Raw genomic sequence first — 43323 nt, 5'->3', positions numbered from 1 at the left:
CCTCGCCTCACTCGGAAGGACACTCCCTCCCCTCCCCCTACCCCCTCCCCCCCCACCCTCCCCCCCCCTCCCGAGAGTCCCCTTCCCTTCCCCCCCCCCCCCCCGCTCCGGCACGTTCCGGGCTCCAAGGGCAAAGGATTTGGTCTAGACCTTGACAGGTCCAGACCACTATCGGTTCAGTGGCGGTAGTTGTCGCCCCCACCTTCCCGCGACAATTCCCCCCACCGCAGGAGCAGTTACGTGATACGCACGCTTCGCCGCCGTACGCTCTCCCTCGCCGCCGCGGCCGCCGCGACCCTCGGCCTGGCCCTCGCCCTGCCCGCCTCCCCCGCCGCCGCGGCCCCCGCCTGCGCCGGGGCGTGGAGTTCCTCCGCCGTCTACACGGGCGGCGCGAGCGCCTCGTACGGCGGCCACAACTGGCAGGCCAAGTGGTGGACCCAGGGCGAAACGCCCGGCACCACCGGGCAGTGGGGCGTCTGGTCGGACCAGGGTGCCTGCGGCGGCGGGGGCCAGGACCCCGACCCGGGCACCGGCAACCCCTCGGGCTTCGTGGTCAGCGAGGCCCAGTTCAACCAGATGTTCCCGAACCGGAACCCCTTCTACACCTACAACGGGCTGGTCGCGGCACTCTCCGCGTACCCCGGCTTCGCCAACACCGGCGACGACACCGTCAAGCGGCGCGAGGCGGCCGCCTTCCTCGCGAACGTTTCGCACGAGACGGGCGGGCTGGTGTACATAGTGGAACAGAACACCGCCAACTACCCCCACTACTGCGATGCTTCCCAGCCCTACGGCTGTCCCGCCGGCCAGGCCGCGTACTACGGCCGCGGTCCCATCCAGCTGAGCTGGAACTTCAACTACAAGGCGGCGGGCGACGCCCTCGGGATCAACCTGCTCGCCAACCCCTACCTGGTGGAGCAGGATCCGGCCGTCGCGATGAAGACGGCGCTCTGGTACTGGAACACCCAGAACGGCCCCGGCACGATGACCGCGCACGCGGCCATGGTCAACGGGGCGGGCTTCGGCGAGACGATCCGCTCCATCAACGGGGCCCTGGAGTGCAACGGCGGGAACCCGGCGCAGGTGCAGAGCCGGGTGAGCAAGTACCAGAGCTTCACCCAGCTGCTGGGCGTCACCCCGGGGAACAACCTGAGCTGCTGACGGCGCGGAAGTCCGGGCTCACTGGCCGCGCAGCGCCGTGGCCAGCTGGGCCCGGGAGCGGACGTCGAGCTTCTGGTAGATCCGGGTGAGCCGGGCCTCCACCGTCTTGACGCTCAGGAAGAGCTTCGCCGCCGCCTCCTGGTTGCTCGCTCCCCCGGCGACCAGGAGGGCGAGCCTGGCCTCCGCCTCGGTCAGGGCGGCCACCCCGGGATGCGGGCCGCAGCTCTCGGGCGTGTTCTCCCGGGCGAGGTCCAGCCAGGGCCCGGCTCCGGCGGCCTCGAACAGCTCGGCGGCGGCCCGCAGGGCGGCCCGGGCGGGGGCGCGGCGGCGGCGCCGGCGTTCCACCCGGGCCAGCGCGAGCAGGGTACGGCCGCGTTCCAGGGGCAGTCCGAGGGCGCCGAACCGCTCGGCGGTGGCCTCCAGCAGGGCGACGGCCGGCTCCGGCTCGCCCCGCGCGGACAGGCACAGCCCGCGGGCCCGGTCCAGGGCCGCGAGCACGGTGGTCCGCCCGAGGGAACGGGCCACGGGGGTGACCCGGTCCAGCAGATCGGCGGCCGCTCCGGGCGCGTCGGCGGCGACCAGCGCCTCGGCGAGCTCCCCGTGCCAGCGCAGCACGGAGGGGTCCACCACTTGCTGGGCCTCCTCCAGGGCGGCGACCCTGCTCAGGGTGGCGACCGCCTTCGCGGCCTCACCGGTGGCGAGTTCCACGGTGCCGAGCGCGTACAGCCCCCGGGACAGGAAGACCTGGTCGCCCTCCTCCTCCGAGGCCCTGATCCCCCGGCGGGCGTAGGCGGCGGCGCGGGCGAAGCTCCCGCCGGCGGCCTCGGCGGTAGCGGCCACGTACCAGGCCGGACCGGGTGAGAGGCCCGCCTCGATGGTGAGCTCCAGGGCGCGGCGGGCGTGGGCGGCGCCGCGGACGCAGCGGCCGCGGCGCAGTTCGGCCTCGGTCATGCTGCGCAGCACCTCGAAGACGTCCTCGGCGGAGCCGGTGCGCTGGACGGCGGGCAGCAGCACGAGGAGCTGGCGCCGGGCGTCGGCGAGCCGGTCGTCGAAGAGGGCGTGGCGGACGGCGAGGAACTGGGGGGCGTTGCGCATGCCGAGGGGGACCTCGGGGGCGGGCAGGGCGAGGGCCTCGGCCAGGATGTCCTCGGCGTCGGGGTCGCCGAGGATGCGGCCCATCCGGGCGCGGACGGTCAGGGCCATGGCTTCGGCGACCTGGTCTCCGCCGGCCTTCGCGAGCGCTCCGGCCTCGGCGGCGGCGTCGCGGGCGCGGACGGGGTCGCCGTCGCCGATGTTGTGCTTCCAGGCGATCCGCAGCTGGACGGCGGCCTGCAGGGCGGGGTCCCCGGCGGCGTCGGCGACGGCGTGGGCGATGGTCTCGTCGAGGTCGGCCAGGGCCTGCCCGGCGGCGTCGATCACCGCGAGCCGGGCCCGTACCCGCTGGGCGGGCGAGGCGTCGCGGGCGAGGACGGCGCGGGTGGCGCGGCGGGCGAGGTCGGCGCGGCCGGCCCAGCCGGCGTCCTCGGCGGCGCCGACGAGGCGGGCGAGCTCCTCTTGCGGGAGGGAGGCGGGGGTGCGCTCGGCGGCGAGCAGCCCGAGCTCGGCGGCCAGGGCCCGCTGGCCCCGGCGGCGGCAGGCGTCGGCGGCCCGGGTGATCTCGGCGGCGAGGTCCGCGTCGGGGGTGTCGACGGCGAGCGCGCGGTGGCGTACGGCCTGGACGGGGTCGTCCACGGCGGCGGCGAGCGCGGCGTGTCCGGCGGCCCGCTCGGGCCAGCCGGCGTCGGCGGCCAGGGCGGTCGGCAGCGCGCCGGCGGTGAAGGCGACGGTGCCGTCCTCGGCGACGGTGACCAGCGCGGCGCGTTCGGCCTGCGCGAGTTCCGCCTCGGCGTCGCGGCGTCCGGCCCGGCGCAGCAGGGCGGTGGTGGGGCGGACGGCGAGGGCGGCGAGCAGCAGGGTCGGGCGGGCCCGGCCGGGGGCGGCGGCGAGGAGCCGGCGGGCGACCTCGCGGGCCTGGCCGGTGACGGGCAGGGTGTCGGCGTGGTGGGCGCCGCCGCCCTGGCCGGCGGCGGCTTCGGCGAGGGAGTGGCCGAGGGCGAGGGCGAGGCGCGGGTTGCCGCCGCTGGCCTGGTGGATGCGGCCGGCGAGGCGCGCGGGCAGGCCGTGGCGGAGCAGCAGCTCGGCGACCTCGTCGGCGCCGAGCGCGGGGACGTGGACGACGGGGGTGCCGGGGCCGCAGAGGGATTCGGCGACGGGCGCGGCCTGGACGCATTCGGCGGCGAGGACCCGGACGCGCGGCGGGGTCAGGCGCAGGACGAAGCGGAGCAGGTCGGTGCTCTCGGGGTCGAGCCACTGGGCGTTGTCGAGGACGAGCAGGACGGGGCCGGGGGCGGCGAGGCTGCGGAGCACTTCGACGACGGCCAGGCGCAGGGCGACGTGGTCGCGGCCGGCGCGGGGGGCGTCGGCCTCGCGGCGGAGCAGGGCGATGGCGGTGCGCTGGGGTCCGGCGAGGCGGTCGAGGGTGGTGCGGGGGACGGAGGCGAGGAGGGCCGCTGCGGCGGCCTCGGGTATCTCCCGGTCGGCGGCCTCGGGGGCGAGGCGCAGGACGGTTTCGCGCCGCCGGGCGGCGGCGGCCGCGACGGCGCGCGCCACCTCGGTCTTTCCGGAGCCGGCGCATCCGGTGAGGACGGCGCGGCCGTGCGTGGTCAGCGCCCGGTCGACGGCCTCGATGAGTGCACCGTGTCCGACGTTGGTGTCAGCGTTCCCCGTCGCCGCCACGCACAGCCACCAGCCTTTCGCGCCCCTGCTCCTGTGCCCTTCCTGTGAGACGCGACAATACGAGGTCAGCCCCCCGACGGACCCGGATTGTGACGCAGAATTCAGTCAGGCGGCAGGAATGCGCGGCGGGCCTGCCGGTACGGGAGGTACCGGCAGGCCCGCGCACTTGGTTGGTCCGTACCATCGGTCCGTCAGATCGGAGTTGGGGGGCTCCGCCGGGACCGGTGCGGGACCGGGGTCAGAAGCCGAGGCTCCAGGAGTCGATCTTGCCGGTGTCGCCGCCCGCGTTGTCGTTCACACGGAGCTTCCAGGTGCCGTTCGCGACCTCGGAGGAGGCGTTGACGGTGTAGGTCTGGTTGATGTTGTCCGTGCTGCCGCCGGCCCGGTTGTGCAGGGTGTAGACGGTGCCGTCGGGGGCGACCAGGTCGACCTTCAGGTCACCGATGTAGGTGTGCGCGATGTTCACGCCCACCTGGAGGCCGGCCGGGGCGTTGCCGGTCACACCGGTGACGGTGATCGGGCTCTCGACCGTGGCGTTGTCGCCGATGGCGAAGTCCGCGGTGTTCTCGAAGGCCGGGGTGGGCTGGGTCGAGGTCACGGCGTTGACGGTCGCGGTGGCGTCGGCGAGGCCGGTGCCGCAGCCGCCGGTGCAGGTGCCGGCCAGCGGGCGGGCGTTGGCCTTGATGGCCGACTCGATCTGCGCCGGGGTCAGCGAGGGCTTGGCCGCGACGAGGAGGGCGGCGAGGCCCGCGACGTGCGGGGCGGCCATGCTGGTGCCCTGGTACGGCTTGTAGATCTCGGCGCCGGGGGTGGTGGTGCCGCCGTTCAGCGTGGAGAGGATGCCGTTCTCGGGGGTGGTGACGGTGCCGGGCGTGTCGGTGGCGCGGCGGGTCTCACCGCCCGGGGCGGCGACGTCGATGATCGCGCCGTAGTTGGAGTAGAAGGAGCGGTCGCCGGTGCGGTTGCTGGCGGCCACGTTGATCACGTTGTTGCAGCTGGCGGGCGAGAAGCCGGCCGCGTCCGCGTTGCTGTTGCCGGCGGCGACCACGACGGTGGTGCCGCGGGCGACGGCCGCGTTGATGGCGTTCTGGTAGCTCGCGGTGCAGGCGCCGGAGCCGCCGAGGCTCATGTTGATGACCTTGGCGGGGGTGGCGTTCGCCGGGACGCCCGCGACGGTGCCGCCGGAGGCCCAGGTGATGGCGTCGACGATGTCCGAGGTGGCGCCGCCGCACTTGCCGAGCACGCGGACGGGCTGGATCTTGGCGTTGTACGCGATGCCCGCGACGCCCTTGCCGTTGTTCGTCGCGGCGGCGATGGTGCCGGCGACGTGCGTGCCGTGCCAGGAGGAGTCGCTGGCCTTGGAGCCGGTGCCGCATTCGCCGGCCCCGCTCCAGTCGCCCTGGTCGGCCGGGTTGTTGTCGCGGCCGTTGCCGTCACGGGCGGCGGTGGAGCTGCTGATGAAGTCGTAGCCGGCGACGACGTTGGGGGCCACGTCGGAGTGGGCGACGTAGCCGGTGTCGATCACGGCGACGGTGACGCCGGAGCCGGTGGTCTTGTCCCAGGCGGCGGGCACGTTCATGCCGGCGGTGGGCTCGAAGAGGTCCCACTGCTTGGCGTACTCGGTGTCGTTCGGGGTGGCCATCGCGTAGGCGCGGGAGTCCGGCTCGACGTAGGCGACGTCCGGGTCGGCGCGGAACTGGTCCATCACCTTCGCGGCGTCGGCCGGGGCGGTCGCACCGCCGAGGTTGACGAGCGCGGCTCCGGTGCCGAGACGGCGGTCGAACTTCGCCTTCTTGCCGGCCTTCTGGCCCTTGGCGGCGGCGTCGTTCGCGGCCGCGTCGTTCGAGCTGGCCTCGGAGGCCGAGGACTTGTAGCCGACGATCAGGTTCTCGACCGGGGCGGCGGCGGGAGCGGCCGGGGCCGCGGCGGCCGGCAGGGTGGAGGCGGCCGGGTCGTTCGCGGGGGTCACGGCCACCGCGGAGGTGGCGGCGCCGGCGAGCAGGGTGACGGACATGGCCACGACGGATATGAGCCGACGTCTGGGTGCGTGCACGTTGTTCCCCTTTACGGGCCGGTTCCGGGCAGGCCGGAGCGGCCGGTGGGTGCAGTGTGGGAGGTGGAACAGGCGGAGGCGGGGCCTGGACGGGCTGGTCGAACCCGCCCCTGCCACCGCCGCGCGCCACGTCGCCCGGCCGCAACGGCGGGGCAGGGCAACGGCGTACCCGGCGATCAGCGCGTCCGCGGTCGTTTCACACCATGTGGGGTTGGTGCGGGGGCCGCCCGGGGCGCGGAAGATCGCCGGTGGGCAGACAGTAGGCAACGCGGGAGTGAACCCGATACGGGGAAAACCCTTGTCCGGACCCTGTGGGGCCCCTCCCCCTGCCGGGGGCCCGCCGGGGCGGGCGCGGGGCCGGGCGGGCTCAGCGGGGGTTGAGCCTGCGGAAGTACGTCCAGCTGGACTCGTTGGGCTCGGCCCACTTCTCCGGGGCGCGGGCGAACTCCGGGTGGTGGGCGGCGATGTACGCCCGGGTGCGCTCGGGCACCTCGGCGTAGGAGGCGAGCTTCACGCCCCGGCAGTGGAAGGTGAGGCCGCCGGGGCGCTGCCCCTGCTCCATCCAGGGCAGCCAGGGGGACATCCGGGTCCACGACATGGTGGCGGGGACGCTCGGGGCGTCGCCGGCGAGGGCGGCGGCGGAGGTGAAGAACTGGAAGAGCTCCAGGGCCCGGTAGGTGTCGTCGGCGGAGTTCAGCGGGTAGTCGGCGACGGGCAGCGGGGAGGGGTAGGCGAGCGGGATCTCCAGGCTGAAGCAGACCTGGTCGCCCAGTTCGGTGCGCGGGACGGGGAAGGGCCGCCACCGCTGGTTGGCCGGATCGTTCCAGACGTGGACCACGGGCTTCCCCTGCCAGGTCTCCAGGATCTCCCGAGTGGCGGGGTCGAGGTAGAAGGCGGCCTCGCGGGAGAGCATCCGGTAGCCGCCGCCCTCCTCGTCGGCCTCCAGCCGGGCGGCGTTGAGGCCCTCGAAGCCGAAGAGGCGGCGGTAGGGCTCGCCGGGGGCCCAGGAGTGGATGTCGCCGGTCCACCAGAAGACCGTGTCCCCGCCGTCGAGGGAGGCTCGGGTGCGGGCGAAGGCGTGCAGGAGCTCTTCCGGTGTCATACGAGAACTCTCGGGGCCGGGCCCTCGGCCGGACAAGCACCGGACGGGCCATCCTGCGGGTGTCCCCGGCCTGTTCGGAGCGTGTGGACGCGGGTGCGCACGCGGCCGCCCCTGGGGCGCGGGCCCGGGGACCGCTGTCCGGGTCCGGGTCCGGGCCCGGGCCGCTGAGCGGGGGCGGGCGGAACACCTCCGAACGCGCGGCGGCGCCATGGTGCGGACGCCCGGTTGACGGTCCGGCGCGGCAGCGGCGACCGTGACCGTCATGGGGAACGGAAACCGCCTGCTGGCACTGCTCGTCTGCCTGGTGCTGGGCGCCGGGCTGGCCGCCGCCGTGCTGGGCGCCTCGCGGGCGGCCGGCCCGCGCCACACCGGCGCCGCCGGCGACCGCGTGGACATCGGCGGCGTGCCGCCCGACCCCGGCCCTCCGCCGGCCGGGCCGGACGCCTCCACGGGCACCGTCACGGTCGACTGCGGGCGCAACGAGGAGGGCCACTGGAACGAGGACAACCTGGTGGTCTCGCCGGGCCTGCGGGCCGGCGCCCACCACACCCACGCGTACGTGGGCAACCTGTCCGCGGACGCCCTGTCCACCGACGCCTCGCTGTCCGCCGCCGCCACGAGCTGCACCGGCGGCGACCGTTCCTCGTACTACTGGCCGGTCCTGCGCCGCACCGACCGGCCGGGCGGCCGCGCCCACGAGGGTGCCGCCGGGCACGGCAACACGGGTGAGATCCTGCCCGAGGCCTCGGTGCGGGTCGAGTTCCGGGGCAGCCCCGTCGGCAAGGTGGTGGCGATGCCCCGCTTCCTGCGCGCGATGACGGGGGACGCCGTGGCGTACACGGCCGGGACGGACGCCGCCGTCCGGGCCCGCTGGGGCTGTTCGGGCTCCCCCGGCCGGTCCACGACGAGCTACCCGCGCTGCCCGGCCGGCGATCTGGTGACCCGTACGCTCGTCTTCCCCTCCTGCTGGAACGGGCTGGACACGGCCGCCGCCGACCACCGCTCCCACCTCGTGTTCCCCTCCGCCCAGGGGGTGTGCCCCCAGGGCACCTTCGCGGTGCCCGAGCTGCGGCTCTCGCTGGCCTACGCGGTGGCGCCGGGGGTGCCGATCGCCCTCGACTCCTTCCCGGAGCAGCGGCACAGCCCGAGGACTGACCACGCCATGTTCGTGGACGTGATGACCGACGGGCGGATGGGCGAACTTGTCGCCTGCCTCAACGAGGGCCGCGCCTGCCGGACGTGATGTGACACGGGTCACATGAACCGGCGGGGTCCCGCGGGCGTGTTCCGACCGCACGACGCGATACGAGGCGGACGGAGAACCTGTATGCCTGGACCACTGTGGCCCCGCAACAGGCGGGGCTCGACCGACGAGGCACTGATCAGGGCGGTGTACGAGGAGCACGGCAACGCCCTGCTCGCCTACGCCACCCGGCTGACCGGGGACCGGGCCGCCGCCGAGGACGTCGTCCAGGAGACGCTGATCCGGGCCTGGCGGCATTCCGAGGTCCTGGTCAACGGGAAGGGCTCGGTGCGCGGCTGGCTGCTCACCGTGACCCGCAACATCATCACCGACCGGTACCGGGCCAAGGCGGCCCGGCCGCCCGAGGTGTCCGGCTCCGCGGCCGCTCCCCCCGTCGAGGGGGACCACGCGGACTCGGTGGTGGACACCATGACGGTGCTCGGCGCCCTGGACCGGCTGTCGCCGGAACACCGGGACGTGCTGACGGAGTTGTACTACCGCCAGCACAGCGTCGCCGAGGCCGCCGACCGGCTCGGCATCCCGGCGGGCACGGTCAAGTCGCGCTCGCACTACGCGCTGAAGGCCCTGCGCGAGGTGTTCGGGGACGGCGCCGGTGACGGCGCGAGGAGGAGAGGAACCGGCCGGCCGCCCCAGCAGCCCGGCGGACTGCGGGAGGTGGTGGCGTGAACCGGCAGCGGCACGAGGAGGAAGTGGAACTGCTCGGCCCGTACGTGCTCGGCGTCCTGGACGAGGAGGAGGTACGGCGCGTCGAGGAGCACCTCGGCGACTGCGTGCGGTGCCGGGAGGAGGTGGCCGCGTTGCGCGAGATGGAGAGGGTGCTCGGGGAGGTGCCCGAGGAGGCCTTCCTCGACGGGCCCCCGCAGGGCGGGGACCTGATGCTCCAGCGGACCCTGCGCCAGGTGCGCGGGGAGCGGGCGTCGGCCGCGCGGTGGCGGGCCGGTGTGGTGGGTCTGGCGGCGGCGGCCTCGCTGGCGGCCGTGTTCTGGGCCGGGGCCCGGGTGGGCGCGGACGCCGGGAGCCCCGGGGCGCTGCCCCCGCCGCCGTCGCCGACCGTTTCGGCGGCGCCCTCGCCGCCGGTGGCGGGGACCCGGGTGGCCTCCGCGACCGACCCGGGTACCGGCGCGCGGATGACCGTGCAGCTGACGCCGGCCGCCAAGTGGGTGCGGCTGCGCGCGGCGGTGACCGGGGTGCCGGCGGGTGAGCGGTGCCGTCTGGTGGTGGTGTCCCGGGACGGTACGCGGTCCACGGCCGGCGGCTGGGTGGTGGGCACGGCGGAGCACGGTGAGGGCAAGGGCGCGGCCCTGGACGGCTCCGCGGCCGTTGACCCCTCGGACGTCAGGGAGGTCCTGGTGGTCAACGAGGCGGGCCGGACGTACGTGTCCGTCCCGGTGTAGCCGCCGGGTGCGGTACGGGGACCCGCGCGGGTCCCCGTACCGGCCCCTCAGGGGTTGTGGAAGCGGACCTCGGGGGTGTCGGCGCGGGGGCCGTCCAGGACCGGTGCGGGCTTCCCCTTCAGGTGCTGGTCGAAGAAGGCGGCGACGTAGGTCCGGGTCAGCTCGACGGCGCGGGAGCCGGACAGCGGTGCCGCGGGGTCGGACAGGCCGAACCGGTCGCGGAGGAAGGGGAAGTCGGTGGGTCCGAAGTGGTCGGTGCCGTCCACGGTGATCCAGCGCTTCCAGCCGTCGAGGTACGGCCACGTCCCCGACCAGTCCCCGTTGTGCTCGCCCCCGGGCGCGCTGGCGGCCGCGCCGAACAGCAGGAAGGGGCGGCCGCCGATCCCGGCGCCCGGGTAGGGGTCGGGCAGGCCGCCGTCCAAGTCGGCGCCCGCGCGGATCCGCCGGTCGGCGGCCATGGCCGACAGTGCGGCGGAGCCGCCCATGGAGTGGCCGCCCATGGCGATGCGCCCGGTGTCGATGAGCCCGGCGTGGCGCCACGCGGGGTGGCGGCCGGTGAGGCGGTCCAGGAGGAAGGAGACGTCCTTGGCCCGGACTCCCGTGACGGCCTGGTGGCCCCCCGGGGCCTCGGCCGGCCCACAGGCCAGGCAGGTGAGGATCCGGCCGCCGGGGAAAGCGGTGCCGGCGCTCTCGTAGGCGTGGTCGACGGCGGCGACGACGTAGCCTCTGGAGGCCAGGTCCTCGGCGAGCGAGGTGAGGGTGGCGCGGGACACGGTGAAGCCGGGCGACAGCACGATCAGCGGGTAGCGGCCCCCGACGGGCCTCGCGCCGGTGCGGGCGTGGGACCGGGTGGCGGCGAGGGCGGCGGGGTCGATGGCCTGGTCCAGCCCCCGGTCCGCGAGGAGCAGCCGGGCCTCCTCGGTGCTCAGGTACGGCGCGGGGACGCGGCCGGTGCCGCCCTGCGCGGGATAGCGCAGGGTGACCATCAGTTCGCGCGGGCCGGTCCCCGCCCAGGGGTCGGTCCTGCTGCGGTCGGTGAGGTGCAGTTCCTCCCGGCCGACCGCGAACCGTCCGGTGGGTGCGGGCAGTTCGGGGGCCGCGGCCGCACGGGTCCCGGCGGCCGCCGACGGGGCGGCGGTGGCGGCGGAGGCCGCCGTCAGCGGGAGCGGGACCAGGAGGGCGAGCAGGGCCGCGGCGGCCGCGGTGCGGGTTCGGATCTTCATGCGTCCCACGCTAGGCGGGCGCCCCCGGCCCCTCGTCGCCTCGCAGGCTGATACGGCGTCACCCGCTGGTCGCAGCCCACTACTCCGCAAGTCGTACGGGCCTTTTCCGTAAGGGAGTTGGCCGGGACCGGGACGCCTCCGCCTCCCGGGCCCCGGTGCGTCCGTCAGACGACCCGGGCGTGCAGCCGCACCGGGAGGTCGTGCAGGTCGTTCTGGGTGAGGACCGGCTTGTTGCGCAGTTCCTCGCGGGTGACGGCCAGGGCGAGGCCGGGGAAGCGGGCGTACAGGGCGGGGAGGGCCACGAGGGCCTCCAGGCGGGAGAGCGCCGCGCCGGGGCAGACGTGCGGGCCGTGGCCGAAGGCGATGTGCCGGTTGGGGCTGCGGGTGACGTCGAACTCCCCGGCGTCCTCTCCGTGCTGGGCCTCGTCGCGGCCGAGCGCGCCGAAGGAGACGATCAGGCCCTCGCCCGCGGGCAGGATCCGGTCGCCGACCTCGATGTCCTCGGTGGCGAAGCGGATCAGGACGTGCGAGGTGGGGGTGGACCAGCGCAGGGTCTCCTCGATGACGTTCTCCCAGGGGACCTCCCCCTTGAGGACGAGGGCGCGCTGCTCGGGGTGGGTCTCCAGGGCGACGACGGCGTTGACGATCAGGCTGATGGTGGTCTCGTGTCCGGCGGCGACCATCAGCTGGAGGGTGTTGGTGATCTCCTCGGTGCTCAGGTGGTCGCCGTCCTCGGAGGCGGCGATCAGCGCGCTGGTGAGGTCGTCGCCGGGGTTGGCCCGCTTGGACTCCACGATCCGGGAGAAGAGCGCGCCCAGGTCCGCCATCATCTGGGGGACCTCCTCGGGGAGGGTCTGCGTGGAGAAGAACTTCTCGAAGAGGGCCTTGAGACGGGGGTGTTCGGCGGCGTCGACGCCCATCAGCTCGCTGATGACGTTCATCGGCAGCGGGTACGCGAAGTGCGCCTTCAGGTCGACGGTCTCCCCCTCCGGGAGGGCGTCGAGCGCGTCGAGCGACCGTGCGGTGAGGGCCTCGATGCCGGCACGCAGCTTCTCGACGCGGCGGGCGGTCAGGGCCTGGGCCACGAGGGTGCGCAGCCGGCGGTGCTCGTCGCCGTCGACGGTCAGCATGGAGCGGCCGGGGTTGGCGAGGCCTATGAGCGGCCAGTCCAGGGGGATCTCGCCGCGCTGCCAGGCGCCCCACACGTTGATGTCCTTGACGACCCGGGGGTCGGTGAGGAGTCTGCGGGCCTCGGCGTGGTGCGTGACGGCGTACACGGCGACGCCGCCGGGGAGGACGACACGGGCCAGCGGGCCGGCGGCGCGCAGTGCGGCGCTCTCGGCGTCGAGGTCGGTGACGAAGGGGTCGAGGGTGAGGGGGGCGGGGCCGGTGTGGTCGATCGGGCAGGTCACGGGGTGGCTCCAAGCGCGGGGGTCGGGGTGTAGGTCACGGGGAGGGCGGTGAGGCCCCGCAGCCAGGGCGAGGGGCGCCGGGTGAGTTCGGCGGCGGTTCCGGCGAGGTCGACGTCGGGGAGCCGGTCGAGGAGGACCTCGATGCCGGTCCGGGCGATGGCCTCGGCGACTTCCTGGGCCGGGAAGGGGCAGCGGTGTTCGCCGTGGCCGAAGGAGAAGAAGGCATTGTTCCCGCCGGTGAGGGCGCTCGCGTCGGTGCGTACGTGCGGGTCCCCGTTGGCGGCGGCCAGGCCCAGCAGGACCAGGTCGCCGCTGCCGATGCGCCGGCCGCCGAGGTTGGTGTCCCGGGTGGTCCAGCGGCCGGCGACGTTCTGGGTCGGGGTGTCCTCCCAGAGCACTTCGTTCATGGCCTCGCCGACGCTGTGCCGGCCGCCCGCGAGGGAGGCGGCGAAGCGGTCGTCGGTGAGCATCAGGCGCAGCGAGTTGCCGATCCAGTCGGCGGTGGGCTGGTGGCCGGCGGCCATCATCACCATCAGGTCCTGGGCGATCTCGTCGACGGTGAACCCGGCGGTGTTGGCCAGCATCCGGGAGGCGACGTCGGGGCCGGGCTCGGCGGCCTTGGCGGCGAGGAGCGCGTACATGGACTCGCCGAGGTGGCGCTGGCCGTCGAGGGCCCCCTCCCGGCCGTTGATCATGTCGTTCATGGCGGTGACGAGGCCCGGGCCCTGCTCGTCGGAGAACCCGTAGATGCGCGCGAGGACGCGCAGCGGCAGGAGCATGGCGTACTCGCCGACGATGTCGCAGGCGCCCTTGCCGCAGAGCCCGTCGATCAGCTCGTCGGCGAAGCGCTCCGCGTGGCCCTTGAGTTCGAACGGGTCGACGGATTCCAGCGCGTCGGAGATGACGGCCGCGCGCTCGCGGTGGCGTTCGCCGACGGTGTAGAGGATGGACGGCTGCTTGCGGCCGATCATCGGGAGCAGCGGCCAGTCGGCCGGGATGCGGTCCCACTGGTTCCACAGGTCGGAGTCGCGGGAGAAGAGCTGGGGGTCACTGGTGACCTGGTGCAGCTCGCGGTAGCCGAGGACCAGCCAGGCGGGCACGTCGCCGTCGAGGACGACCGGGGCGACGGGGCCGTGGTCGCGGCGCATCTCCCGGTACAGCTCGGCGGGGTCGCTCTGGAAGCGGGGGCCGCCGAGGTAGACGGGCTGCGGCTCGGGGGTGGTCACGGGGTGGGCTCCGGGATGGGGTGCGGGACGGCGTCCGGCCGGTGGGGCCGGTGGTCGTGGAGGTGCTGGAGGTGCTCGACGAGCGAGATGAGCACCCGCTTGCTGGATTCGCGGGAGCGGGCGTCGCAGAACAGCAGGGGCACTTCGGAGGGGAGGTCGAGGGCGGTGCGGATCTGCTCGGGGGTGTGGGCGGGGCCGCCGAAGTCGTTGCAGGCGACGACGAAGGGCGTGCCGTGGTGTTCGAGCCGGTCGATGGCGTACCAGGAGTCGGCGAGGCGGCGGGTGTCGACGAGGACGACCGCGCCGAGGGTGCCGGAGAACAGCCGGTCCCACAGGAACCAGAACCGCTCCTGGCCGGGGGCGCCGAACAGGTAGAGCACGTTGTGGGCGTCGAGGGTGATCCGGCCGAAGTCGAAGGCGACGGTGGTGGCGGTCTTGGCGCCGATGCCGTCGGTGTCGTCGACGGCCTCCCCCGCCGTGGTCATCGTCTCCTCGGTGTTCAGCGGGCGGATCTCGCTGACCGAGCGGACCATGGTGGTCTTGCCGACGCCGAAGCCGCCCACGATCACGATCTTGAGGCCGTTGTCGGCGGTGCTGCTGAGGTTCTGCCGGGGCTCGCCCGGGTCAGAGGTTGCGGAGTCCAACGAGCACCTGCTCCAGGATGTCGGGGTCGGGAAGGCGGTACGTCGTCACGCGCGGGTGCCGGGCGCTGATGCGCCCGGCCGCGAGGAGGTCGGCCAGGAGGATCCGTACGATCGAGACGGGCAGGCCCAGTTCGGCCGCGACCTCCACGACGGCGGTCGGGTAGCGGCACATCCGCAGGATCGCCGCGTGCTCGGACTGGATGCCGGGGACCGGGTCGCACTCGGCGACGATCAGGGTCACCAGGTCGAAGGCGTCGCTCCCGGAGCTGCTGCGGCCGCCGGTGAGGGTGTACAGCCGGTCCGGGGAGTCGTCCCGGCCCGGCCTGCCGCGGCTCAACCCCGGGGCCTGGCGATCAGATGCTCGCTCAGCTGCTCGACCAGCTCGGACATGTTGTGGCCGACGAGGCCCGCGTCGGCGTCCTCGGCGGCGACGAGCGCGAGGTGCGCGCCCTCTCCGGCCTCGACGATGAAGAGGATCCCGCCGTAGAACTCGGCCATGGCGGAGCGGACCCCGCCGGTGCCGTCGCCGAACTCGATGGACGCCCCGTGCGACAGGCTCTGGATGCCGGCGGAGATCGCGGCGAGCTGGTCGGCCTGGTCGACGGACAGCTCGGGGGTGCGGCACAGCTTGAGGCCGTCGCGGGAGAGCACGAGGGCGTGCCGGGCGCCGGGGGTGCGCTCCAGGAGTCCTTCCAGGAGCCAGCTGAGCGTCTCGTCGGTGGTGGGGCCGGTCATGGGGTGTCGTTGCCTTCCGGGTGCGGGGGGTTGGTGGGCTGCTGCGGCGCCGGGGCCGCGTTGCCGCGTACGGCTTGGCGGAAGCTGCCGAAGCGCGCGGCGGACCGGGACGCGCCGCCGGGGGCGGCCGGGGTGGGGGCCGCTGCGCCCGCGGCGTCGGGCGCGGGCCCGAACTGGGACTGGGCGGCTGCCAGGGTCCGGCCGCGCCGCCGCTGGGGCAGTCCGCTCTCGCCGATCACCGGGTTCACGCCGGTGGTCTCGGACTGCCCGGAGTCTACGGGGGTGTCGTGGACGGGCTCGGCCTCGGTCCGCCCGGACGGTACGGCCGCCGTCCCGGCGGGGGCCGGGGAGGGCTCGGGGACCGTCAGGAGGGCCGGGGCGGGCACGGGTTCGGCCGGGGCGTGGCTGATCAGCTCTTCCGGGATCATCATCAACGCGCCGGTGCCGCCGCGCGCGGAGGGCCGGAAGGAGACGGTCAGGGCGTGCTTGCGGGCGAGGCGGCCGACGACGGCGAGGCCGAGGCGGGTGCCGGAGAGCCCGGCGAGGTCCAGGGACTCGGCGGTCACGGCCTGTTCGGCGCGGCGGAGCTGGAGCTCGCTCATGACGAGGCCGCTGTCCTCGACGGTGATGACGACCCCGGCCGGCACCTCCTCCACGTAGACGTGGACCTCGGCGGTGGGCGGCGAGAAGTTGGCGGCGTTGTCGAGGAGTTCGGCGAGGGCGTGCATGACGCCCTCGGCGGCGTGCCCGGCGACGGCGGCCTCGCTGGTGGAGTGCAGCCGGACCCGCTGGTAGCCGCCGATGCGGCCCATGGCGCCGCGCAGGATGGACTCCATGACGATGGGCTTGGCCCAGCGGCGGCCGGAGCGCGCTCCGGTGAGGACGGCGATGGAGTCGGCGAGGCGGCCGGCCTGGGCGGTGCGGTGGTCGAGGTGGAGCAGGTCGCCGAGAACCTCCTCGTCGGCGTGCCTGTGCTCCATCTCCCGCAGGTCGGCCAGCATTCCGGTGGCGAGGGCCTGCATCCGGCCGGCGGCGTTGGCGGCGGCGGCCATGGCGGCGGCCCGGCCCGACCGGGCGCGGCGCAGTTCCTCGCCGAGCCGCTCGCGGGTGGCCTGCTGGGCGGCGGTGAGCCGGTCCAGTTCGGCGGCGTGGGCGGTGGTGAGGTGGTGCACTTCGGCGGCGTGGGCCGTCGTCAGGTGCTCCACCTGGGCGGCGTGGTCGGTGGTGAGCCGGGTGTGTTCGGCGGTGCGGGCCGCCGTGTCACGGGCCCCGTCGGCCGTCAGGCGGGCGATGTAGGCGTCGCGGACGGAGAGTTCACCGGCCAGGTGGGAGAGGCGGCCGCGGAGCTCCCGGGCGGTGCGCGCCCACCAGGTGACGGCGCAGGCGGCGACGGCGAGGAGCAGCGAGCCGGAGAAGGAGAACCAGGCGAGGGGGGTTTGGACGGCGGTCGGGGCCGCGGCCACCGCCCCCGTGGACAGGGCACCCGCTGCCGCTGCTGTGACGAGCAGGGCGAGCGCGGAGGGGCGGAGGGGGGAGGGCGACGCCGTCATCGATCAAGGCCTCAAACCGGGCATAAATGGAGGAGAAGGTTCCTGCTGGCAACGGGGCACAACTATAAGAGGATTGGTGATCGTTTAGGAATGCCCTTGATAAACATCACGTTGAGTAGTGCCCACTTAGGCTCCTTCTGGAGCGGTTTCGGGGCTATGCCATGGCATCCTGTGACGTCACCACTCGCCGGACGGAATCGGCGGACGTCCGGGGAAAACGGGGAAGGTCATGAGGCTCTGCTTCCTGGTGGAGGAGCACTACCGCCACGACGGCATGCCCAATGAGGTCGTCCGGCAACTGACCGCCTGGGGCCACCAGGTGGACGTGGTCCGCCCCGGCGGCTCCCTGCTGCGCATGGACGGCCTGGTCCGGGCCGGAGCGCACGACGCCTGGGTGCTCAAGACCGTCTCCGGCGGCCCCGGGCTCACCCTGCTCGAAGCCGCGGCCGCCGCCGGCACGACCACCGTCAACGACGCCCGGTCCATCCGCGGCGTCCGGGACAAGGCCCTGGCCGCCGCGCTCGGCAGCGCCCGGGGGCTGCCGCTGCCGCCCACCTACGCCGTCGCCCGGCCCGAACTCCTGGCGGGCGTACCGGACAGCGCGTACCCGCTCGTGGTCAAGCCCGCCGACGGCAGCTCCGGGCGGGGCGTCCACCTGGTCCCCTCGCCCGGCCGGCTCGCCGCGCTGCTGCCCGAACTCGCCGGGGAGGGCATGCTCATCGCGCAGCCCTACGTCCCGAACTCCGGCACCGACCTCAAGGTGTACGGCGTCGGCGGCGAGCTGTACGCCACCGAGCGCCGCTCCCCCCTGCACCCGGACGCCCCCGTCCGCGAACGCCTCGTGCGGCTGCCGGACGAGGTGGCGCGGATCGCCGCCCGGGTCGGCGAGGTGTACGGGCTGGACCTGTACGGGGTCGACGTGCTGCTGGGTCCCGACGGGCCCGTCGTGGTCGACGTGAACGACTTCCCGAGTTTCCGCCAGGTGCCGGACGCGGCCGCGCGGGTCGCGCGCGCCGTGCTGGACCTGGCCCGCTCGGGCGGCGAGCGCCCGGCCGCCGCGACCCTCCCGCAGGCGCGCCCGTACCCCCGGCCGGTGGCCGTTCCCGCCCAGGCGGCGGCGGGGGACGGCGCGTGAGGGTCGGCCTGATCACCCCGGACGCCGGACACCCGCTGCTGGCGGCCACCGCCGCGCTGCTCGCGCCGGAGCACGACGTACGGGTCCTGGACCCGGGAGCCGGCGCCGCCGCGGCGGCCGGGGCGCGGGCCGACGTGTACCTGCTGAAGGCGCGGACCCCCTCGGCCCTGGCCCTGGCCCGGGAGCTGGAACGGCGCGGGGCGCCCGTACTGAACTCGGCGTCGGCCACCGAGCGCTGCCAGGACCGCACCGGCATGGCCGAACTGGCGCTGCGGGCCGGTCTCCCCTTCGCCGCGACCCGGACCTGCGCCTCGCTCGCCGGGCTGGAGGCGGCCCTGCGGCCCGGCCGGCCGGTGGTGGTCAAGAGCCGGCTCAGCCGCAAGCACGACCTGGTCGCCCGCGTCGACGGCCCCGAGGGGCTGCGCGCACTGGCCGCCGCGGGCTGGGAGCGGGAGCCGGTCGTGGTGCAGCCGTTCGCCCCCAACGACGGCTGGGACCACAAGCTGTGGGTGATCGGCGACCGGGTCTTCGCGGGCCTGCGGCGCTCCGAACTCGCCGCCGGGGAGAAGGAGCCCGCCCGCCCGCTCGGGCAGCTGCCCGACGGCTGGGCCGAACTGGCCCTGCGGGTGGGCGCGGTCTTCGCCCTGGACGTGTACGGCGTGGACGTCATCGCCACGGACGGCGGCGGCCCGCTCATCGTCGACGTCAACGCCTTCCCCGGCATCCGCGGCCAGTCCGGCGCGCCCGAAGCCCTCGCGGCCCTCGCCCTGCGCCGCGCCGGGTAGCCGCCGGGGCGGACGGGACGGTCGGCCGGAGGGCGGCCGTTCCGGGGGTCGATGTGCGTAGACTCGCATCGGCGCGACCCATGACGACGAGGATTCCATGCACCCCGCCGACGAAGACCCGCAGCGGCTGGACCCGGCCAGCCTCCACAACGCGAGGACGACGATCGTCCAGCTCCTCGGCCGGGCGGGGGTTCCCTCCGGCTCCGCCGAGGAGCTGATCAGGCTGGTCGAGGCCGGCGTGCTCGCCGCCGCCCACCGGGAGATCGAGCCGTCCACGACGGCCGCCCCCGGCGGAAGGGACGAGCTCTACGCGTCGGGCTGGCTCGACGGCGCCCGCGCCCTCACCGACGAACTCGGTGACATCGCCGAACGGGCGCTGGGGCGAGCCGTCGGCGCCGGACCGGCGGAGGGCTCTCCCGGTGCCCGGCCGCCCGTCCGCAGGATGGAGGTGGAACGGGCGCAGGTGGCGGTGACCCCCCTCTACCTGTCCTTCAGCAGCGTCTCCGACCTCGACCCGGAGGTCACCGAGCAGGTGCTCGGCGCCGTCCTCGGGACGATGAGCCCCCGGCAGCGGGCCGCCTACGCGGGCCGGCTCACCCGGTTCGCCGACTCCCACCGCCCCCACCTGGCCCGGCTGTACGCGGAGTACGGCCCGGGCAGCACCATCACCCTCCACGGCCGCTACTCCCTGCTGCACTCCCCCACCAGCATCGCCGTACTGGAACGGCTCGCCGCCTCGCCGTCGGCGCTGCGCGAGGAGTGGGACGCCGCCGAACTGCCGCCCTCGTGGCTGGACGGCCTGACGGCGACCTGGGAGCCGTCGGATACGGCCTGACCGGGGGCGCCCTAGCTCAAGAAGGTGGCGACCGCGCCGGTGAAGGCCTCCGGGTCGTCGAGCCAGGGGAAGTGGCCGGCGCCCGGCTGGACGGTCAGGGCGGCGTTCGGGAACAGGGCCGCGTACGCGGCCATCGCGCGCGGCGGTGCCGCGAGGTCGGCCTCGCCCGCGAGCACCAGCACCGGAGCGGCGAGGCCGGCGAGGGCCTCGCGGGTGGCGTCCGGGTCGTCGACGAGCCGGTCGCAACGGTAACCGGCCGGGTCCTCGGGGGTGGCCGAGGAGCCCGTGCCGCGCAGGTCGAGCCGGACCAGGCGGCGGTGCGGGAGGAGCCCGTCGAGGCCCGCGAGGTAGGCGGAGTCCTGCATGGGGCCGCCGGGGAGGCAGACCAGCGGGGCCCCGTCGTCGCCACGGACGTGGCAGGCGAGGCGGGTTCCGTCGTACGCGGGGAAGGTGGTCACGGTCGGGACCTTGTCAGCCGCGTTCCGGCAGGTCAAGCGGTATTCCCCGGCCGCGCGAACGGGCCGGCCCGCGCCGCCGCGTCGCCAGCAGGACGGCCCCGGCCGCCCCGGCCGCCCAGACGCCGCCCACCGTCAGGAGCCAGACCGGGACCCCGCCCGCCATGAGGAGTTCGTCCTGGTAGACGGCCCTCCGGAAGGGGGTGTCCTGGGCGGTGGCGCGCAGTTCGTGGTCCCCGTCGATGCGGGACGGCTCCGGGAAGCGCTGCTCGATCGCGGTCAGGAACACCGGCTTGCCTCCCGTGAGCTCGCCGAGTGCGCCCTCCGGGGTGATCTTCCCGGCGAAGGTCACCTCGGGCGCCGCACCTCCGATCGCGGAGGCGGGCTCCGTCCGGTGGTCGCCGAGGACGTACAGGCCGAGGGACTGCGGGGTCCGGGCCAGCCGGGACAGCCGCATCGGGTAGACGAAGCGGGCGCTGTCGAAGCGGATGCGCAGCGGGTCGAGTTCACCGCGCAGGCTCCGGTCCTTCTCCCGGGGGACCAGGCGGACGGCGACGTACTCCCACTTCTGCTCCACGTACGGCTTCAGCTCGGGGGCGAGCCGCTCGGGCATCTTGAAGCCGTTGGCCTCCAGCCAGGTGCGCAGCGCCTCGGGGTCGGTGGCCGTCAGCCGCGCCACGTCGAAGTCGCCGAGCCGCTCGCGGCCGACCACGCCGACCGGTGCGCCCGCGCCGGGGGCGGCGCCGACCTCGCGGTCCGACCCGGAGGAGAAGGGCCAGTCCCGGTCCCGCGGCCAGAAGTACGTACGGGTCTTGCGTTCGGGCCGGATGAGTTCGGTCAGCTGGGGGAAGAGGGCGGGGTTGCCCAGTTCCACCGTGGCCCGGCCGGGGACCGGCATGATCCAGGCCGCTCGGCGGGCGTCGCCGCCGACGGTGAAGCGCATGACGATCTCCTCGGACCGGCCGTCCCAGCGCACGACGGAGCTCTCCCGGTCGACCCCGATCCGGTAGGCCTCCTCGGGGATCACCGCTCCGCAGCCGCACGCGTACGCGGGGCTGATCAGGGACCCCAACTGGGTCGCGAGCAGGGCGAGCAGCAGGGCAAGGATCCTTCTCTTCATCCACACGGGCTCTCAGACGTGGCCGGATCTCGACCGGTTCCCCCCGCGCTCCCATACTTGGGCCTCATGAGAGGGAAGGAACAGCCGCGCACCAGCCCGCTGGTGCCCGCAGCCGTGCTGGAGACCATCGCGCGGTACGACTGGGAGTCCGTCGTCTGCGGCTGCGGCCGCTCGGCCGGGCACCTGGAGGGCACCCTGTGGGACGCTGCCGAGGGGCACCCGGCGGCCTACCACGCGCTGGAGGGGCACGTCTTCGCCCGGTCGCGGCTGTGGCCCCCGGCCCCGGCGGCCTGCGCGGTGCTGATGGCGGTCTGGTCGGCCGGCCCGCCCCGGCTGGCGACCCGCGAGGCCCTGCTGTGGACGCTGCTGGCGCTGCTGAACTCGGAGGACGACGGGACCCCGTACGAGGCGGGCCTCTACGGGCAGTGCGCCGCCCACGTACGGGCCGGCCTGCCGCTGCTGCGCGGCGGCCGGGCGGGCCGGCCCGGTTCGGTGTCGGCGGCCTACGCCGAGGGCATCGTGGACCTCATCGCCCTGTGCGCGTGAGGCCGCCCAGCAGGGCCGGGGTGACCTCCTCCAGGGAGGCCGCGAAGGTCCGGGCCGGCGAGGACGGCACCCCGAGCAGCGAGGGCACGACCAGGACCGGGCAGCCCGCCGCCTCGGCGGAGGCGGCGCCGTCCGGGGAGTCCTCCACCGCCACGCACTCCCCCGGTGCGAGTCCCAGGCGCTCCGCGGCGGCGCGGTAGGGGTCGGGGTGCGGCTTGGTCCGGGCGGTGTCGTCGGCGGAGAGGGTGAAGGCGAAGGGGACCGCGGCCAGCGCGCCCGTCACGACCTGGTCGACCACCACCCGGGGCGAGGCGCTGACCAGGGCGAAGGGCACCCCCTCGGTCTCCAGGGCGGCCAGCAGCCGCCGGACGCCCGGGCGGACGGGTGCCCCGGCGGCGACCCGGCGGAAGAACCCCTCGGTGAGTTCGGCGGCCACGGCGTCGGCCGCGCCGGCGCCGGCGGTCCGTACGAGGTGCGCGGCGGTGTCCGCGACGGCGCGGCCGACGACCTCGGGGGCGTCCGCCGGTCCGAGCGCGTGGCCGAGCCGGGCGGCGGTCTCCTCGGTGGTCCGCCACCACAGCACCTCGGTGTCGACGAGGGTGCCGTCCATGTCGAAGAGGACGGCGGCCGGCGCCCTCACGCGGTGCCCGCCTCGACGAGCACGGGCCGTTCGGCGGGGCGTACGCGGGCCCGCGCGCCGGGCGCCAGCTCCCCGGCCTCCCGGGACGGCAGGTCGGCCTTGACCCGGGTGCCGTCGGACAGGTCGAGGTGGAGGCGGGTGACGGCGCCGAAGAAGGAGGCCGACACCACGGTGGCCCCGCCCTCCGGATCGGCGGCGACGGTGAGGTTCTCGGGGCGGACCAGCACCCGCACCTCGGACGTGCCGGGGACGGGGGCGGTGCCGTCGAGCGGCAGCCGGACGCCGGCGACCTCGACCTCGCCGGAGCCGGTGAGCCGGCCGGGGAGCCGGTTCATGGTGCCGACGAACCCGGCGACGAAGGGCGTCGCGGGCCGCTCGTACAGCTCGGCGGGGGCGGCGCACTGCTCCAGCTTCCCGGCGTTGAGCACGGCGACCCGGTCGGCCATGGACAGGGCCTCCTCCTGGTCGTGGGTGACGAACACGGTGGTGATGCCGAGGGAGAGCTGGAGCCTGCGGATCTCCTCGCGCAGGTTGGCCCGTACCTTGGCGTCGAGGGCGGAGAGCGGTTCGTCGAGCAGCAGCACGCGCGGGCGCAGGGCCAGGGCGCGGGCGAGCGCGACGCGCTGCTGCTGTCCGCCGGACATCTGGTGCGGGTAGCGCTCGCCGTGCTCGGGGAGGCCCACCAGGTCCAGGAGTTCGGCGGCGCGTTCGCGGCGGCGGGCCGCCGGGACCTTCCGCACGCGCAGGCCGAAGGCCACGTTCTCGCGGGCGTTGAGGTTGGGGAAGAGGCTGTACGACTGGAAGACCATCCCGGCGTCGCGGCGGTTGGCCGGGACCCGGGTGATGTCCTCGCCGTCGACCAGGACCTCGCCGGAGTCGGGCTGTTCGAAGCCGGCGAGCACGCGCAGGGCGGTGGTCTTGCCGCAGCCCGAGGGGCCGAGCAGGGCGAGGAGTTCGCCGGGTTCGACGGTGAGGTCGAGTCCGTCGAGGGCGACGGTGGTGCCGAAGGCCCGGCGCAGACCGCGGAACTCGACGCGGGCGCCCCCGGCGGGGGTTCCGGCCGCGGATCCCGCCGCGGTTCCGGCCGGCTTCCTGGCCGCGGGAAGGGTGGTGGACACGTGGGTCAGCGCTCCTTGCGGGAGTTGGCGGGTGCGGAGGCCGCGGTGGACGGGGTGGTTCCGGCCCGCGAGAGGGCGAGCAGCAGCAGCCAGGTGACGAGGAGGCTGAGAATGGAGACGGCCACCGACATCCGGGCCTGGGCTCCGGAGACGGAGACGATCCACACCGCGAAGGGCCTGAAGCCGAGCAGCGAGGCGATGGTGAACTCGCCGAGGACCAGCGCGAGCGTGAGGAAGGCCGCTCCGGCGAGCGAGGCCCGCAGGTTGGGCAGCAGCACCCGCAGGACCACGTGGGGCCAGCTCGCGCCGCAGCTGCGGGCGGCCTCGACCAGGGTGGGGACGTCCACGGCGCGCAGGCCCGCGTCGAGGGAGCGGTGTACGAAGGGCAGCGCCAGCACCGTGTAGGCGAGGACCAGGACGACGGGGAACTTCTCGTTCTGCACGGCGAGGAAGGTCTGGTACAGCGGGGTCCGCGAGAGGTGTTCGGGCCCCCAGCGCAGCACGGTGGTGATGCCGGTGACCAGGGCGATGGGCGGCACCACCAGCGGCAGGGTGCACATCACCTCCACGACGGGCCGCAGCCTCGGCGAGCCGAGCCGTACGGCGATCAGGGCGGGCACGGCGAGGAGCAGGCACAGGGCGATGGTGGCGGCTGCGAGGCCGAGGGAGAGCAGCAGGCTCTCGGTGAAGCCCTCGGCGCCGAGCAGCCGGGTGTACGCCTCGAAGGTGATCCCCTGGCCGGGGACGTGCACGGTGAAGACGAAGGAGGCGGCGAGCGGGAGCAGGAAGTACGCGCCGGCGAGGGCGAGTACGGCTCCGCGCCAGACCCGCGGGCGTGGGCGGCGGCGGGTCCTCGCCCCCCGGGCCGCGTACGTCTGCGGGGCGGTCTCGGTCATCGCAGCCATCGGGCGCTCCGTCGCTGGAGGGGCAGGTAGACCGCCATGACCAGGCCGGCGATCAGGATCATGTCGAGTCCGAGGGCGAGCGCCACGTTCTCCTGGCCGGTGAGCACGTTGCCGGAGAGGGCGTCGGCGATCTTCAGCGTCACCAGGGGTACGGATCCGCCGACGAGGGCGGCGGCGGTGGCGTGGGCGGCGAAGGCGGTGCCGAAGAGCAGGACGAACCCGCCGAGCAGGGAGGGCGCGAGGACGGGCAGGCCGACGTGGCGCCAGAACTGCCAGGTGCTCGCCCCGTTGTTCCGGGCGGCCTCGCGCCACTGCGGGCGCAGTCCGTCCAGTGCGGGGACGGTCACGATGACCATCAGGGGGATGAGGAAGTACAGGTAGACCACGGTGAGGCCGGTGAAGGAGTACAGGTTCCAGCCGAGGCCGGTGAGGTCGGCGAGTTGCGTGACGACCCCGGAGATCCCCGCGGTGGCGATGAAGGCGAAGGCGAGCGGTACTCCGCCGAAGTTGGCGAGGACGCCGGACGCGGTCAGTGCCGCGGAGCGCAGTGCGGTGGAGCGGGAGGTGGCCAGTGCGTGCGCGACCAGGACGCCGAGCACCGCGCCGAGGAGTGCGGTGAGGGCGGAGAGCTGGACGCTGCCGGTGAGGGATCCGAGGTAGGGGCCCTGGAGGGAGCGTGCGAGGTGCTCGCCGGTGACCTGGGTGGCGCCGGTGGCCGGGTCGGTGCGGGTGACCGCGCCGAAGGCGATGGCGCCGAGGGGGATGCCGAAGCACAGGCCGGTGAAGGCGAGGAGGGGGAGGGCGGCGAGCCAGGTGCGCGGGCCGCGCCGCCGGCGGCGGGGGGTGGTGCCGCCGGCGGTTCCCTCCGGGCGAGGGGTGGTGGTGGGGGCGGACATCAGCTGAGGGCCTTGTCCCACTTCTCGGCGAGGGTGGCCTTGGCCTTGTCGAGCTCGGCGGAGGCCGGGAAGGACGGGGTGCCCTGGACCTGGGGGAGCTTGGTCACCGCGTCCTTGTCGGCGGTGCCGTCCTGGGTCATGCCGGGGAGCAGGACCGGGCGGGCGTGCCCCTTGAGCCAGATGTTCTGGCCCTCGGTGCTGTAGAGGAACTCCATCCACAGGCGGGCGGCCGCCGGGTGGGGGGCGTCCTTGTTGATGGCCTGCGAGTAGTACTGGGCGTAGACGCCGTCGGCGGGGACGACGGTCTTCCAGTCGACGCCCTTGCCCCTGAACTGCTCGGCGTAGCCGGCGTTGAGGTAGTCCCAGTCGATGGAGATGGGCGTCTCGCCCTTCTCGACGGTGGCCGGGGTGGACTCGACGGGGATGAAGTTGCCGCTCCTGCGGAGCTGTCCGAAGAAGTCGATGCCGGGCTGGACGTCGGCGAAGGAGCCCTTGTTGGCGAGGGCGGCCGCGTAGACGCCGCCGAATGCGGAGCCGGACTTGGTCGGGTTGCCGTTGAGGGCGACCTTGCCCTTGTACTCGGGCTTGAGCAGGTCGGCGAAGGTCTGCGGGCAGTGGGGGATCCTCGCCGCGTCGCAGCCGATGGAGACGTAGCCGCCGTAGTCGTTGTACCAGCGGCCGTCGGCGTCCTTCTGGGAGGCGGGGATCTTGTCCCAGGCGGTGACCTTGTAGGGGGCGAAGAGGTTCTCGGCGGCTCCGCTGCGGGCGAAGGCGATGCCGAGGTCGAGCACGTCGGGGGCGCGGTCCTGGCCCTTGCGGGTCTTGACGGCGGCGATCTCGTCGGAGCTGGAGGCGTCCGGGTTCTCGCTGGAGATCTTGATCTTCGGGTACTTGGCCTGGAAGGCCTTGACCATCTCTCCGTAGTTCGCCCAGTCCGGGGGCAGCGCGATGACGTTGAGCTTGCCCTCCTTCTCGGCGGCGGCGACGAGGGCCTCCATGCCGCCGAGGTCGGCCACCGAGGCGGCGGTGCCCGGCTGGGCCTTGGCCTTGCCGTCGGCCGTGGTGCCGGCGGCCGGCTGGTCAGGAGCGGCGCCGCACGCGCTGAGCGTGGTGAGGATCGCGGCGCCGAGCAGAACGGCCGCACCGCGACGGGCGGAGGAACTGAACACGGTCTCTCCCGGAGACTAAGGGGGGTTCACTTGCCAGGCATCACTTGTCTGAACAAGTTGGCTCCAGTTCGCCCGGGGCGCCTGTACGGCCGGTGAACGGCGGCTGGACCGCGGAGCACGGCTCGACGAAGACACGAGAATGGCCGGAAGAAGTCGTGACAGAACCTGCTGGAATGATCATGAGTCGATCAGGGGTACACGGCGGGCAGGGGGCGAACGGCATGGGAACGGTCCGGTATCTGGAGATCGCGGAGGCGTTGCGGGCGGCGGTCCTGTCCGGGGAGTACCCGGTGGGCGCCCGGCTGCCGTCGGAGACCGACCTCGCGGCCCGCTGGTCGGTCTCGCGCGGCACGGTCCGCCAGGCCGTCGCCACCCTGGCCGCCGAGGGGCTGATCGGCTCCAGCCAGGGCGCGCGGAGGATCGTCCTGCGCCACGAGCGCCGGCACGGCTTCGGCGAGCTGAACAGCTTCGCGCAGTGGGCCGAGGGAGTCGGGCACGAGGCCCGCAGCCGGTTCCTGTCGCGGACCCGGCGGCCGGCGACGGCGGAGGAGGCGGAGCGTCTCGCGCTGGCACCGGGCACGGAGGTACTGGCCGTGCTGCGGCTGCGGCTGCTCGACGGGGAGCCCACGATGGTGGAGCGGACGGCCTACGCCGACTGGGTCGCGGCGGCCGTGGAGGCGCTGCCCGAGGACTGCCGCTCGGTGATGGACAGCCTTGCGGCGGACTCCGGGATCACCGCCCAGTACGGCGAACACCTCATCGACGCCCTCCCGGCGGGCAGCGAGGACGCCCGCCTGCTGGAGATCCGGCGCGGCAGCCCCCTGCTGCGCCAGCGGCACGTCTCGGCCACCCGCACGGGGCGCCCGATCGAGTGGTCCGACGACCGGTACCGAGCCGGGAGCGTCACCTTCAGTGTGAGCAACTCGGCAGTAGCAACACCTCTGGAGCGCCACCCGGGCGGGGAGCGGTGAGCCGGGCCGTGAACACCGGTCCCGCCCCGGCACCCGTCCGGCACGACCCGCGCCGCGGCCCCGCGGCGCCCTTCGAGAAGGAGCCCGCGCGGTGAACCCCGTCCTCCAGGGCCTGGCCGCCAACCCGGCCCTGCCGCCCGATCTGCTGGCCCGGCTGGTGGCCGTCGCCGTCCGCGACCCCGACGCCGGCGGGGACGACACGCCGCACCTGGACCTGACGGACCGCGAGGACCTGAGCCGTGACCAGGTCCTCGCCCTGGCCGGGCACGACGAGGCCGTCGCCGTCGCACTCGCCTACGCGGGCCGGCTGGACGCCGCCGACGTCGACCCCGCCGCCCGGCCAAGGGTCGCCGTGGCCCTGATCGGCGAGGGCCTCGGCCTGCCCGGATGGCCGCACCTCCTCGCCCGGCACCCGGACCCCGCCCTGCGGGAGAAGCTCGCCGCCTGCCCCGGCCTGCCGTCCGAGGTGATGGCATTGCTGGCCGCCGACCCCGAGCCCGGTGTGGTGGCGGAGCTGGCCTTCTTCACCGTCCCGGACCCCGGGCTGGCGGCGTTCCTCGCCGCGCACCCGCACGCCGAGGTGCGCCGTGCGGCCGCCGCCAACCCGGCCGTGCCCCCGGCCCTGCTCGCCGCCCTGCTCACCGGGGAGGGGACGGCGGCGGCCGTCTCGTGCCTGGTCTGCGACCGTGAGCCGGTCCCGTTCGTCCACGACCCGTACTGCCCCCGCACCGACTGCGACCTGCGCGGCGGCGCCGCCTGCGACGGCTCCCACCAGTCCACCCTGCACGACACGCGCTGGGCGGCCCTCGAGAACCCGGCCACCCCCGCCGGGGCGGCGGCCCGCTTCGCCGCCGACCCCTCGTCGCTGCTGCGCGCAGCCGTGGCCCGGCGCGCCGGCCTGCCGCCCGAGGTGTACACGCGGCTCGCCCGCGACGAGGTCCCCGGCGTCCGCTGGGACGTCGCCGCCAACCCGGCCATCGGTGAGGCCCTGATCCGGGAACTCGCCGCCACCGGGGAGCCGGAGGTGCTGCGCGGCCTGGCCCGGCACCCGCGACTGCCGCTGGACGTGCTCGCCGCCCTGCTCACCGGGGAGGGGACGGCGGCGGCCGTCTCGTGCCTGGTCTGCGACCGTGAGCCGGTCCCGTTCGTCCACGACCCGTACTGCCCCCGCACCGACTGCGACCTGCGCGGCGGCGCCGCCTGCGACGGCTCCCACCAGTCCACCCTGCACGACACGCGCTGGGCGGCCCTCGAGAACCCGGCCACCCCCGCCGGGGCGGCGGCCCGCTTCGCCGCCGACCCCTCGTCGCTGCTGCGCGCAGCCGTGGCCCGGCGCGCCGGCCTGCCGCCCGAGGTGTACACGCGGCTCGCCCGCGACGAGGTCCCCGGCGTCCGCTGGGACGTCGCCGCCAACCCGGCCATCGGTGAGGCCCTGATCCGGGAACTCGCCGCCACCGGGGAGCCGGAGGTGCTGCGCGGCCTGGCCCGGCACCCGCGACTGCCGCTGGACGTGCTCGCCGCCCTGGCCGGCGTCCTGCGGTCCGGACCGGAGCCGCTGCCCCGGATCGCCTCCGCCACGGCCCACGAGGTCGAGGAGCTGGCGGGATCCGTACACCCGGGCGTGCGCATGCTCTTGGCCGGGCGCCGGGATCTGCCGCCCGGGGTGCGCGACGTCCTCGCCGCCGATCCGGACCAGAAGGTCGCGGGCGCCGTCGCCGCCCACCCCGGCCTGGCCCCCGAGCTGCTGCGCGCGATGGCCGCACGGCACGGCGCACGGGTCCTCGCGCAGGTGGCGGCCAATCCCGATGCGCCGCCGGACCTGCTGGAGGACCTCGTACGCCACGGCCGGCCGACGGTACGGGTGTTGCGGGCGGTCGCGGAGCATCCGCGGGCCACGGCAGCCGCGTTGCACGCCTGCCTGGGCGACCGGAGGGCCCGTATCCGCGCCGCCGGCCACCCGGCACTGGCCCTCGCCGACCTGCTCACCCTGCTGGACGACCCCGATCCGCGGGTGGTCGAGGCGGCGGCCGCCCGTCCCGTGCTGCCGGTCCCGGTGATGCGGCAGCTGGTCGAACTCCACGCGCCCGCCGGGCCGGAACCTCTGACAGGGCCCGGTCGCGCGTAGCAGGATGGTCCCGGGCCGGTGGCCGTGGGCAACGGCCGGGCGCCGAAAGGGGGATGGCGTGGTGGAGTACCTCGTCCGTGAGGGGCGCTGGGCGCTGTGGCTGGTCTGCGGCTGCTACCTGGTGGTGGTGTACATCACCAGCCGGGGCCTGATCGCCGCTCCCCGCTACCGACTGCTCCAGGCGCGCATCCACGACTGCCGCGCCCGGATCGACGTGTGCGCGGCCGGGCCGGCCCAGGGGTCGGCCGCGCTCCAGGCGGTCACCGACCGGCTGGACCGGCTGGAGCGGAACGGGCAGGTGGTCTGGCGGCTGCTTCCCCGGCGCTGGGTGGTGGCCATCCCGCTGTCCAAACTCGCCTCCGCCTGGCGGGTGCTGCACGAGGCCGAGAGCCAGCTGCTGCGGCTGGAGGGCCCGGAGGAGATCTCCCTGCGCGTCCACGCCCTGCGGCTGCGCCTCACCTCGGACCACGACCCGGCGCACGGCTCCCTCGCGGCGGAACTCGCCGCGGGCTCCGGCGACCCCGCCGCCGAGCGGGCCCTGCTGATCGCGGTCACCGAGCAGCTGTCCTGGCAGGAGGACGACGCGTTCGAGCGGGAGTACGAGCTCCAGCGGATCGCCCTGTGGCTGGCCCTGACCGGCCTCGGCGCGGTGCTGCTGATCGGGCTGGTGCTCGACCACCGCCTGTCGCTGCTGCTCGGGGGGCTGGGCGGGTTCCTGTCACCGCTGATCGGTGTGATGCGCGCACAGCGGCCCGCCTCCTGGGGCGTCCTCGTGCTGGCGCCGGTCGGCGGCGCGCTCGCCGCGCCCGGCGGGCTGCTGCTGGTGCGGATGCTCGCCGACCCCGAGCTGAACCTCCTGGGCCAGGTGTTCCTGGACAACTCCTGGGGTGCCCCCGCCCGGCCGATCTCGCTGGCGATCGCCCTCCTCTTCGGCTTCTCCGGCACCCTGTTCTCGCGCCTCGCCCTCGCGGCGACCGGCCAGCTGATGCCGGTGGCCGGCCGCGCGGCAGCGCGCGCGGGCGTCCCGGCCCAGGCCCCGGCGCCGCCCGGGCCGATGGGCCAGCGGATGCGGTAGAGAACCCCGAGGGCCGGTGGACGCGGCCGCCGTGGAGGAGGGCAAGCCGTCGCCGGTGCCGTATCTGCAGGCGGCCGCGCGGCTCGGTGCCCGACCGGAGGACTGCCTCGTCATCGAGGACGCCCCTTCCGGGGTGCGGGCCGGGCCGCGTGCCGGGATGACGGTCTGGGGCGTCAACACCTCCACAGCGGTGGACGGCGTGCACCGCCACTTCGGCACCTTGCGCGAAGCGGTCGACGACATCCTCGCCTCCGCCGCGGGCCCTGATCCGAAAGCCACTGCCTGGCCGCCCGGCGTGACCAGGCCCGTTTCGTAAGCGCGGACCACGGCCCGGCCACGGTCGCGGCACGCGCCGCAGCCGGCCGGGCTGCTGCCGGCGGACGTGGCGATCGCCGTGCCCGGCGCACTGGTCGCGGGTCGCGGCCCGGACGGCCGCCCGGACGGAGATGGCGCGCTAGAGCCGGCGCAGGCGGCGCTGGGCGGACGCCGCCGCGAGGCGGGCCGCGCGGGCCGCGCGGTCGGCCTCGCGGTGGCGGGCCTCCGCCTCGGACACCGCCGTGTACGCCATGTCCCGCGCGGCCCGCGCCTGTTCGGCCTCCCCGAGCAGGCGCTCGACGGCGGCGTCGGCGTCGGCCGCGCGGGCCACCGCGTGCTGCCGGGCCTCCTCCGCCACCCGCAGCTCCTCCTCACGGGCGGAGACGGCCCACGCCGCGTCCTCGGCGGCGGCCCGGGCCGCGGCGATGCGGGCCGCGCGGGCGGGGTCGACGGGCTCGGGCGCGGTCGGCCCGGCTTCCGCTCCGGGCTCGGCTTCCGCTTCGGGTTCCGGTTCAGGTTCCGGTTCAGGCTGCGCCGAGGGGCCGGGAGGCGGCAGCGCCACGTCCGGGTCCACCGCGGGGAACTCCGACACCGGCGCGGGGGCCCGTACGAGCCGTCCCGACGCCCACTCCCGGGCGGCGTCGGGGTCGGCGAGGACGGCGTGCAGGATCTGCTCCAGCTCCCGCACCACCGCCTCGGAGACCGGGGTGCCCGCCTCCTCGGCCAGCCGGGCGGCCTCCCGCGCGAGCGCCCCGATCACCACGTGCTGCTGGTGCGAGAGGTCCCGCAGCCGTTCCCCGTCCAGGGAGCGGTGCGCCGCCCACAGGGTCTGGCCGAGTTGCAGGAACTGCTCGGTCTCGTCGGGTTTGGCCCGTACCAGGGTGTTGGACGCCCAGGCCGCGAGCGTCGGCCGCCGCAGCGCCGCGATCCGCTTGGCCGCCGCCGGGTCCCCGGCCCGCTTCACCCGGGCCGCGGCCTCGTCCCGCGCCGCCGTGAACCCGGCCGGGTGCGGCAGGTACAGCGCGTCGACGATCTCGTCCAGATCCAGTTCCGCATCGGCATCCACGTGCCCCACTGTCCGCCATGGCCGCCCGCCCGGGGTGCCCTCGCCCCACGGCCACGCGGGTGAATGGCGCCGGGCCGCCGGTTCCCGCCCCGGGCGCGGCCCGTTGGAGGGACGTGAACGGCCCGCCGCTCCCCCAGATCCGCTCCACGGTCCGCGACGGCGTCCTCTCCGTCGCCCTGGCCGGGGAGTTCGACCACTACAGCTGCGCCCCGCTGCGCGTCCTCCTCGACGGGGCCGCCGCGCTCGGCGCCCACCACCTCGTCCTCGACGCGGCGGAGGTCGGCTTCTGCGATTCGGCCCTGCTCGACGTCCTGGAGCGGTGGTCCGGCGGCGGCCGCCGCTGGGAGCTGGCCGCCGCCTCGCGCTCGGTGCGCCTGCTGCTGGACCTGTGGGCCCGGGTACGGTCTCCGCTGCCGCCGGTCAGCGGTCCGCCCCGGCCGGCTCGACGATCCGGCCGTCGCGCAACTCGACCACCCGGTCGGCGAGTTCCATCAGCTGCGGATCGTGGGTGGCGACCAGGGCCGTGACGCCCTCGCTGCGGACGACCGCGCGCAGCAGCCGCATGACGGAGCGGCCCGTCTCGGAGTCCAGCTGGCCCGTGGGCTCGTCGGCGATGATCAGGACGGGTTCGTTGGCGAGCGCGCGGGCCAGGGCCACGCGCTGCTGCTGACCGCCGGAGAGCTCCCCGGGGCGCTGTTCGGCGTGTTCGGCCAGGCCGACCAGGGCCAGCAGGGTGCGGACGCGTTCCTCGCGCTGCCGGGCCGGGACCTTGCGCATGCGCATGGGGACGCCGACGTTCTCGGCGGCGGTGAGCACCGGGATCAGTCCGAACGACTGGAACACGAAGCCGATCCGGTCGCGGCGCAGCGCGAGCAGGCCGCTCTCGTCGAGGGTGGCGAGGTCGGTGCCGTCGAGTTCGACGGTGCCGCCGCTCGGGGTGTCGAGGCCGCCGACCAGGTTGAGCAGGGTGGTCTTGCCGGAGCCCGACCGGCCCTTGAGCGCCGTGAGTTCGCCCCGCCGCGCCTCGAACGAGACCCCGCGCAGGGCGTGTACGGCGTTGGCCCCGGTGCCGAAGCTCCTGCGCAGGTCGCGCACCGCCATCATGGGCGGTGCGGCATCCGTGCGCCCGGCGGTGCCGGCGCCGTCCGCCGCGGGCTGTCGGTCGGGTTGCTGCGTCATGGTGGGCTCCCCCTCGGCCGGCGCTGTTCGCTACGTTCGCGTCCGAATTTGCTCATCTGTCACATCAATCACGCAAGTCCCTTCCTCTGCCGGACCGGATCTGACAGCATCGTCCGCTATCCGGTGCCCCAGGTCCGGTCCGGGGGGGAAGGAACAGGCACATGATCGGCTTCGTCGTGCGCCGGCTGCGCGGGCGACTGCCGCTCGCCGCCGCCGTGTTGCTGACCGCGCTCATCACCACGACCACGCTGACCGCGCTGCTCGCCTTCACCCGGGGAGTCGGCGACGCCGGCGTGCGGCAGGCCCTGACCGGCCCCGCCGGCCGGTCGAGCACCGCCGTCGTCCTCACGGGCGAGCACGGCCTGAACGCCCGGGCAGGCGACGACGCGGCCGTGCGCGGCTACGCGGACGGCCTGTTCGGGAGCGTGCCCGTCGGCGTCGAAAGCGCGGCGCGCAGCCGCTCGTACGGGCTGCCGGGCCCCCGCACTCCCGGCCGGGAACCGGACCTCACCCTGCTCGCCGCCCTCGGCCGCGACCGCGTACGCCTTCTCGCGGGCCAGTGGCCCGAGGCCGTCGCGGACCGCCCCGCGCGCGTCCCGGTGGCCGCTCCCGAGGCCGCGCTGGCCCGGCTCGGGCTGAGCCCGCAGGCACTGCCGGCCGAGGTCCGGCTGGAGGACCGCTACGGCGGGGCGCCGCTGAGCGTGCTCGTCACCGGCGTCTACCGGGCGGCCGAGCCGGACTCCCCGTACTGGCGGCTCGATCCGCTCGGCGGACGCGGGGTACAGGTCGGCTCCTTCACCAGCTACGGGCCGCTGCTCGTCCACGACTCCGCCTTCACCGGCGGCGCCCTGGTCCAGAACAGCCGCGCCACGCTGCTGAGCCCCGACTTCCGTACCGCCCGCGCCGCCGACATCGACCGGCTCCGCCCCCTGGCACCGGAGACCAACACCAAGGGCCCCGCCGGGCTCACGGTCACCACCGGACTCAGGGACTACACCGCCGCGCTGGAGACGGGCCGGCGGGTGGCCCGCTCCACCTTGCTGGTCGGGGCGCTCCAGATGGCCGTCCTCGCCGGAGCCGCCCTGCTGCTGGTCGCCCACCTGCTGACGGAGCGCCAGGAGCCCGAGCGGGTGCTGCTCACCGCGCGCGGCGCCTCCCGCCGCCGGCTCGGGGTGCTGTCGGCGGCCGAGGCGCTGCTGCTCGCCCTGCCCTCGGCGGTGCTGGCCCCGCTGCTCACCCCGCCGCTGCTGCGCCTCGCGGGCCGCTACGGGCCGTCGGCCGAGGCCCCGGTCGAGACCGGCGGGCCCTGGCTGCTGTGGCCGGCCGCGGCGGGCTGCGCGCTCGCGTGCGTCCTGCTGACCTCCCTGCCCTCCGTGCTCCGCGGGGCCGCGGCGTCCGCGCTGCGCAGGGCCGGGCGCCGTGCGGCCGTGGTGGCGGGGGCGGCGCGTTCCGGCCTGGACCTCGCCGTGGTGGCGCTGGCCGTCCTCGCGTACCGCCAGCTCGACCGCTACAGCGGCGCCCCCGCCGGCACCGGTGACGGACTCGGCGTGGACCCGGTGCTGGTGGCCGCGCCCACCCTGGCTCTGTGCGCGGGCACCCTCCTGGTGCTGCGGCTGCTGCCGTTCGCGGCACTGTTCGGGGGCCGGATCGCCGCCCGGGGCCGCGGCCTCGGCCCGGCGCTCGTGGGCTGGCAGCTCGCCCGGCGCCCGGGACGGGCCACCGGCCCGGTCCTGCTGCTGGTGCTGTCGGTGGCGAGCGGGGTCCTCGCCCTCGGCCAGCACACCGCCTGGTCCGCCTCGCAGCGCGACCAGGCGGAGTTCACCACCGCCGGGGGCCTGCGCGTCACCGGCAGCGAGGTCGCCGCCGCCGGCCGGGCCGGGCGGTACGCGTCCCTGCCGGGCGGCGACCGGGCGATCCCGGTGGTGCGCTCGGCCCACGGGCTGCCGGGCGGGACCGAGGGGGAGCTGCTCGCGCTGGACGCCGCCGGCGTCGCGCGGCGGGTACCGCTGCGGGCCGACCTGCGGGACGGGCGGTCCATGGCGGAGCTGTTCACCCCGCTCGCCGTCGACGCCCCCGGCAGCGCCGGCATCGTGCTGCCGGGCCGGCCGCAGCGGATCGACGTCGACGTGGCGGTACGGTCCTTCGGCGCGAGCGGCGGTGCCCGGCTGGGCGTACTGCTGCGCGACCGGTTCGGGCTGACCTACCGGGTGCCGATGGAGGACCTGCCGGACAACGGCGAGCACACGTTCTCCGTGGACGTCGCGAAGCTCGCCGGGGCCCCGCTCGGAGCGGCCGCCGAACCCCTGTCCATCGCGGGTCTCGCCCTGTCGTACGGGTCAGACACCGCCTGGTTCGAACGGCCGGACGCGAAGCCGGGGGTGGACGCGGAGGTGGCCCTGCGCCGGGTCTCGGTCGCGGACACGGCGGGCGGTCCCGCCGTCCCCGTCCAGGCGCCCGCGCCCGCCTGGAACCTGGTGGCCCCGGCGCTGAACGGGAACACCCCGGCCGCCCGGCTGCTGCCCGGCGACGGGGCGCTGATGCGGCTGCGGTACGCGGGTGCCCCCGTGGGGAGTTACGGCCTCAGCCTCACCACCGCCCCGCCCGCCGCCGAACTGCCCGGCATCGCCACCCGCGCCTATCTGACCGCCGTCGGCGCCGAGGTGGGCGACCGGATCCCGGTGCTGCTCGGCTCGGCCACCGTCCCGGTGCGGATCACCACCGCCGTCGCCGCCCTGCCCGCGTCCGGCGAACGCGCGGTGGCCGTCGACCTCGCCACCACCGGACGGCTGCTCGCGGCCATGGACGGGCGGGCCCTGCCCGCCGCCGAGGAGTGGTGGCTGCCCGCGGCCTCCGCCTCGGACCCGGCGCCCGCGCGGGCCGCCGCCGAACTGCGGGCGGGCGCCGGCTCCCACCGGATGCTGCTGCGCGAGGAGGTGGCCGCCGGCCTGCTGGACGACCCGCTGAGCGCCGGCCCCCGCATCGCGCTGGCCGCCCTCGCCCTGTCCAGCGCCGTGCTGGCCGCCATCGGCTTCGCCGCCTCCTCCGCGGCGGCCGCGCGCCAGCGGGCCCGGGAGTCCGCCGTCCTCCTGGCCCTCGGAGCGCCCCGGCGGGCCCTGGCCCGGGCCGCCGCCGCCGAGGGCGTGGTCCTGGTCGCGCTCGGGACCGCGGTCGGCCTGGCGGTGGGCGCGGCCATCGTGCACCTGACGGTGCCGCTGATGGTCCTCACCCCGGCCGCGCAGCGCCCGGTGCCGGAAGTCCTGGCGGACCTGCCGGTCCTGCGGACCCTGCTGCTGGCCGCCGCCGTCGCCGCGGTGCCGCTGCTGTCGGCGGTGCTCGGCGGCCGCGGCGACCGCACGTCCCGGGGTGCCGCCGCCCGCCTGCGCCACGTGGAGGAGATATGACCGGCCCGACCACCGCCCCCCGTACCACCGCGCCCAAGCGCCGCGGCGGGGCCGGCTGGGTGCGGACGCGGCTGCGCGCCGCTCCCCTGGCCACGCTCCTGTCGGCCGTGCTGGTCTTCGTCTCCGTCCTGCTGGCCACCGCGCTGCCGCGCGCCCTCGACCGGGGCTCCGACCGGGCCCTGCACGCCTACCTGGCCGAGCAGGGACCGGGCCCGACCAGCCTGGTCGCCACCGCCCAGACCGACAAGAGCCGGGTGGGCGGGGACCTCCCGGCCCACCTGGACCGGACCCTTTCCGCCCTGAGCGCCGGCGTCGGACCCGGCTACCGCCTGGCGGACTCCGGGCCCGTGTACGGGGTGCGGGCGAAGGATCCGCGCTCCCTGACGGGCCCCGGGCTCGTCCGCCCGTCGGACATCGCGCCGAACCTGAGCCTGCTGCACCTGCCCCAGATCGCCTCTCACAGCCGGCTGGTCGAGGGGCGCTGGCCGTCCGGCGGCGGCGAGGGAACCGTCCCGGTGGTCCTGGCCAAGAGCACCGCCGACAGCATCGGTGCCAAAGTGGGCTCGGTCCTGGAGGGCTCCTCGGGCATCGCCTCGCCGATGGGCATCGAGGTCGTCGGCCTGTTCGCCCCGTCCGACCCCGGCGAGGCCTACTGGAGCGACTCCGCCTCCGCCTGCCTCATGCAGGCCTGTCTCAAGTGGGACAAGAAGCACGAGAAGTCCTGGTGGGACGCGGCCGCCCTGGTCGGCCCCGAGGGGATCGACCGGCTGGCCGGCTGGGGCACCCGGGCCACGGACTTCTGGCGGCTCCCGGTCGACGTCGGCGCCCTGCGCACCGACCGGCTGCCCGAGGTCACGGAGCAGATCGCCTCGTACGTGGCCGGTCCCACGGCCAACCGACTGGTCGCCGACACCGGCCACACCGACCTCCTGATCACCTCCGAGCTGCCGAAGCTGTTCGCCGCCGCCGAGGCCCGCCGGCAGGCCGCCGCGCCGCTCGCCGCGATCGGGCCGGCCGGGGTCGGGGGCGTCGCCCTCGTGGTGTTCTGTCTGGCCGCCGGGCTCACCGGTGACCGGCGGGAAGCCGAACTGGCCCTGCTGCTCGCCCGGGGCGGCTCCCGCGCCGGCATCCTGCGGCGGCTGCTGGGCGAGGGCGCCGTCACCGTGCTGCCCGCCGCCGTGCTCGCCACGGCCCTGGGAATCCTGCTGCTGCCGGCCCCCCGGCCGGCGCCCGGCCTGCTCGCGGCGGGGGCCGTCGCCCTCGCGTCCCTGCTGGCCTTCCCGGTACGGGCCTTCGTACTGCTGTCCGCCCGGCGCGCGGCCGCGCCCCGGCGCCGGCTGGTGGCGGAGCTGCTGCTCCTCGCCGCCACCGTCGCCGCCGTGGTCGAGGTGCGCCGGCGCGGTGTCGCCCCGGCCGGGGCGGGGCTGGACCCGCTGCTCGTCGCGGCCCCGCTGCTGCTCGCGCTGTCCGGGGGGCTGCTGCTGGCACGGGTCCAGCCCCCGCTGGCGCGGCTGGCGGCCCGGGCGGCGGGACGCGGGCGCGGCCTGACCGGCTTCCTCGGGCTCGCGCGCGCCGCCCGGGGGAACGCGGGGGGCGCGCGTCCCTCCGTACTGCCCCTGATCGCGCTGCTCCTGGCGGTGACCACGGGCGGGTTCGGGTCGGCCGTACTGGCCTCCGTGGACGGGGCCCGCCTGCAGGCCGCGCGGGGCGATGTCGGGGGCGACGCCCATGTGTCGACCCCGCTCGGGGAGACGCTGTCGCCGGAGTTCCTGCGGGCGGCGGGCACGCTGCCCGGCGTACGGAGCTCCCTGGGGGTGTGGACCGACCGGGACGCCCTCCTGACGGCGGACGACCCGACCGGCACCCGTGTCAGGGCGGTGGCCGCCGACCCGGCGGCCTACGCCTCGCTGTCCGATGCCGCCGGCCGGGGGCGGTTCGACCCCGCCCGGCTCGCCCGGGGCGACGGTGCCGACGCCGCCGTCCCGGTGCTGATCAGCAAGAACCTCGTCGGGAAGGACTCCGGGGGCGAGTTCAGGATCCGTGTCGTGGGCGGTGTCGAGCTGCGGGCCCGGCCGGTCGGCCTGGTCGAGGGGACCCCGGCGGAACCGTCCGTGGAGGCGGCGGTCGTGGTGGTGCCGGCCTGGGCCGTCACGGGCCGGGTGCCCCAGGCGGCGCACCCCAACCACTGGTTCGCCCTGGGCGCGGTCGACGAGGACCGGCTGCGCGAGCTGGTCCGCGCCCACGCCCCGGCTCCCGTCGCCGAGCGGACCTTCGTGCACACCAGCGCGCGGGTCTCCGCGAAGCTCGCCGGCGACCCCCTCCAGCACGCGGCGGGGCAGCTGTTCTGGACCTCGCTGGCCGCGGCGGCCGGCTTCGCGCTGCTGGCCGTGCTGCTGACCCTGGTCCGGGCCGCCCCGGAGCGGGCCGCGCTGCTGGCCAGGCTGCGGACCATGGGGCTGCGGCCCCGGCAGGGCGTGGTGCTCGTACTGACGGAGTCGCTGCCGCAGGTGGTGGCGGCTCCGCTGGGCGGGGCCCTGACGGCGGTCGCGGCGATCGCCCTGCTGGGCCCGTCGGTCGACCTGTCGACGCTGGTCGGCGCCACCGTGCCGACCGGGCTGGGGCTCGGCCTGCGGCCGGTGTTCGTGCAGGCGCTGGGCCTGGCGGGGCTGGTGGCCGCGGCCGTGCTCGCGGAGGCGGCGGTGAACGGCCGGCGTCAGATCACCACCGAGTTGAGAGCGGGAGACCGACGTTGAACACCGAAGCGCCCACGTACGAGGAACTGCGGCGCCAGGCCCTGGCTGCCGCCGAACCGCGCCGGCACGCCGCCGGGACGGCCATCGCCTGCGACCGCCTGGTACGCATCTTCAGCAGCGACGGCGTCGAGGTACAGGCCCTGCAGGGGCTGGAGCTGACGGTGGCCCAGGGCGACCTGGTGGCGCTGGTCGGGGCCTCCGGCAGCGGCAAGTCCACCCTGCTGAACATCCTCGCGGGGCTGGACGTGCCCACGGCCGGCACCGCCACCGTCGGCGGCTACGACCTGCTGGAGATGTCCGCGCGGGACCGGCTGCGCTACCGGCGCGAGACCGTGGGGTTCGTCTGGCAGCAGACCGCGCGCAACCTGCTGCCTTTCCTGACGGCAGCTCAGAACATCGCCCTTCCCATGCAGTTGAAGGGCGGCGGGCGCGGCGCGCGGGCACGGCAGGCGGCCCGGGCCGCGGAACTGCTGGAGGCCCTGGAGATCGGCGACCTCGGCGGCCGCCGTCCCGCCGAGCTGTCCGGCGGCCAGCAGCAGCGGGTGGCCATCGCCGTGGCCATGGCCAACGACCCGGCGGTGCTGCTCGCCGACGAGCCGACCGGCGAGCTGGACTCCGAGACCGGCGCGGCCGTCTTCGAGGCCTTCCGCACCGTGAACCGGGAGCTGGGCGCCACCGTGGTCATCGTGACCCACGACCCGATGGTGGCGGGCGAGGTCCGCCGTACGGTGGCGATCCGCGACGGCCGCACCAGCAGCGAGGTGCTGCGCCGCACGGTCACCGACGAACACGGCACGGAGTCGGTCAGCGAGCGCGAGTACGTGATGCTGGACCGCACCGGCCGGGTGCAGCTGCCGCACAAGTTCCTGGAGGCGCTGGGCATGGAGCACCGCGTCGCGGTCGACCTGGCCGCCGACCGCATCGAGGTCCGGCGCGACGACGCCGAAGACCCGGCCGGCACCGGGCCGGAGGACGCGTCCTAGATCTCGTCGCGTTCACCGTCCCGACCGGCGCCGGGGGTTCGGGCGTCACTTCCGCGCCCCGGGTGTCGTTAGGGGCTCGGGGCTGAACCGGGGGGCGAAGGGATGACGTAATGCGGCAGTTTCCTCTGCAGATGCACCACATGGAGCCGGGGCGCCTGGTCGAGTGGCGGTTGCGGGCCGCCACCGGGCCGGCGGGACCGGACCGGGGTGACGAGGAGGGCAAGAAGGCGTCCTTCAACCAGGACAAGCACTTCACCGTCGCCGAGGAGAGCCGCGCGGACGACGACCCCATGGCGTCCTGGGTGGCCGTCACCTTCGAGATCGAGGGACCCCTCGACGAACCGGCCCTGGCCGGGGCCCTGCTGGAGTTCGTACGCCGGCACGAGGTGCTGCGCTGCGAGTTCCGGCGGCTGGCCGGTGAGCTGTCCTGCGAGCCCATCGCGCCCGAGGTGCTCTCCCTGGAGGCCTGCCACGTCGCCGAGTTCGACGACGTGGAGCGGCAGCGCGCGTTCCTCGCGGAGCGGTTCACCCGCAGCATCGACACCCTGTCGTGGCCGCTGTTCACGATGGGCGCGGTACTGCGCCCGGACTCCGCGACCGTGTACCTCGCCTTCGACCACATCGTCTGCGACGGCATGTCGATGCCGGTCGTCGTCCACGACGTGCTGACCTGCTACGAGGCTCTGCGGCGCGGGGAGCGGGCCGTACTGCCTCCCGCGCCCAGCTATCTGGACTTCGCCGACGCTCAGCGCCGCCGCTACCTGTCGATCGGGGCGGACGACGAGCGCCTCGGCTACTGGAAGTCGTTCGCGGCCCGGGGCGGGGAGTTCTTCCCCCGCTTCCCGCTGGACCTGGGCGTGGAGCCGGACCGGATGTACCCGATCGTCAACGAGGCGTCCACGCTGCTGGACGCCGCCGAGACGGAGGTCTTCGAGAAGGTGTGCGGCCAGGCCGGCGGGAAGCCCTTCATGGGGCTGCTGGGTTCGGTGGGCGTGTGTCTGCGCGAGGCGGGCGGGCCCGGGGTGTACCGGGGGTTCATGCCCGTCAGCGAACGCGGGCGCGAGGACTGGAACAACTCGGTGGGCTGGTTCGTCAACACCCTGCCGATCGAGTTCGACGCTTCGCCCGGCAAGGACTTCGCCCAGGTCATGGGCGAGGTCCGGGCGGGGTTCGGCGAGATGATGCGCCATCTCGACGTGCCGTTCGTGCGGGCCTGGCAGCTGCTGGCGCCCGAGGAGTTCGCCGGCCGCTCGTGGCCGTACCCGGTGAACTTCTTCTCGTACATCGACATGCGCCGCTGCCTGGGCGCCGACCGGCACGACGAGTGGCGGCCCGCCACGCACGTGTGGTCGGCGCGGGCCAACGGGACCTGTTCGTGGTTCCAGCGGGACTCGGACGGGCTGCACATGAACTCCCTGTACGTGGACACCCCGGCGGCGCGCCGCACGATGGGCGACTTCCAGGAGGCGCTGCGGCTCACCGTGCAGAGCGTCGCGCGCACCGGCGGCTTCCGCAGGCCCGTGGCGCTCACGGCGCCGCGCCGGCCCGGGCAGCGGGCGGCGGGCGTCAGGGGCTGAGTCCCCGGAGGGCGGCGGCGCGGTCCAGCAGCAGGTTCCGTTCGCGGGCGTTGCGGGTGAGGGCGGCCGCCCTCTCGAACTCGGCGCGGGCCTCGGGGCCGCGTCCGAGCCGCTCCAGCAGGTCCCCGCGTACGCTCGGCAGCAGGTGGTAGGTGCGCAGGGCGGGCTCCCGGGCGAGGGCGTCGACGAGCGGCAGCGCCGCGCCGGGGCCTTCGGCCATGGAGACGGCGACCGCCCGGTTCAGCTCGACCACCGGGGAGGGGAGCTGCTCGGCGAGCCTCCCGTAGAGGGCGGCGATGGTCCGCCAGTCGGTGTCCTCGTAGCGGAGGGCCGCCGCGTGGCATCCGGCGATGGCGGCCTGGAGGGCGTAGGGGCCGCTGCCCGCGCGGTGCAGGGAGGCCACCCCGCGCCGGATGAGCAGCCGGTTCCACCTGGCCCGGTTCTGGTCGGCGAGCAGGACGGGCTCGCCGTCGGGGCCGGTGCGGGCGGCCGTGCGGGAGGCCTGGAACTCCAGCAGTGCGGCGAGTCCGTGGACCTCGGGTTCGTCCGGCATCAGCGCGGCCAGTACGCGGGCCAGGCGCAGGCCGTCCTCGCAGAGGGCGGGGCGCAGCAGGTCGTCGCCGGAGGTGGCCGAGTAGCCCTCGTTGAAGACGAGGTAGATGACCTCCAGCACGGAGGCCAGGCGCTGTTCGCGGTCGGCTCCGCAGGGGACCTCGAAGGGCACCCGGGCCTTGGCGAGGGTCCGCTTGGCCCGGACGACGCGCTGGGCGACGGTGGGCTCGGAGGTGAGGAAGGCGCGGGCGATCTCCTGGGTGGTGAGGCCGGCCACCAGGCGCAGGGTGAGCGCGATGCGGGCGTCGGTCCGGAGCACCGGGTGGCAGGCGGTGAAGACCAGGCGGAGCAGGTCGTCGTCGATGTCGTCCGGTTCCGCGGGTTCGGGCGGCGGGGGGACGTCCTCCAGGGTGCGGCCGACCTCGGCGAGCTTGCGCGCGTAGGTCTCCTCGCGACGGACGAGGTCGACGGCCCGGTGCCTGGCGGTGGTCATGAGCCAGGCACCGGGCCGTTCGGGGACTCCGTCCCGCGGCCACTGTTCCAGGGCGGCGACCAGGGCGTCCTGTGCGATCTCCTCGGCGATCCCGACGTCCCGCACGATACGGGTGACGCCGGCGATGATCCGCGCGGACTCGATCCTGAACACCGCTTCGACCGCCCGGGCCGCGCTCACTGCCGTCACGGCCACCCATCAGAGCAGCCGTGCCGGGGCGGGGCAAACGCGGCGCGTGGGGCGGGCCGCGGCCGGGTCACATCTCCTGGACTTCGCGGACCTCGGCGCCGACGGTCCATTCCGCCGGGTGGGTCTCCAGGAAGCGCTTGGTCCATTCCAGGGCCTCGGCCTTGTCCTTGCACTGGAGGAAGGCGTATCCGCCGACGACTTCCTTGGTCTCGGTGAAGGGGCCGTCGGTGAAGCTGGTCCTCCCGCCCGACCAGGTGACGCGGGTGCCTTCGGAGGTGGGGAGCAGTCCGGCGGTGTCGAGCATCACGCCGGCCTTGGTGATCTCCTCCATCAGGGCGCCCATGCGCTCCTCGAAGTCGGCCGGGAAGGGGGTTTCGGGGGTGAGGCTCTGCTCGTCGATGCGGATCAGCGTCAGGAAGCGCGGCATGGTGACTCCTCGGTCGTGAGGTCAGGGGCCCTTCCCCCGCCTCTCACCTCTGCGTCGAACGGGAGACGCCCGGA

At 75.4% G+C, this 43323-nt stretch carries 37 protein-coding genes and 1 pseudogene; 17 read left to right on the top strand and 21 right to left on the bottom strand.

Annotated elements, in window-relative coordinates; genetic code table 11:
• Positions 1–240: 240 nt before the first annotated feature.
• A complete protein-coding gene (locus tag ACZ597_RS11480; RefSeq protein WP_471327942.1) occupies positions 241–1161 on the top strand; it encodes a glycoside hydrolase family 19 protein in 921 nt (306 codons plus the stop codon).
• A gap of 18 nt (positions 1162–1179) precedes the next feature.
• Here ACZ597_RS11480 and ACZ597_RS11475 read toward each other — a convergent pair whose 3' ends face one another.
• The 3 genes from ACZ597_RS11475 to ACZ597_RS11465 form a co-directional block, all read right to left on the bottom strand.
• Positions 1180–3936, bottom strand: coding sequence for a helix-turn-helix transcriptional regulator (locus tag ACZ597_RS11475; protein ID WP_471327940.1), 2757 nt, complete (start codon positions 3934–3936; stop codon positions 1180–1182).
• Positions 3937–4174: 238 nt separating this feature from the next.
• Positions 4175–5950, bottom strand: coding sequence for a S8 family peptidase (locus tag ACZ597_RS11470; RefSeq protein WP_471327988.1), 1776 nt, complete (start codon positions 5948–5950; stop codon positions 4175–4177).
• 406 nt (positions 5951–6356) lie between these two features.
• Positions 6357–7091 carry a DUF1838 family protein gene (locus ACZ597_RS11465; RefSeq protein ID WP_471327938.1) on the bottom strand — a complete coding sequence of 245 codons (735 nt, stop codon included), beginning with the start codon at positions 7089–7091 and terminating at the stop codon, positions 6357–6359.
• 262 nt (positions 7092–7353) lie between these two features.
• On the opposite strand from ACZ597_RS11465, the gene ACZ597_RS11460 reads away from it, so the two are divergent.
• The 3 genes from ACZ597_RS11460 (at position 7354) to ACZ597_RS11450 (ending at position 9749) form a co-directional block, all read left to right on the top strand.
• On the top strand, positions 7354–8334 hold the full coding sequence (locus tag ACZ597_RS11460; protein ID WP_471327936.1) for a DUF1996 domain-containing protein: 981 nt from the start codon (positions 7354–7356) through the stop codon (positions 8332–8334).
• A gap of 84 nt (positions 8335–8418) precedes the next feature.
• Complete coding sequence (locus ACZ597_RS11455) at positions 8419–9021, top strand: sigma-70 family RNA polymerase sigma factor (RefSeq protein WP_471327934.1); 603 nt, start codon at positions 8419–8421, stop codon at positions 9019–9021.
• On the top strand, positions 9018–9749 hold the full coding sequence (locus ACZ597_RS11450; RefSeq protein WP_471327933.1) for a zf-HC2 domain-containing protein: 732 nt from the start codon (positions 9018–9020) through the stop codon (positions 9747–9749). Before ACZ597_RS11455 ends, ACZ597_RS11450 begins: the two co-directional genes overlap by 4 nt.
• A 47-nt stretch (positions 9750–9796) precedes the next feature.
• Here the strand turns inward: ACZ597_RS11450 and ACZ597_RS11445 are convergent, their stop codons facing one another.
• The 7 genes from ACZ597_RS11445 to ACZ597_RS11415 form a co-directional block, all read right to left on the bottom strand.
• On the bottom strand, positions 9797–10972 hold the full coding sequence (locus tag ACZ597_RS11445; RefSeq protein WP_471327931.1) for an alpha/beta hydrolase family protein: 1176 nt from the start codon (positions 10970–10972) through the stop codon (positions 9797–9799).
• Positions 10973–11136: 164 nt separating this feature from the next.
• Entirely contained in the window at positions 11137–12384 is a 1248-nt protein-coding gene (locus ACZ597_RS11440) for a cytochrome P450 family protein (protein ID WP_471327930.1), read from the bottom strand.
• Entirely contained in the window at positions 12381–13610 is a 1230-nt protein-coding gene (locus ACZ597_RS11435) for a cytochrome P450 (RefSeq protein WP_471327928.1), read from the bottom strand. Before ACZ597_RS11435 ends, ACZ597_RS11440 begins: the two co-directional genes overlap by 4 nt.
• Positions 13607–14254, bottom strand: a complete 648-nt coding sequence (locus ACZ597_RS11430; RefSeq protein WP_471327927.1) for a GTP-binding protein — start codon at positions 14252–14254, stop codon at positions 13607–13609. The genes ACZ597_RS11435 and ACZ597_RS11430 overlap by 4 nt, the downstream gene beginning before the upstream one ends.
• Positions 14235–14591, bottom strand: a complete 357-nt coding sequence (locus tag ACZ597_RS11425; protein WP_471327925.1) for a DUF742 domain-containing protein — start codon at positions 14589–14591, stop codon at positions 14235–14237. The genes ACZ597_RS11430 and ACZ597_RS11425 overlap by 20 nt, the downstream gene beginning before the upstream one ends.
• Positions 14588–14989 carry a roadblock/LC7 domain-containing protein gene (locus ACZ597_RS11420; RefSeq protein WP_125820074.1) on the bottom strand — a complete coding sequence of 134 codons (402 nt, stop codon included), beginning with the start codon at positions 14987–14989 and terminating at the stop codon, positions 14588–14590. The genes ACZ597_RS11425 and ACZ597_RS11420 overlap by 4 nt, the downstream gene beginning before the upstream one ends.
• The gene (locus ACZ597_RS11415; protein ID WP_471327923.1) at positions 14986–16539 is read right to left on the bottom strand and encodes a sensor histidine kinase; all 1554 of its coding nucleotides are present in this window, start codon (positions 16537–16539) and stop codon (positions 14986–14988) included. Before ACZ597_RS11415 ends, ACZ597_RS11420 begins: the two co-directional genes overlap by 4 nt.
• 229 nt (positions 16540–16768) lie before the next feature.
• Between ACZ597_RS11415 and ACZ597_RS11410 the strand changes: the two genes are divergently transcribed.
• The 3 genes from ACZ597_RS11410 to ACZ597_RS11400 all read left to right on the top strand — a co-directional run bounded on the left by ACZ597_RS11410 (position 16769) and on the right by ACZ597_RS11400 (position 19294).
• Positions 16769–17674 (top strand): ATP-grasp domain-containing protein, encoded by a 906-nt coding sequence (locus ACZ597_RS11410; protein ID WP_471327922.1) that lies wholly within the window; start codon positions 16769–16771, stop codon positions 17672–17674.
• On the top strand, positions 17671–18459 hold the full coding sequence (locus ACZ597_RS11405; protein WP_471327920.1) for an ATP-grasp domain-containing protein: 789 nt from the start codon (positions 17671–17673) through the stop codon (positions 18457–18459). Before ACZ597_RS11410 ends, ACZ597_RS11405 begins: the two co-directional genes overlap by 4 nt.
• Positions 18460–18556: 97 nt before the next feature.
• Positions 18557–19294: a hypothetical protein gene (locus ACZ597_RS11400; protein ID WP_471327918.1), complete on the top strand. Its 738-nt coding sequence runs from the start codon at positions 18557–18559 to the stop codon at positions 19292–19294.
• A gap of 11 nt (positions 19295–19305) precedes the next feature.
• Here ACZ597_RS11400 and ACZ597_RS11395 read toward each other — a convergent pair whose 3' ends face one another.
• Positions 19306–19752, bottom strand: coding sequence for an alpha/beta fold hydrolase (locus ACZ597_RS11395; RefSeq protein ID WP_471327917.1), 447 nt, complete (start codon positions 19750–19752; stop codon positions 19306–19308).
• Positions 19753–19765: 13 nt separating this feature from the next.
• Positions 19766–20869 (bottom strand): DUF2330 domain-containing protein, encoded by a 1104-nt coding sequence (locus ACZ597_RS11390; RefSeq protein ID WP_471327915.1) that lies wholly within the window; start codon positions 20867–20869, stop codon positions 19766–19768.
• A 66-nt stretch (positions 20870–20935) separates the two neighbouring features.
• Here ACZ597_RS11390 and ACZ597_RS11385 point away from each other — a divergent pair, with 66 nt between their 5' ends.
• Positions 20936–21415 carry a hypothetical protein gene (locus ACZ597_RS11385; protein ID WP_471327913.1) on the top strand — a complete coding sequence of 160 codons (480 nt, stop codon included), beginning with the start codon at positions 20936–20938 and terminating at the stop codon, positions 21413–21415.
• On the opposite strand, the gene ACZ597_RS11380 is transcribed toward ACZ597_RS11385, so the two are convergent.
• From ACZ597_RS11380 to ACZ597_RS11360, 5 genes are read right to left on the bottom strand one after another with little or no spacing between them, the layout of a single operon-like run.
• Positions 21396–22055: an HAD family hydrolase gene (locus ACZ597_RS11380; RefSeq protein ID WP_471327911.1), complete on the bottom strand. Its 660-nt coding sequence runs from the start codon at positions 22053–22055 to the stop codon at positions 21396–21398. The two genes, ACZ597_RS11385 and ACZ597_RS11380, sit on opposite strands and share 20 nt — an antisense overlap.
• Positions 22052–23173: an ABC transporter ATP-binding protein gene (locus tag ACZ597_RS11375; RefSeq protein ID WP_471327909.1), complete on the bottom strand. Its 1122-nt coding sequence runs from the start codon at positions 23171–23173 to the stop codon at positions 22052–22054. Before ACZ597_RS11375 ends, ACZ597_RS11380 begins: the two co-directional genes overlap by 4 nt.
• A gap of 5 nt (positions 23174–23178) precedes the next feature.
• Complete coding sequence (locus ACZ597_RS11370) at positions 23179–24069, bottom strand: ABC transporter permease (protein ID WP_471327986.1); 891 nt, start codon at positions 24067–24069, stop codon at positions 23179–23181.
• Entirely contained in the window at positions 24066–24974 is a 909-nt protein-coding gene (locus tag ACZ597_RS11365) for an ABC transporter permease (RefSeq protein WP_471327908.1), read from the bottom strand. Before ACZ597_RS11365 ends, ACZ597_RS11370 begins: the two co-directional genes overlap by 4 nt.
• On the bottom strand, positions 24974–26143 hold the full coding sequence (locus ACZ597_RS11360; RefSeq protein WP_471327906.1) for an ABC transporter substrate-binding protein: 1170 nt from the start codon (positions 26141–26143) through the stop codon (positions 24974–24976). Before ACZ597_RS11360 ends, ACZ597_RS11365 begins: the two co-directional genes overlap by 1 nt.
• 221 nt (positions 26144–26364) lie before the next feature.
• On the opposite strand from ACZ597_RS11360, the gene ACZ597_RS11355 reads away from it, so the two are divergent.
• The 4 genes and pseudogenes from ACZ597_RS11355 to ACZ597_RS11340 all read left to right on the top strand — a co-directional run.
• Entirely contained in the window at positions 26365–27114 is a 750-nt protein-coding gene (locus tag ACZ597_RS11355) for a GntR family transcriptional regulator (RefSeq protein ID WP_471327905.1), read from the top strand.
• A gap of 91 nt (positions 27115–27205) precedes the next feature.
• On the top strand, positions 27206–29239 hold the full coding sequence (locus ACZ597_RS11350; protein ID WP_471327903.1) for a hypothetical protein: 2034 nt from the start codon (positions 27206–27208) through the stop codon (positions 29237–29239).
• Positions 29240–29297: 58 nt separating this feature from the next.
• Positions 29298–30314 (top strand): hypothetical protein, encoded by a 1017-nt coding sequence (locus ACZ597_RS11345; RefSeq protein WP_471327902.1) that lies wholly within the window; start codon positions 29298–29300, stop codon positions 30312–30314.
• Positions 30315–30324: 10 nt separating this feature from the next.
• A pseudogene (locus ACZ597_RS11340) lies at positions 30325–30630 on the top strand (HAD family hydrolase); the annotation flags it as partial.
• A 138-nt stretch (positions 30631–30768) separates the two neighbouring features.
• Here the strand turns inward: ACZ597_RS11340 and ACZ597_RS11335 are convergent.
• Positions 30769–31695, bottom strand: a complete 927-nt coding sequence (locus tag ACZ597_RS11335) for a hypothetical protein (RefSeq protein ID WP_471327900.1) — start codon at positions 31693–31695, stop codon at positions 30769–30771.
• Between the two features lie 113 nt (positions 31696–31808).
• Between ACZ597_RS11335 and ACZ597_RS11330 the strand changes: the two genes are divergently transcribed.
• Entirely contained in the window at positions 31809–32222 is a 414-nt protein-coding gene (locus ACZ597_RS11330) for an STAS domain-containing protein (RefSeq protein ID WP_471327898.1), read from the top strand.
• Here ACZ597_RS11330 and ACZ597_RS11325 read toward each other — a convergent pair.
• The gene (locus tag ACZ597_RS11325; protein ID WP_471327984.1) at positions 32116–32799 is read right to left on the bottom strand and encodes an ABC transporter ATP-binding protein; all 684 of its coding nucleotides are present in this window, start codon (positions 32797–32799) and stop codon (positions 32116–32118) included. The two genes, ACZ597_RS11330 and ACZ597_RS11325, sit on opposite strands and share 107 nt — an antisense overlap.
• Positions 32800–33035: 236 nt before the next feature.
• On the opposite strand from ACZ597_RS11325, the gene ACZ597_RS11320 reads away from it, so the two are divergent.
• From ACZ597_RS11320 to ACZ597_RS11305, 4 genes are all read left to right on the top strand, one after another.
• Positions 33036–36275: an FtsX-like permease family protein gene (locus ACZ597_RS11320; RefSeq protein ID WP_471327897.1), complete on the top strand. Its 3240-nt coding sequence runs from the start codon at positions 33036–33038 to the stop codon at positions 36273–36275.
• A complete protein-coding gene (locus ACZ597_RS11315) occupies positions 36272–39028 on the top strand; it encodes a thioesterase domain-containing protein (RefSeq protein ID WP_471327896.1) in 2757 nt (918 codons plus the stop codon). The genes ACZ597_RS11320 and ACZ597_RS11315 overlap by 4 nt, the downstream gene beginning before the upstream one ends.
• The gene (locus ACZ597_RS11310) at positions 39025–40011 is read left to right on the top strand and encodes an ABC transporter ATP-binding protein (protein WP_471327895.1); all 987 of its coding nucleotides are present in this window, start codon (positions 39025–39027) and stop codon (positions 40009–40011) included. The genes ACZ597_RS11315 and ACZ597_RS11310 overlap by 4 nt, the downstream gene beginning before the upstream one ends.
• Positions 40012–40121: 110 nt before the next feature.
• Positions 40122–41588, top strand: coding sequence for a condensation domain-containing protein (locus tag ACZ597_RS11305; protein WP_471327894.1), 1467 nt, complete (start codon positions 40122–40124; stop codon positions 41586–41588).
• Here ACZ597_RS11305 and ACZ597_RS11300 read toward each other — a convergent pair.
• Both ACZ597_RS11300 and ACZ597_RS11295 read right to left on the bottom strand, forming a co-directional pair.
• The gene (locus ACZ597_RS11300; protein WP_471327982.1) at positions 41578–42813 is read right to left on the bottom strand and encodes an RNA polymerase sigma factor; all 1236 of its coding nucleotides are present in this window, start codon (positions 42811–42813) and stop codon (positions 41578–41580) included. The genes ACZ597_RS11305 and ACZ597_RS11300 overlap by 11 nt on opposite strands.
• Before the next feature lie 76 nt (positions 42814–42889).
• The gene (locus ACZ597_RS11295; RefSeq protein WP_471327893.1) at positions 42890–43249 is read right to left on the bottom strand and encodes a YciI family protein; all 360 of its coding nucleotides are present in this window, start codon (positions 43247–43249) and stop codon (positions 42890–42892) included.
• Positions 43250–43323 lie beyond the last annotated feature (74 nt).

This window comes from Streptomyces sp. NPDC040718 (assembly GCF_055593565.1).
This window is presented reverse-complemented; position numbering and strand designations above follow the sequence as displayed.

Coding starts and splice junctions, on each gene's coding strand:
- ACZ597_RS11470 (WP_471327988.1), bottom strand. CDS start 5,950: ATGTCCGTCACCCTGCTCGCCGGCGCCGCCACCTCCGCGGTGGCCGTG.
- ACZ597_RS11465 (WP_471327938.1), bottom strand. CDS start 7,091: ATGACACCGGAAGAGCTCCTGCACGCCTTCGCCCGCACCCGAGCCTCC.
- ACZ597_RS11460 (WP_471327936.1), top strand. CDS start 7,354: ATGGGGAACGGAAACCGCCTGCTGGCACTGCTCGTCTGCCTGGTGCTG.
- ACZ597_RS11455 (WP_471327934.1), top strand. CDS start 8,419: ATGCCTGGACCACTGTGGCCCCGCAACAGGCGGGGCTCGACCGACGAG.
- ACZ597_RS11445 (WP_471327931.1), bottom strand. CDS start 10,972: ATGAAGATCCGAACCCGCACCGCGGCCGCCGCGGCCCTGCTCGCCCTC.
- ACZ597_RS11420 (WP_125820074.1), bottom strand. CDS start 14,989: ATGACCGGCCCCACCACCGACGAGACGCTCAGCTGGCTCCTGGAAGGA.
- ACZ597_RS11415 (WP_471327923.1), bottom strand. CDS start 16,539: ATGACGGCGTCGCCCTCCCCCCTCCGCCCCTCCGCGCTCGCCCTGCTC.
- ACZ597_RS11410 (WP_471327922.1), top strand. CDS start 16,769: ATGAGGCTCTGCTTCCTGGTGGAGGAGCACTACCGCCACGACGGCATG.
- ACZ597_RS11400 (WP_471327918.1), top strand. CDS start 18,557: ATGCACCCCGCCGACGAAGACCCGCAGCGGCTGGACCCGGCCAGCCTC.
- ACZ597_RS11390 (WP_471327915.1), bottom strand. CDS start 20,869: ATGAAGAGAAGGATCCTTGCCCTGCTGCTCGCCCTGCTCGCGACCCAG.
- ACZ597_RS11385 (WP_471327913.1), top strand. CDS start 20,936: ATGAGAGGGAAGGAACAGCCGCGCACCAGCCCGCTGGTGCCCGCAGCC.
- ACZ597_RS11370 (WP_471327986.1), bottom strand. CDS start 24,069: ATGACCGAGACCGCCCCGCAGACGTACGCGGCCCGGGGGGCGAGGACC.
- ACZ597_RS11365 (WP_471327908.1), bottom strand. CDS start 24,974: ATGTCCGCCCCCACCACCACCCCTCGCCCGGAGGGAACCGCCGGCGGC.
- ACZ597_RS11355 (WP_471327905.1), top strand. CDS start 26,365: ATGGGAACGGTCCGGTATCTGGAGATCGCGGAGGCGTTGCGGGCGGCG.
- ACZ597_RS11325 (WP_471327984.1), bottom strand. CDS start 32,799: ATGATGGCGGTGCGCGACCTGCGCAGGAGCTTCGGCACCGGGGCCAAC.
- ACZ597_RS11320 (WP_471327897.1), top strand. CDS start 33,036: ATGATCGGCTTCGTCGTGCGCCGGCTGCGCGGGCGACTGCCGCTCGCC.
- ACZ597_RS11315 (WP_471327896.1), top strand. CDS start 36,272: ATGACCGGCCCGACCACCGCCCCCCGTACCACCGCGCCCAAGCGCCGC.
- ACZ597_RS11305 (WP_471327894.1), top strand. CDS start 40,122: ATGCGGCAGTTTCCTCTGCAGATGCACCACATGGAGCCGGGGCGCCTG.
- ACZ597_RS11295 (WP_471327893.1), bottom strand. CDS start 43,249: ATGCCGCGCTTCCTGACGCTGATCCGCATCGACGAGCAGAGCCTCACC.